The sequence below is a fragment of the Microbispora sp. NPDC046973 genome (assembly GCF_040644495.1).
In the GTDB taxonomy this organism is placed as follows: domain Bacteria; phylum Actinomycetota; class Actinomycetes; order Streptosporangiales; family Streptosporangiaceae; genus Microbispora.
Map to the genome: position 1 here is coordinate 1 of NZ_JBEYWQ010000044.1, position 49,302 is coordinate 49,302.

Consider the following 49,302-nt stretch of genomic DNA (forward strand, 5'->3'; position numbering starts at 1 on the left):
GGCTGTGCCTCGACGCCACCGGAGCCGGCACCGCCAACGGCACCAAGATCCAGCTCTACAGCTGCCACGGCGGCACCAACCAGAAGTGGACCTGGGCCGGCTAGCCCGTGCCTCGAAGCCTCCGGTGCGGCGCACCCCGCCGCGCCGGAGGCCTGCGCCCCGGCGGCGGGCGCGGGTTCAGCCCTTCAGGCCGGAGCGGGAGATGCCCTCGATGATCCAGCGCTGGGCGACCAGGTAGAGCAGCAGCACCGGGACGCTGGCGATCATGGCTCCCGCCATGAGCAGGTCGTATCGGATGTTGTTGGCGCCCTGGAAGTTGCCGAGCCCGGCGGGCAGCGTCAGCGACTCGGGGCTGAGCAGCACGAACAGCGGCCAGAGGAAGTCGTTCCAGTTGCTGAGGAACGACAGCACGAACAGCGTCACCAGCGCGGGCTTGGCGAGGGGGAGTACGACCCGGGTGAAGGTCTGCCAGCGGTTGCAGCCGTCGAGCTCGGCCGCCTCCTCCAGCTCGCCGGGCAGCGTGGCGAAGAACTGCCGCAGGAAGAAGACGCCGAACGCGCCGGCCGCCGCGGGCACGATGACCGCAGGCAGGCTGTCGACCCACGCCAGCTCGTTGACGATGAGGAAGTTCGGCACGAGCAGCACGACCGGGGGCACGAACAGCGTCGCGACGATCACGGTGAACACCGCGCTCCGCCCGCGGAAGTCCAGCCGGGCCAGCGCGTACGCCGCGGGGGCCGCGGTGACGAGGACGAGCACGGCGTGCCCGGTCGCGGCGGCCAGGCTGTTGAGGAACCAGGTGACGGCCGGGAAGTCCGTGCTGCCGAGGATCTCCCGGTACGCGCCGACCGTGACGGGGTGGGGGATCCACTGCGGGGTGGTCGACCCGGAGGCTTCCCGTGTCTTGACCGACGTGACCGCCATGTAGATCAGCGGGCTGACGTAGAGCGCGGCGATCACCGCGAGGACGAGGTGGAGCAGCGACCGCCGCAGCCCGCGAAGTTCCGTTCTCATCGTGCCCGCCTGTTCCTGAACGCGCCGAAGACGAGGCCGCTCGCCATCATGAGGAAGGCGGCGAGCACGAAGCTCATGGCCGAGGCGGTGCCCATGTCGAACTGCCGCAGGCCGGTCTCGGCGATGAGGTAGATCGCGGTCTTGGTCTGGTCGGCCGGAGCGCCCACGGTGATCAGGTACGACTGGCCGAACATGTTGGCCGAGGCGAGGATCGTCGCGTTGACCACGAAGAGCGTGACCGGGCGCAGGCCGGGCAGCGTGATCGACCGGAAACGATGCCAGGCCGCGGCGCCGTCGACCATCGCCGCCTCGTACAGCTCCCTCGGGATGTCCTGAAGCCCGGCGAGGAAGATCACCGAGTTGAGCCCGAGCGTCCACCAGACGGTCACGCCGACCAGCGCGACCCACGCCCAGGGCAGGTCCGTCGTCCACTGCACGTCGAGGCCGAGGTAGTGGTCGACCAGGCCGATGTTGCCGTCGAGCAGGAAGCGCCACAGCAGGCCGACCACCACCACGCCCAGGACGTACGGCGCGAAGTAGACGGCCCGGTAGAGGTTGCGGCCGCGGAACCGGCCGTTCATGAGCAGCGCGACGAGCAGCGGCAGCACGATGAGCAGGGGCACCGAGAACACCGTGAAGATCCCGGTGGCCTTCATCGCGGTCCAGAAGCGTGAGCCGTCCACGCTGGACGGGTCGAACAGGTCGGCGTAGTTGGACAGGCCCACGAACGGCTTGGCGGGCACGTTGATGTCCCACTCGTGCAGGCTCGTCCAGAATCCGAACCCGATCGGCAGGGCCATGAAGACCGCGAACAGCAGCAGGTAGGGCGTGAGGAAGGCCCACGGCGTCCAGGGGCGCATCCGGCGCACGCGCGAGGTGCCCGTGGCGGCGCCCGCCGTCCCCGGGCCGCGCACGACCGCCGGGCTTCCGGGATCGCGCGCGGCCGTGCCGGCACCGGCTGGCAGGCTCACTTCGCGTACTTCCTCTTGTTGTCCGCGAGCAGCTTGTCGGCCGTGGTCACGCCCTCCTTCAGCGCGTCGGCGGGGGAGGCCTGCTTGAGCACCGCCTTGGCCACGGCGAGTTCCAGCGCCTTGGTCTGCACGTCGCCGACGCCCGGCAGCGGCGGGATGAAGTGGAAGACGTCGAGGTTCTCCGCCAGGGCGATCTGCGGCAGCGCGGCCACCTGCGGGTCCTGGCGGACGGAGTTGCGGGCCGGGATCATGCCGGCCTTCGCCCACTCGGTCGACTGCTTGGACATGTAGTCGACGAAGAACTTGGCCGCCTGCATCTTGTTCGCGTCCCGGCCCGCCTGGGCGGTCAGCACGAAGTTGTGCGAGGCGCTCCACACGGCAGGGGTGCCGCCGATGTTCGGCACGGGGGACAGCTCCCACTTCAGGTTCGGCGCGTTGGTCCTGAGGTCGTTGATCTGCCAGATGCCGTCCCAGGTGAGGCTGACCTGGCTGTTCTTGAACGCGGCGTACTGGCTGTCGATCGCGACCTTGTCCGGGCTGAAGCCCTTGTCGATCTGTTCGACCATCCAGGCGAGGGCGTGCTCGCCGGCGTCGGAGCCCCACAGGGCCCGCAGGCCGTCCTCGCTGTACAGTTGCCCGCCGAACTGCCAGACCAGGCTCATGAACATCAGGTGGGCCGGCCACTTGTTCGGCATCCAGAAGGGGTGCTCGACGCCGGCGTCCTTGAGGCCCTTGAGCGCCTCACCGTACGACGCCTTGTCGGCCGGGGCCTCCTTGAGGCCGATCTTGCCGAGATGGTCGGTGTTCCAGTAGTCGCCGAGGCAGTGGACGTCGAGCGGCACGCTGTACCGCTTGCCGTCGTAGACACCGGCCTTCCACACGGCAGGGATGAAGTCGGACTCGGTGAGCCCGAGCGCGCCGACCACGTCGTCGAGCGGGATCAGCACCTGCCGCGCGGCGAACGTGCTGATCCAGTCGTTGTGGATGACGGCGACGTCGGGGCCCTTGCCGGCGGCGATCGCGGTCGGGACGGCCGGGTAGAGGTCGGCCCACTGCCGGGTGACGTTGCGCACCTCGATCCGGCCGCTGTAGGCCTTGTTGAACGCGTCGAGCATGGCGCGCATGTGCGGGCCGTCGCCCCCGGTGAAGCCGTTCCAGAAGTCGAGCGTCACCTTGGGCCCGGTGTACTCCCCGCCGGAGAACGTCGCCGCGGGCGACTGCGCGGCCTCGCCCGCGCCGAGCTTGGTGCCGCCGCCGCAGGCGGACACCGCGGCGGCCAGACCGGTGGCACCGGCGAGGCCGAGGAACGAGCGGCGAGACAGGGAATGTGTCATGGTGCTACTCCTGGGGGAATTCAGGGGCAAAGCGGACAATAGTCCACGAGGCGGGGGGAAGTGTGAGCTCCGCGCACCGGCCGTTCATCCGCAGATCGGTGCCGGACCGCGGGGTCACACGGTCGGGGGCGTCGGCCGTGTTGGCGGCGGACGGATCGTCGTCCGAGATCTCCAGGTGCTCGACCGGCCGAACGGGCGCGCGCAGCTCCACCTCCAGCCGGCAGGGGCCGTGGCGGTCCCGGTTCACCACGAACAGCGCGATCTCCCCGGTGGCGTCGTCGTGCGTCGCGGTCGCCCAGATCGCGGGAACCTCGCCGTACCGGGCGGTGGAGATCACCGGCCCCTCGGGCTCGACCCGCAGCACCTCGCCGCGGGCGTGCCGGGCCGTCAGCGCGAACGGATGGAAGATCGTCTGCCGCCACGCCGGTCCGCCGGGCTCGGTGCGGATCGGCGCGATCACGTTGGCCAGTTGCGCCTGGCAGGCGATCTTCACCCGGTCGGCGTTGCGCAGCAGGGCGATCAGGAGGCTGCCGACCACGACGGCGTCGGTCACGTCGTAGGTGTCCTCGATCAGCCGCGGCGCCTCGGCCCAGTCCAGCGACGACTCGCCCTTGAACCGGCTCTGGTACCAGACGTTCCACTCGTCGAAGGACAGGCCGATCTTCTTGCTGCTGCGCAGCTTCGCGCCGACGTGGTCCGCGGTGGCCGCGATCGAACGGATCATGTGGTCCATGTCCGAGGCGCTGGCCAGGAACGAGTCGACGTCGCCGTCGGAGGGGTCGTAGTAGGCGTGCAGCGACACGTGGTCGACCAGGTCGTAGGCCGCCTCCAGCACCTCCGCCTCCCACGCGGCGAAGGTCGGCATCCCGCTGTTGGAGCTGCCGCAGGCGACCAGTGACAGGCCCGGGTCGAACCGCTTGAGCGCGCGGGCCGTCTCCGCCGCGAGCCGGCCGTACTCGGCGGCCGTCTTGTGCCCGAGCTGCCACGGCCCGTCCAGCTCGTTGCCCAGGCACCACAACCGGATGTCGTACGGCTTGTCCGCGCCGTGCGCCCGGCGCAGCTCCGACATCCGGGTGCCGCCGGGGTAGTTGGCGTACTCGACGAGCCGGAGGGCCTCGGTGACGCCGCGGGTGCCGAGGTTCAGCGCCATCATCGGCTCGACGCCGGCCTTGCCGGCCCACGCCATGAACTCGCCCAGCCCGAACCGGTTGGTCTCCACGCTCCGCCAGGCGAGATCGAGCCGCGACGGCCGGTCCTCGACCGGGCCCACGCCGTCCTCCCAGTGGTAGTTGGAGACGAAGTTGCCGCCGGGGTAGCGGACGAGCGTGACGCCGAGCTCGCGGGTCAGTGCCAGCACGTCCGTGCGGAAGCCGTCGGCGTCGGCGGCCGGATGACCGGGCTCGAAGAGGCCGGTGTACACGCACCGCCCCATGTGCTCGACGAACGAGCCGAACAGGCGGGGTTCGACCGGGGCGATCCGGAAGGCGGGGTCAAGGGTCAGACGAGCCGGCGACGCCAAGGCACGACCTCTCTGTTAACGCGACATTTCGTGGTACGAGGGTTTGTACAACGTTGTTCCAACGTTGTAAACCGTCCTCATGAGACTCGATACCAGGGCGTTACGATCGGATGCGGCTGGGCCGGGCCCTGCCGTGCGACCGGGAGAGGCGGCGTGAAGTGAGCGTGAAGTGGGAGTGAGCCTGCGGGACGTGGCCCTGCTGGCGGGGGTGTCGGTGAAGACGGTCTCCAACGTCGTCAACGGCTACGCCCACGTGTCCCCGGCCACCCGCGCCAAGGTCGAACGGGCCCTGTCCCAGCTCGATTACCGGCCCAATCTGTCGGCCCGCAACCTCCGGCTCGGCCGCACCGGGGTGATCGCGCTCGCGCTGCCCGAACTCGACGCGCCGTACTTCGCGGAGCTGTCCCGGTTCGTGATCGACGCGGCGGCCGAGCAGAGGTGGCTCGTGGTGATCGAGCAGACCGACGGCAGCCTGGAGCGGGAGCGCCAGGTGCTCGACGGGGTGCGCGACCACCGGGTGGACGGGGTCATCCTCAGCCCGGTCTCGATCGGCGCCGAGGAACTCGCGGCCCGCACCGACGACGCGGCGCTGGTCCTGCTCGGCGAGCGCATCTATGACGGGCCGGCCGACCACGTGGCGATCGACAACGTGCGGGCCGCCCGTGACGTCACCGAGCACCTGATCGGGCTGGGGCGCCGGAGGATCGCCGCGCTCGGCGCGCAGGACAACTCGATCAGCGGCACCGCGCCGCTGCGCCTGGCCGGGTACGCCGAGGCGATGGCGGCGCGCGGGCTGCCCCAGACGATCGCCGAGGTGGACAGTTACCGGCGGGCCGAGGGCGCGGCCGCCATGGCCCGGCTGCTGGCCGCGCCCGAGACGCCGGACGCGGTCTTCTGCTTCAACGACCTGCTGGCGCTGGGAGCGATGCGCACGATCCTCGCCGCCGGGCTCCGGGTGCCCGAGGACATCGCACTCGCGGGCCTCGACGACATCGAGGACGGCCGCTACAGCACGCCGACCCTGACCACGGTGGCGCCGGACAAGGCGCAACTCGCCCGCATCGCGGTCGACCTGCTGCGCGCTCGCCTGGACGGCCGGACCGCCGGCCCGCCGCGCGAGGTGCGGGCCGACTACCGCCTCGTCGTGCGGGAGAGCACCGCCGGTCGCGTGCCTACGCGCTGAGCTTCTCGTGGGCCGTGCCGTGCCACTCGACGAGCAGCACGCTGGCGTCGTCGTGCAGCCGGTTGTCGTGATATTCCATCACGGTCCGGATCAGGCGGCGCAGCGTCTCGGGCACCGGCAGCCCGGCGGCGTTCTGCCGGATCATGAACTCGACGAACCGGCCCAGCCCGAACTCGCCGCTGTCGGGGCTGCGCATCTCGGTGATGCCGTCGGTGTAGAGCAGGATCCGGTCGCCGGGCTCCAGTTGCTCCCGGCACAGCGTGACGGGCAGACCGAGGTCGAGTCCCATCGGATGGGCGGGCGGGCACTTCAGGGTGGAGGTCCAGCGGCCGCTGCGGATCAGCACCGGAGCGTGGTGGCCGCGGTTGACCCAGGTGAACAGGCCGGTGCGGAGGTCGAGGTCGCCGATGATCGCCGTGACGAAGCGGTCGCCCCGGCCGAACTCGTCGATCAGGACCCGCTCGATCGCCTCGCTGTTGCGCGCCAGGTCCATGCCCTGCCGCCGGTGGTTGCGGCAGGCGGCGATCGCGAGGTTCGCGGTCAGCCCGGCCGCCACGTCGTGGCCCATCGCGTCGAAGATCCCCACGTGCGCGTGGGCGCCCGAGGTGGAATAGTCGAAGGCGTCGCCGCCGATCTCGTACGCCGGCTCCAGCACGGCGCCGATGGTCACCGCGGGCGTGGCGAAGGTCAGCGGCGGCATCAGGTTCCACTGCATCTCGGCCGCCACGTTCATCGGACGGCTCCGCACGAGGCGTGCGTGCCAGTCGCTGAACGAGCGTTTGCTCACAACGATGAGCGCGACGAGGGACGCGACGTGCCGCATGCGCTCCTCGACGTCGTCGCCCTCCGACTCGGCAGTCATGTGAAGCACGCCGAGGCGCTCGGTGCCGTCCAGCAGGGGCACCCACCACTGGCCCGGGGCGTCGCCCTCCGAGCCGCCCCGCAGCACGCGCACCTCCTGCAGGGCGCGCCCGGCGAGCGTGGTGTCGATCTTCAGCTCCTCCGGCTGGGCGTCATCCGCGCCGGGGCCGCACAAGCGGCGCAACACGCTCTGCTGCAGGTCGGCCAGGTAGATGCCGATCTCCTCGAAGCCCGCCGCGGCTTTGTGGCGGTCGACCAGCGACGGGATGTCCTCGAACGCCACCAGGTGGCTGCCTTCCAGGATGCCCGTCAGCGTGCGCAACAGGTCACGATCATGAGAAGGGGGGATGCCCTGCTCCATCTGTCCACCCCCGTGGTCCTCCGTCACCTACCCACGATGCGCCACCAGCTGTGATGCGAGCCGCAAGACCATGACTTTTTTGGCAACGAATTACCTCAATCGCGGGCGAACTCGGCGACCCAGCGGCGGACCGGTGGGGTCTCGTCGTCGTACACGTCCCGCACGCGCACCGGGCGCAGCCCGCCGGTCGCGAACGCGTCGATCTCGGACCGGGTCAGCGGCCGGGCGATCCGGCCCAGCGGGTCGCCGTCCTCCCGCGCGCGGGCGACCACCAGCAGCGTGCCGCCGGGGGCGACCAGCGTGCCGGCCGCGCGGATGGCCCGCTCGCGCAGGTCGCCGCGCAACACCTGCACGGTGTAGATCTCCACCACCAGGTCGAACGCCTGCCGCCACTCCTGCGGGGGCGCGAGCAGGTCGGCGGCGGCGTACCGGACGGGGGAGCCGGGGAAACGGCGCCGGGCGGCCTCCACAGCGGTAGGCGACACGTCGAAGGCGGTCACCGCCCATCCCAGGCCGGCCAGGTGCTCCGCGTCGTCGCCCATGCCGCAGCCCACGACCAGCGCGCGGCGCCCCCCGCCGGGGCGGAAGCCCGCCCACTCGACCAGGTAGGGGTTGGCCACGAGGTGGGCCCAGGGAACGACCGCCTCACCGCGCTCGGCCGCCGAGTACAGCGGCTCGAACCAGCCGAGCGGGTCGCCGCTCTCCATGTGCTCGGCGGCCAGCCGCTGGGCGTACTCGCGGCGCTCTTCCTCCGTCGTGCCCGTCATCGCTCTCCCTGCCCTTGTCGGTTCCAGCGGCAGCCTCTCACGAACCCGGCGGCCCGCTCAGTCGAAGAAACGGGCCAGCCGCCGCTCACAGGCGGGCTCCCGGCCGGCCTTCGCCGGCACCAGGTCGGCGAAGACCGTGGACTCGTCGCGCGTGACCAGCAGCGGATACCAGCACCGGCCCGCGTCGTCGGGGCGGCACAGGTGCTTGAAGGTCTGCACGTCGATCAGCCGGACGTGTGTGGGGTCGGCCACCGCGTTGACGTGCCGCCACCAGGGCGCGAGGACGTGCAGCACGCCGCCCGGCCGCAGCACACGGTGGCACTCGCGCAGCAGGGGCAGGTAGTCGGCCAGGTGCTCCAGCACGTGCACCACGAAGATCTGGTCCACCGACTCGTCCGCCAGCGGCACCCCGTACGCCAGGTCGGCCAGCAGGTCGACCACCGGACCGGGGCGCAGGTCGATCCCGATGTTGTCGTGGTGCTGCTTGGTGCCGCCGCAGCCGAGGTCGACGACGCGGGGCGGGGCGCCGGCCACCCGCACCCGGTCCCACACCGCCAGCACCCCGGCCAGGCGGCCGAGGCGCTCGCGCAGCGCGGCGAGGTCGGCGGCGGCCGGCACGTCGCCGTCGACGTGCGCCACCCCGCCGTCGAAGCGGACCCGCACGTCCAGGCCGCGCAGCCGGGGATCGTGCGCCAGGAGGTCGGCCGCGGCCTCCTCGAGGTCCCGGTCGACCAGGTCACGCCGACGCCTGTCCATCCCGTCCACTCCTCGCTCCGATCACCTGTCGTCTACCCCCGGGAGGCCGGGGCGTACGCCTGACGGGTCTTTGCGAGGATGAATGAAGGCCGTACGACGGGGGCAGGTGAGCGGTCATGCGTGATCCGCGGGCCGGGGGGACCGGCGGACAGCGGCGAGGACACGTGGGAGGAGACGCGGACGTGGTGGCGGACAGATCCGGAGCGCGGGATGCGAGGGGCGCCTCGCCCGAGCCGCTGACGCCGGAACCGGACGACGGGGGCCTGGAGGAGATGATCGGCGACGTGTCCGACATCGAGACACCGGCCGCGGAGACGCCGCCGCCGACCGGCTCCGAGTCGGCGATGCCCGAACCCGAGCCCGACGTCGGCCCGACCTCCTGAGCAGGCTCGGTACCGCGCGAATGAGGGTCGCCCAGGTGCGCATCCGTGCGGGTTGGGGTGCGGCGCGGGCTGTGATGCGGGCGTGAGAAGCGGTCGGCCACGCCCGCCGCCTCGCCCTGCCGTCACGCGCCGAGCAGTTCCACCGTGCCGTTCGCGCCGTCCACTCTGATCCTGTCGCCGTCGTGTACCCGCATGGTGGCGTTGCCGGTGCCCACCACGGCGGGGATGCCCAGCTCGCGGGCCACGATCGCGGCGTGCGACAGCGGCGCCCCGACGTCGGTGACCACGGCCGCCGCGCGCGGGAACAGCGGCGTCCAGCCCACGTTGGTGAGCGTCGTGACCAGGATCTCGCCGGGCCGGAGCCGGTCGCCGTCCTCGGGCCGGGCGATCACCCGGGCGACCCCCTCGACGACGCCGGGCGCGCCGGGGAAGCCGGTCACGGCGTCCACCGCCGGGGGGACGGCGCCGCGGGCGTCGTAGATATCGGCGCGCCTGCCGGGGTCGGCCGCCCAGCGGACCGGATCGAACCGGCCCACGATGAGCGTCGGGTATGGCGGGAGCGCCGCGTACATCTCGTACGTCGCCCGCCGGACGGACACCCGCTCCAAGGGGGCGGCGTCGCCGCGGAGCACGGCGAGCAGTTCGTCCAGGTAGAGGTGGAACAGGTCGTCGCCGTGGCCGGTCAGCTCGCCGGCCCGCAGGACGAAGGCCCGCAGCACCCAGAACGCGCGGACGACCTCCGACCGGGTGGCCTCGCGGTCGCGCACCACCCCGGCCCAGCGCTCGGCCCTGGCCCACATCCCGGCCTCCTTGCGGGGGTGGCGCCGGGCGAACCGCGCCCACGCCTCCTGCCTGGCCTCGCGCTGCCGGGCCAGCAGCTCGTCCGCGCCGTCCCGGATGTCGCGCAGCGCCGCGAGCTGGGCGTCGATCCAGGCGGGGTCCTCACCGGGACGCGGGACCGACACCTCGAACTCGTGCGGGCCCCGGTGGCCGTAGAGCCGGGCGAAGGTCTCCCTGGTGATCTCGCCCGCGGCCAGCCGTCCCAGCCCCGTGATCAGCCCCAGGCTGGCCAGCTCGCCCCCGCCGCCCGCGCCGGTCAGGATGGCCTCGGCGTCGGTCTCGCCCGCCAGCGTGCGCAGCTTGTCGCGGGTGAGGACGAGCGTGCTGCCGCCCTGCCGGCCCGCGGCCTCGAGCATGCGGCAGGCCGTGACGAAGTGCGGCTCGACGGCCCGCGACCACAGATCGGCCAGTTCCGGGGCCGACGAGGTGGAGCGGATGGCGGCGCGCAGCTCCTCGCACCGCTCCAGTGAGGTGGCCAGGAAGGCCCGCATGCCTTTGAGGTTGGCCCTGACCTTGCGCCGGATGTGGACGGCCATGGGCAGCACCGCCCTGATGATCTGCCACCGGGACATCTCCAGCACCGGCACGTCCAGGCCCGCCGGCAGCCTGCCGAAGACCTGCTCGATCGCGCCGAGCCTGCTGCGCATGCCGAACGCCCGGGCGACGGAGACGGCGACGCTCAGGTTCATGTAGAAACGCCCGCCGATGTTGCCGACGATGTCGAGGCCGGGCAGGGCGGCGGCCGACATGGCCTCCTCGATGAACAGGCGGACGAACGACCAGGTGACGGGTGTCATGACGTCCGGGATGGCCTCACCGAGGTTGCCGGAGGTCCACAGGTAGTCGCCCTTGAGACTGTCGTTCCACTCCTCGACCCGTGGCGCGGAGCCGGTGATCGGGCGGGCCTGGACGACGGCGAACGCGCCGGCGCGCCTGGTCCACTCCACGTCCATCGGCGTGCCGTACAGCGCCTGGATCCGCGCGCCCAGCCCGGCGAGCGACAGGGCCTGCGTCCCGGTGAGGACGGGGACCCGGCGCAGGTCCTCGGGGACCGGCTCCTCGCGGATGCCGCCGGGGACGCGGACGGTCATGACCGTCTTGTCGCCGGTCCGCTCCTCCACGACCGCGCCGCCGGAGACGACGACCGTGTCGGGGGTGACCTGGCCGCCGACGACGGCCTCGCCCAGGCCCCACGACGCGTTGACCACCGTCCTGTCGCGGGCGCCGGTGACGGGGTCGGCGGTGAACATGACGCCCGCCGCGTCGGCGTCCACCAGTTCCTGGACCACGACGGCCAGGGCGACGTCGTCGTGCGGCACGCCGTTCCGCTCGCGGTAGGCGATGGCGCGGGCGTTCCAGAGGGAGGCCCAGCAGCGCTTCACCGCGTCCAGCAGCCCGTCGGCCGTGACGTTGAGGAAGGTGTCCTGCTGCCCGGCGAACGACATGCCGGGTAGGTCCTCCGCGGTGGCGGACGACCGCACGGCCACCGGGACGTCGCCCAGCGCGGCGTGGGCGGCGCGGATCTCGGCGGCGATGGGACCGGGGACCTCGCGCCCGGCGAACAGGGCCGCGATCCGCCCGGCGTCGCCCGCGGCGGCGGCGGCCAGCGTCTCCTCGCGGACGTCCGCCACGAAGGCCCGGTAGGCATCGGTCGTGATGTGGAAGCCGCCGGGGACGGGCAGGCCCGCCCTGGCGAGCGCGGCCAGGGAGGCGCCCTTCCCGCCCACGGTGGCGAGATCGGCTCCGGCATCGTCCAGAGGGATGACAGCCCTCATGTCACACGCTCCTCGAAGAGCCCAGTGAGTCCGCCAGCTTCCGCTGCGCGGCGTCCGCGATGGTGTCGAGATAGTCGAGGGTGGCCCGTTCCACGGCCCGTACGGCGTCCTCGGGCAGCGCACGTCCGGTGCCGACGGCGCGCTCGATCGTGTCGGCGAGCAGCGCGGCGAGCCGCTCCTCGGGCGGGGGCCCGCCGGGGAGCAGCCACGGCACGGTGAGGAACCCGTACATGATCGAGCCGATCACCAGGACGTGGTCGCCCGACAGGTCCCTGGCCGCGCCGGACGCGGTCAGCGCGGCGTAGTACGCGTCGAACGCCTCGCCCAGGTTCATCGCGCCGGGGCCGTGCCGCTTCTGCCGGACGAGCTTGCCGAGCACCTCCGAGTCGCCGACCAGCGCCGCCTTGAGCAGCGGCCGGCGCAGCAGGCCCGCGACGATCCCGGCGAACAGTTCGCGCGGGGTGGCGGGACCGCTTCGCCGCACCTCCTCGAGCATCCGCACCCGCTCCCGGCGCAGCAACGCGGCGAAGAGCGCGTCGCGCGTCTTCCAATGCAGGTAGATCGTGCCCTTCGCGACACCGGCCTGCCTGGCGACGTCGTCGATCGTCGTCTTGTCGTAGCCCCAGCGGCCGATCAGCTCGGCGGCGGCGTCGAGGATGCGGTGTGCCCGCTCCACCTGGCGCGCCGGATCCTGCGGGGGTCGTCCCACCCTGGTCATGTCCCGTCCTCGTTGTTTGACCGGATGACATTATCTGGTCATAAAACTGAGCGCAATGGTGGCGGGGGCAGGACTTCGTAGCGGCCGACGTGATGGGCGCGAAGGCGGCGGCATCGGGATCCGGCCGGCCCGGGAGTTCGTCCCCGACGGCCGGCTCCGCCGTTCGACCGGCCCGCGAGCCGGCCTCGTCTCAGCCGGCGGTGGGTTTGATCCAGTCGAGGGCGCGTTCGACCGCCCTCTGCCAGTTGTCGTACTCGTCCTCGCGTCGTTTCGGGTCCATCGCCGGCGTCCACTGGGCGGCGCGGTGCCAGTTGCGCCGCAGGCCCTCCAGGTCGGGCCAGTAGCCGACGGCGAGCCCGGCGGCGTACGCGGCGCCGAGAGAGACGGTCTCCGCGACCATGGGCCGGACCACGGGCACGTCCAGCACGTCGGCGATGAACTGCATGAGCAGGTTGTCGGACGTCATGCCGCCGTCGACCTTGAGGGTGGTGAGCGCGATGCCCGCGTCGGCGTTCATGGCGTCGACCACCTCGCGGGTCTGCCAGCCGGTGGCCTCCAGCACGGCGCGGGCGAGGTGGCCCTTGGTGATGTAGGAGGTGAGCCCGACGATGACGCCGCGGGCCTCGCTGCGCCAGTGGGGCGCGAACAGCCCGGAGAAGGCCGGGACGATGTAGCAGCCGCCGTTGTCGTCGACCGTGCGGGCCAGGGTCTCGATCTCCGGGGCGGTGCTGATGATCCCGAGCCGGTCCCTGAACCACTGCACGAGCGCGCCGGTGATCGCGATGGAGCCCTCCAGGGCGTACACCGCGGGCTGGTCGCCGATCTGGTAGCCGACCGTGGTGAGCAGGCCGTGGGTGGAGGCGACCGGCTCGGTGCCGGTGTTGAGCAGCAGGAAGGCGCCGGTGCCGTAGGTGCACTTGGCCTCGCCGCGGTGGAAGCAGGTCTGCCCGAACAGGGCGGCCTGCTGGTCGCCGAGCGCCGCGGAGATCCGCACGCCGGGCAGCACCCGCCGGGCCACGCCGTACGTCTCGCTGGACGGGCGGATCTCCGGCAGCATCGCGCGGGGGATGCCGAAGAAGCCGAGCAGCACCGGGTCCCAGTCGAGGTCGCGCAGGTTCATCAGCAGCGTGCGGCTGGCGTTGGTCACGTCGGTGACGTGGACGCCGCCGTCCGGACCTCCGGTGAGGTTCCAGATGAGCCAGCTCTCCATCGTGCCGAACAGGACCTCGCCGCGCTCGGCGCGCTCGCGCAGCCCGTCGGTGTCGTCCAGCAGCCAGCGGACGGTGGGGGCGGAGAAGTAGGTGGCCAGGGGCAGGCCGCAGCGCTCGCGCACCACATGGGCGTCGGGACGGCGGGACAGCTCGTCGACCAGCGTGTCGGTCCGGGTGTCCTGCCAGACGACGGCGGGGGTGACCGGGACGCCGGTGCGCCGGTCCCACAGCACCGTCGTCTCCCGCTGGTTGGCGATGCCGACGGCGGCGACCTCGGCTGGCCCGATGCCCGCCTGGGCGAGCGCCTCCGGGCCGATCCGCTCCAGGTTGCGCCAGATCTCGACGGCGTCGTGCTCCACCCAGCCGGGACGGGGGAAGTGCTGCTTGTGCTCCCGCTGGGTCACCGAGACCAGCCGGCCGCGCTGGTCGAACAGGATGCACCGGGTCGAGGTGGTGCCTTGGTCGATGGACATCACATAACGCTGGGTCACGGCGTGCCTACCTTCGGGCGGCGGAAGCGGTGTGGGGGGTGGGGAGGGTCACCAGCGGGAGGCGCCGAGGTCGCGGGAGACGGCCCGCGCCGCGTCGCGCACATAGCCCACCAGCTCGGGGCGGGGACGCCCGCCGGAGTCGCAGATCCGCTCGGTGGCGCCGGAGATGCCCATCGCGCCCACCACGAGCCCCCCGTACCCCCGGATCGGGGCGGCCACCCCCGCCTCGCCCATGCCGGCCTCGTCGACGTCCGACGCCCAGCCGTGCTCGCGCACGGTCGCGAGCATGCGCGACATCTCCTTGTGCGTCCGCACGGTGCGGCGGGTGAACTGCTCCAGCTCCCCGTCCTGTACGGCGTCCTGCAGCGCGGCGGCCGCGTTGGCGTCGTAGGCGAGCAGCACCTTGCCGATCGCCGTGGCGTGCATGGGCAGGAGCATGCCGACGTCGAGCGTCTGCAGGCTGTCGTCGGGGCGGAAGACGTGGTGGACGACCAGGACCTTGCCCTGGAGGTGGGTGCCGATCCGCACCGCCTCGCCGCTGCGCGCGGCCAGGGCGTCGGCCCAGTTGATCGCCCGGGAGCGGAGCTCGTTCACGTCGAGGTAGCTGGTGCCCAGGTGCAGCAGCGCCGCGCCGAGCTGGTACTTGCCCGTCGCCTCGTCCTGCTCGACGAAGCCGACGAGCTGGAGGGTCCGCAGGATGCCGTGCGCCGTGCCGCGGGCCAGCCCGAGGGAGTTCGCGATCTCGGTGAGGCCGAGCCGCCCCGATCCCTGGGCGAGCAGCCGCAGGATCGCGGCGGCGCGCTCGATGGACTGGACCGGACCTGGCACGCCCCGGATCCTAGCGATGCCGGATGGTGTTCGACAATGCCGACACTTGGCCGGGACGAGTGCGTTGAACTGGTGAAAGATCTTTGGTCATCGGACAGGTCTGCGCGAAATGTGATTGTTCGCGTCATACCCGGGGAGCGTAGTACGAGGTTCGCAGTGTGACCAGTGTTCGACAATGCCGACGATCATTCGTTGACGCTCCCTTGGGCGCCGTTTAACGTCCGGACAACCGGCAGCGCTCACAACGAGCACTTCGGGGACGTGACGGGCGTGGTCAAGGAGGAGACAGATGGCGGAAGGGCGAAGCGGCCGGCGGCCGCTCAATCCACTCGCGGGCGAGCTCGCGGCCGAGTTCGCGGGCACGGCGATCCTCATCCTGTTCGGCGTCGGCGTCGTGGCGCAGGTCGTGGCCGGCGGCATCGGCGACCACGACAGCATCGCGTGGGCGTGGGGTCTGGGGGTGACCCTCGGCGTCTACACGGCCGCCCGCATCAGCGGCGCCCACCTCAACCCGGCCGTCACGGTCGCCCTCGCCGTCTTCAAGGGCTTCTCCTGGCGGAAGGTCCTGCCGTACGCGCTGGCGCAGACCGCGGGCGCCTTCGTGGCGGCGCTGCTCGTCCGGTGGAACTACGCCGAGGTCCTGGCCAAGGTGGACCCCGGGCACACGATCAAGACGCAGGGGGTCTTCTCCACCCTCCCCGGCAACGGCACGCTGCCGGTCACCCAGTGGGGGGCGCTGCGCGACCAGATCATCGGCACGGCCATCCTGCTGTTCCTGATCCTCGCGATCTCCGACGAGCGCAACTCGGCGCCGCTCGCCAACCTCGCGCCGGTCATCGTCGGCCTGCTCGTGGTCGCGATCGGCATGGCGTGGGGGACCGACGCCGGCTACGCCATCAACCCCGCCCGCGACTTCGGCCCGCGCCTCGCCTCGTTCTTCACGGGGTACGGCTCGGCGTTCCGCGACCAGTACGGTGGGCTCTACTTCTGGGTGCCGATCATCGGCCCGCTGGTCGGCGGCGTCATCGGCGCCGGGCTCTACCAGCTCCTGGTCGCCCGCTTCCTGCCGCGTACGGACGCGCCCGAGCCCGGCCGCACGCCGGAGCCCGCCGCGCAGGCCGGCTGATCATCGAAGTCCCGGCTCACCCGAGCTCACACGAGCTCACACGAACGAGAGGCGCAACGAGAATGGCAGACTACGTCGGCGCGGTCGACCAGGGGACGACCAGCACCCGCTTCATGATCTTCGATCACGGGGGCAACGAGGTCGCCCGCCACCAGCTGGAGCACCAGCAGATCCTGCCGCAGGCGGGCTGGGTCGAGCACAATCCGACCGAGATCTGGGAGCGCACCCGCGCGGTCGTCGAGACCGCGATGCGGACCGCGGGCCTGCAGGCCTCCGACCTCGCGGCGCTCGGCATCACCAACCAGCGCGAGACCGCCGTCGTCTGGGACCGGCGCACCGGCAGGCCGTACTACAACGCCATCGTCTGGCAGGACACCCGCACCGACCGCATCGCCTCCGCCCTGGAGCGGGAGGGCAAGGGCGAGGTGATCCGCCGCAAGGCCGGCCTGCCGCCCGCCACCTACTTCTCCGGCGGCAAGATCCAGTGGATCCTGGAGAACGTCCCCGGCGTTCGTGAGGCCGCCGAGCGCGGCGACGCGATCTTCGGCAACACCGACACCTGGCTGCTGTGGAACCTGACGGGCGGCGTCGACGGCGGCGTCCACGTCACCGACCCCACCAACGCCAGCCGCACGATGCTGATGAACCTGGAGACGCTCGACTGGGACGACGAGCTGCTGTCGTTCTTCGGCGTCCCCCGCCAGATGCTCCCCGAGATCCGGCCCTCCTCCAACCCCGACCTCTACGGCGTGACCCGCGCCGGCGGCCCGCTCGGCGGCGAGGTCCCCCTCGCGGGCGACCTCGGCGACCAGCAGGCCGCGACCGTCGGCCAGGTCTGCTTCGAGCCCGGCGCGGCCAAGAACACCTACGGCACCGGCAACTTCCTGCTGCTCAACACCGGCACCGAGCTCGTGCGCTCCCGCAACGGCCTGCTGACCACGGTCTGCTACCAGTTCGGCTCCGCCAAGCCCGTGTACGCCCTGGAGGGATCGATCGCGGTCACCGGCTCGGCCGTGCAGTGGCTGCGCGACCAGCTCGGCATCATCTCGGGGGCGTCCCAGAGCGAGGCGCTGGCCCGGCAGGTCGAGGACAACGGCGGCGTCTACTTCGTGCCCGCGTTCTCCGGCCTGTTCGCGCCCTACTGGCGGTCCGACGCCCGCGGCGCCATCGTCGGCCTGTCTCGCTACAACACCAACGCCCATCTGGCCCGCGCCACGCTCGAGTCGATCTGCTACCAGACCAAGGACGTGGTCGGCGCGATGGAGCAGGACTCCGGCGTCGTCCTCGATGTGCTTCGGGTGGACGGCGGCGTGACGGCCAACGAGCTGTGCATGCAGCTCCAGGCCGACATCCTCGGCGTCCCGGTGTCGCGTCCGGTGGTCGCCGAGACCACCGCGCTCGGCGCCGCGTACGCCGCCGGGCTCGCCGTCGGCTTCTGGAAGTCCACCGACGACCTCAAGCGGAACTGGCACGAGGACCGCCGCTGGGAGCCCACCTGGAGCGACGAGCAGCGCGAGCGCGGCTACGCCGGATGGCGCAAGGCCGTTCAGCGGACGCTCGACTGGGTCGACGTCGACTGAGCCGGCTGACGACGATACGAGGGAGTCAACACCGATATGTCTGTACCCATGGGTCCCCGCGCTCGGGAGGCGGCGCTGCGGAGGCTGGCCGAGGACGAGTTCGACGTCCTGGTCGTCGGGGGCGGGGTGGTCGGCGCCGGGGTCGCGCTCGACGCGGTCTCGCGCGGCCTGTCCGTCGCGCTGGTGGAGGCCCGTGACCTCGCGGCCGGCACCTCGAGCCGGTCGAGCAAGCTGATCCACGGCGGGCTGCGCTATCTGGAGCAGCTCGACTTCCGGCTGGTGCGGGAGGCGCTCAGGGAGCGGGGCCTGCTGGTGACCCGGCTGGCCCCGCATCTGGTCCGTCCGGTGCCGTTCCTGTTCCCGCTGCGTCATCGGGTGTGGGAGCGCGGCTACATCGGCGCGGGCGTGCTGCTCTACGACACGCTCGGCGGCGCCCGCGCGCTGCCGCGGCACCGCCAGCTCAGTCACAGCCGGGCCCTGCGCGAGGCTCCCGGCCTGCGCAGCGACGCGCTCGTCGGGGCGATCCAGTACTACGACGCCCAGGTCGACGACGCCCGGTTCACGATGACGGTGGCCCGCACGGCCATGCAGTACGGCGCGTGCGTCACCACCCGGACCAAGGTCACCGGATTCCTCCGGGACGAGCTCCCGGACGGAGGAGGCCGGGTCACCGGCGCGGTGGTGCGCGACCTGGAAAGCGGCGCCGAGCTGCGCGTCAGGGCCCACCAGGTGATCAACGCCACCGGCGTGTGGACCGACGAGATCCAGCGGCTCGCGGGGGCGTCGCCGGGCTCACGGGGGTCGGTGACCGTCCAGGCGTCCAAGGGCGTGCACCTCGTCGTGCCGAGGGAGCGGATCCGCCTCGACACCGGGCTGATCCTGCGCACCGAGAAGAGCGTGCTGTTCGTCATCCCCTGGGGCCCGCACTGGATCGTCGGCACCACCGACACCCCCTGGGACCTGGACAAGGTCGAGCCGGCCCCCACCCGGGCCGACATCGACTACATCCTGGAGCACGTCAACGCCGTGCTGCGGACGCCGCTCACCCACGACGACATCGAGGGCGTCTACGCGGGACTGCGCCCGCTGCTGGGCGGGTCGGCAGCGGGGTCGGAGACCGTCAAGCTGTCCAGGGAGCACGCGGTCATCCGGCCCGAGCCCGGCCTGGTCATCGTCGCGGGCGGCAAGTACACCACCTACCGCGTGATGGCCAAGGACGCCGTCGACGTCGCGGTGGCCGACCTCGGCCAGAAGGTGCCCACGTCGGTCACCGACCGCGTCCCCGTCCTCGGGGCCGCCGGATTCGAGGCGCTGCGCAACAACCGGCGCCGCCTCGCCGGGCGCGCGGCGCTGCCCGTCGCGCGCGTCGAGCACCTGCTCGGCCGGTACGGCTCCTGCGTCGAGGAGGTGCTCGCGCTGATCGAGGCCGACCCCGGCCTGGGCGAGCCGATCCCCGGCGCGGAGGGCTACCTCAAGGCCGAGGCCGTGTACGCGGTCACGCACGAGGGAGCGCTGCACCTGGAGGACGTCCTGGTCCGGCGCACCCGGGTCTTCATCGAGGAGCGCGACCACGGTCTCACGGCGGCCCCCGAGGTCGCCGCGCTGGTCGCGCCCGTCCTCGGCTGGGACGACGACCGGGTGCGCGCGGAGATCGAGGCCTACCGGTCCGGCGTGGAGGCCGACCTCGCGGCGCAGCGGGAGATCGACGACGCCGCGGCCAACGCCGTACGCCTCGCCGCGGCCACCCCGGCGCGGCACGTCGCCTAGAGGATCGCAACAGCGGCCACGGCCTGGGTCGTCCAGGCCGAGGCCGCCGTGCCGGTCATTCCTGCGGCGCCTCTTCGACCGTCAGATTGAAAGTGGCCGTCGTCGGCAGGCTCGCCCGGTCGCCGTCCCACTCAACGCGATACGAATACTCGCCCGCCTCGGCAGGTGTATCCATGAAGCGGAATCGTCCGTCTGGGGTGATCCTGGACACGGACGGCAGCGCGGTGACCACAGTGCCCTTGCTGTTGGTGACCTCGCGCAGGATCCGCAACGGGGTGGTGGAACCCAGGGGTTGACCACCCTGGGAAAGCACACCGCTGAACGTGAGTTGTGTGCCGGCGACGCCCGTCGCCGGTCCGGACAGGGTGATCGACGATTCCGCCTTGACCAAGGTGACGGTCGCCGAGGCGGCGCTCCAGTGCGCGGTCGGACTCCCGTTCCAGACCACGTCATATCTGATCACCCCCGCGCGTCTCGGCCTGTCCTTGAAGGTGAACGTGCCGTCCTCCGCGGTCGTCACTCCCAAGGTGGTGCCGGCGCTGTCGTCCACGTGGCGGGTCACAGAAAGCGGCTGCTCACCCGGAGCCGACCCGTCGGGCAGCGTGAGCCGGCCGGTCAGGGTGAGTATGTCGGCCCCCGTCCCGGTGGACGGAGCCGTCAGGGTCAGCGTGGATTCCGGGAGCGTGCCGGTTTCCAGCCGCCACAGGTGCAGCTGGTCGCTGTCCACGTCTCGCCACACGGCGAACAGGTCGTCACCCGAGAACGTGAGACTCCGCAGGTCCATCAGACCGCCATGATCCGTGAGAGTGCCGGTGTGGACCGGGGCCGCCGTCGCGCTCTCGTACAGGGTCACGCCTAGTCCGGACCTGGTCCCACGTCCGCCCGCGACGTGAGTTCCGTCCGGGCTGACCGCGACGACCGGCAGGTAGTAGCCGGAGGCCGGACCCGGGCCGTAGGCGCGGACCTTCTGGAGGCTGGTCGTGTCCCAGGCGAAGTATTCGTCCGAATCGGGGAATGCCGCGATGATCGTCGAGCCGTCCGGTGTGATGGCGAGGTCTCCCAGGAAGCCCGTGTCGTAGTCGTGGCCGTCGATGATGCCGCGCAGGGTGGCCGGGGTCGTGCTCACGTCATACACCCTCAGGCTGGCCGGGCTGAGCCCCGAGTCGCCGACAACCAGAGTATTTCCGGCGGCGGCGAGCTTGGGGCTGGCATAGGTCGCTGCCACCTGGGTCGGTCGTGGCGTCTGTTCCAATAGGTCGAGGCGGACGACACCGCCATCCCATTGGTCGCACCCGTATCCGACCCAGAGCCATCTGCCCGACAACGCCACGTTGGTCGGGCATGGGTATTCGGCCAGGCTGATCAGGCGTGTGGTGTCGAGAGTGGCGGTATCGAGCTCCATAACCTCGTTCTGATCGCGTAGCGCCGTATACAGCCGTGTGCCGTCCGGTGTGATGGCAAGGCTCAGCGCACCCAACAGGCCGGTGATGGCGGCGTTGCGCGTGCCGTTGGCGTTGACGACGAGGATTCGGTCGTCCCCGGCGATGTATGCCTTGCCTCCTCCCGCTACCACGTCACCGCCGCTCGTGATGCCCAGGTCGGTCGTGATGTCGGCGGCCGAGGCAGCCGGTGCTGGCAGGGCCACGAGGCCGGCTGTTATCGCCAAAGCGGTCGCGAGGCCGGCCAGCCGCCGAGTCAGCCAGGCGACTGATACGTGGAATGAGCCGCGTTTCCCGCGGAGCGAGGAGGGCGCGTATCCTCTTGATTCGAATACGTGGGAATGATGGGGATGTTCCGATAGGAAGGCATTTATCACGACAGTGATGTAGCCATATCCATCCCGATCAAGTCAAGACGATATCGAACTCGTATACCGGCCCAGGCGGTGCAGGTTTCGACCCCTCTGCGTACAGAGGCATGCTCCCCGAGGTTCAAGGGTTTTCGGTCCGGTGAGTTTCGTCTAACCTGGTTTCAGGTGCCTCGCCATATCTCAACGCTCATCCCCGCGCCGCTCCGCTGGCCGAGATTGGGTCGCTCGCGTGCTCGGTTGCCGTGTTAATCCTGCGTGATCGATAGCATCTGTGCGTTTTCATCCAATAGTTGACGAAAGACGCTTGTGTTGTGGCCCTGTGGGTGGGTGCGCTCGGTGGGCTTGCGTTTCTCGTAGGAGGTGCCGGAGATAGGCGCCCTGCGGCCTGCTCCCGTCCCGTGTCTCGCTTGACGGCAAGCCGGTCGAGTCCGGACCGTCCGGCTCCGTCTCGCCGAACCGCCTCTACTTCCTCTGCGGAGCGATCCCCTTGTCCACGCGAGCGGCGATGATCTGCGCGCACCTCAGGGACTCGGTGTGCGTGGTGTCCACTTCCAGGTCGTAGACCACGCCTTCGTGGACCACCGCCGCCTGCGACACGGCCATGCCCGGGATCCGGTCTCCCCGGGCCCTCTCGCGCTCGGCGGCGACCGCGCTGTCGCACCTGACGCCGACCCACAGGACGTCCAGCCCGCGGAGAACCCCCCGCCACCGCTGCTGGGTCGCCCCGCCACCGAGGAAGACGTCGTCGATGATCACCGGGGCCCCGGCGCGGGCCATCGCCGCGATCCCTTCCATCCACGCCGACTGCAGCGCCATGAACTCCGGCCCGACGTCCACGGCGCCGTCGGGGGCGAACTCGATTCCCGTGTCCGTGCCCTGCATGGACCGGGGCATCGCCTCGATGAGCGAGTCGACCCCGAAGGCGAGCCACGGCTGCGGCAGGACCGCCTGCAGGTGCCGGACGATCTCGGACTTGCCGGCGCTCGATCCGCCGTTGAGCACGATCACCTGAGTCGTCACGGCGTACACGGTAGAGGTTCGGCCTTCGGGCCTGAAACCATTTTCCGCCGACGCCGCCCTGCGGCTACGGCGGTCAGCCTGCCGGAGGGGCGCCCGCCGTGCATGACAGCACCTCGAGGAGGCGTTCGGGCGTGTCCACCACGGCGAGCAGGCCGGGATCGGCGAATTCGGCCGTCTCGCCGAACCCCCACGTCACGGCGATGCTCCGCACACCGCAGGCGGCCGCGCCGGCGACGTCCTCCCTGCGGTCGCCGATCATGACAGCCGCCTCGGGCGGGGCGCCGAGGACGTCGAGCGCGTGCCGGACCACGTCCGCCTTGTGCCGCCGTGACCCGTCGAGCGTCGCCCCGGCCACGTACGCGAAGAAGCCGTCGAGCCCGAAGTGCACCAGGATCTTCTCCGCGAAGACGGCCGGCTTCGACGTCGCCACCGCGAGGGTCCAGCCGCCGGCGACGAGAGCCTCCAGCACGGCGGGGATTCCCGCGATGACCTCGTTCTCGTACATCCCGCCGCCGGTGTAGCGCTCCCGGTAGGCGTGCACCGCGTCGTCAAGACGCTCCGGCGGCACGCCGAGGAGGAGGAAGGCGTCCTGAAGGGGAGGGCCGATCAGCGCGCGGAGCCGCTCGTGCTCCACCTCCGCGATCCCGACCGCGGAAAGGGCGTGCCGCAGCGAGGCGACGATGCCGGTCTCGGGGTCGGTCAGCGTGCCGTCGAGGTCGAAGAGGCAGTATCGGGTCACGTACGGCTGTCCATTCGGGGTCGGTGTTCAGGCGAGCACGGCGTCCAGCAGCAGGGATCCGGCGCCGAGCAGGGCGGCGTCGGGCCCCGACCGGGTGGTGGAGATCTCCAGGTCGCGGGTGGCCAGCGGCAGGCACCGCTCGTACACCGCCGCGCGGATCGACGCGATCAGCGGCTCGGCCGGCGACAGGCTGCCTCCGACCACGATCGCGTCGGGATTGATGAAGTTGACCAGCACGGTCAGCACCTCGCCGATGAGCCGGCCGGCGTTGCGGACGAGGGCGGTGGCCTCGGGCACCCCGTCCTCGACCAGCGCGACGACGTCGGCCGGCCGTCGCACCTCGAAACCCTGCTCGTTGAGCACGCTCATCAGGGCCGCGCCGCTGGCGTAGGCCTCCAGGCAGTCGTCGTGCCCGCAGGAGCAGGTGACCGACGAGTCGCTCCTGACCCGCACGTGGCTGATGTCCCCGGCCGCGCCCCGCCCCCGGTGGAGCGCGCCGTTCACGATCACGCCGCAGCCGATGCCGCTGCCGGTCTTGAGCACCATCAGCGTCTCGCACTTCGGCCACGCCCTGGCCTCCCCGGCCGCCATGAGGTTGGCGTCGTTCTCCACGAGCACCGGCAGGTCGAAGTGCGCGCCGAGGCGCTCCGCGACGGGGAAGTTGTTCCAGCCGGGCATGCGCGAGGGCGCGACGACCCGGCCGGTCGCCGGGTCCACAGGGCCGGGGATGCCCGTGCCGACCCCGCGCAGCGGGACCCCGGGCGGGCCGTGCGCCGCCAGCAGGTCCTCGAACGCCGCGGCCATCCAGTCGATGGTCGCCTCGGGGCCGTCCGCGATCTCACAGGGGCGCTCCTCGACCACCAGCGGGGTGCCGCTGAGGTCGAGGAGCCCGAGGCGCGCGTGGTGGGCGCCCAGGTCGGCGACCGCGAGCAGTCCCGCGCTGGGACTGAGCCGCAGCCGGCGGGGTCGCCGGCCGCCGCGGGAGGTGCCCGCGCCCTCCTCCACCAGCAGCCCGCTGCCGATCAGCTCTTCGACGCGCAGCGAGACGCTGGAGGCCGCCAGGCCGGACAGGCGGGCGAGTTCCGCCCGCGACTCGGCGTGGCCGGCGGCGACGAGGCGCAGGAGGTCGCCCTGCGCCCCCCGCACCGGCAACCTCTCTTTGCCTGGCATGGAGGAAGGAATACCACGACTTGACTTTGTGCGCCAGCGCGTTGACTTCGCCCAGAATCATCCATTACGGTCCGCCTTATCTTCGATTTCGAAGGAAGATGGCGATGATTCGGGTACGAGGCCTCAACAAGTGGTTCGGTGACCACCACGTGCTGCACGACGTCGACCTCGACGTGGCGCGCGGCGAGGTCGTGGTGGTGATCGGCCCCTCCGGGTCCGGCAAGTCGACGCTGTGCCGGTGCCTCAACCGGCTGGAGGCGGCGGACTCGGGCGAGATCCTCGTCGACGGGGTGCCCGTGCCCGCGGAGGGCCGCGCGCTGGCCCGGCTGCGGGCCGACGTGGGGATGGTCTTCCAGAACTTCAACCTCTTCCAGCACAAGACCGTGCTGGAGAACGTGATGCTCGCGCCGATGAAGGTGCGCGGCGTGAGCCGCGCCGAGGCCGAGCGGACCGCCCACGAACTGCTGGCCCGGGTCGGCATCGCCGAGCAGGCCGCCAAGCAGCCCGCGCGGCTGTCCGGCGGCCAGCAGCAGCGCGCCGCCATCGCCCGCGCGCTCGCCATGCGGCCCAAGGTCATGCTCTTCGACGAGCCCACCTCGGCGCTCGACCCGGAGATGGTCGGCGAGGTCCTCGACGTGATGACGGGCCTGGCCGCCGACGGCATGACCATGGTCGTCGTCACCCACGAGATGGGGTTCGCGCGCCGCGCGGCCGACCGCGTGGTGTTCATGGACGGCGGCCGGATCGTCGAGACGGGGGAGCCGAACGCCTTCTTCGACTCCCCCCGGACCGATCGGGCCAGGGACTTCCTGGCCAAGGTACTCACGCACTGATCGCAAAGGATGGTGGACCCCGATGGTGTCCATTAAGCGGGTGGCCGCTGTCGCCGCCGTGGCGATGGCCGGCCTGACGGCCTGTGCCGGGACGGACTCGGCCGGCTCGGCCGTGCCGGGCGCGGGCGCTGGGGCGAGCGAGGGCGGCGGCGGTGGCGTGCTCGCCAAGGCGCCGGTGGCCGCCGCCGCGGACATCCTGCCCGGCTCGACGATGGAGAAGATCAAGCAGCGCGGCGAGCTGATCGTCGGCGGCTCGCTCGACGCGCCGCTGCTGTCCCAGCAGAACCCCGCCACCGGCGAGGTGGAGGGCTTCGACGCCGACCTCGGCAAGGCGCTGGCCAAGTACATCATCGGCCAGCCGAAGGTGAAGATCGTCAACTCGGCGTCCGAGACCCGCGAGGCGCTGCTCGCCAACGGGACCGTGGACGTGGTCTTCCAGACCTACACGATCACCCCGGAGCGGGCCGAACAGGTCTCCTTCGCCGGGCCCTACTACTCCTCGGGCCTGTCCATCGCGGTGAAGAAGGGCACGACGGGGATCTCCTCGCCCCAGGACCTGAACGGCAAGACCGTCATCGCCGGGGCCAACACCCCCGCCATTCCCGCGATCAAGAAGCTCGCGCCGCAGGCGAAGATCATCACCTTCGGCGGCGACCCCGAGTGCGTCCAGGCGCTCAAGCAGGACCGCGGCGTCGCCTACGTGCAGGACGAGACGCTGCTCGTCGCCGACGCCAAGAAGGACCCCGAACTGCAGGTCGTGACCAAGCCGTTCACCCAGGACCCGTACGGCATCGGCCTCAAGCACGGCGACGACCGGTTCAAGTCGTTCGTCAACGACTGGCTGAAGAAGATCCAGGCGAACGGCGTCTGGCAGGACATCTGGAAGAACTCCCTCGGCACGGTCGTGCAGGGCGAGGCCCCCACGCCGCCCGAGATCGGGTCGGTGCCGGGTTCCTGATGTCGGCGCTGCTTGATCACCTGCCCGAGTTCTGGCAGGGGCTGGTCGTGACCCTCCAGATGACCGCGGCGTCGTTCGTCGGCGCCGCGGCCGTGGGGCTCGTGATCGTGGCGATGCGGGTCGGGCCGGTCCCGGTCCTGCGCACGGTCGCGACCGTCTACGTCGAGACCCTGCAGAACCTCCCGCTGCTCGTGCTGCTCGTGCTCGCGGTCTTCGGCCTGCCCGAGATCGGGCTCAAGGCCGGCCTGACCACCACGGCCATCGTGGTGATCGCGCTGTACGAGGGCGCCTACATCGCCGAGGCCCTCCGCTCGGGCGTCAACGCGATCTCCGCCGGTCAGGGCGAGGCGGCCCGCGCCCTGGGGCTGACGTTCGGCCAGTCGCTGCGCCACGTCGTGCTGCCCCAGGCGCTGCGGACCGTCGTGCAGCCGATCGGCAACATCTTCATCGCGCTCACGATGAACACCTCGCTCGCGGCGGCCGTCGGCGTGGTCGAGCTGACCGCCGCCGCCAACCGGGTGAACCTGCTGGAGGCGCAGCCCATCCCGATCTTCGTGGGGGCGGGCCTGGCGTACGCGGCGATCGCCGCCTGCGCCGGGTTCGTGACCGGGCGGCTCGAGCGGCGGCTGGCGGTGGCGCGGTGAGCAACCTGCTGTTCGACGAGCCGGGCCCGCGCGCCCGGCGGCGCATCCGCCTGGCCACCGCCGCGGGCGTGCTGGTGCTGCTCGCCCTGCTGGCCCTGGCCGTGCGCCAGTTCGCCGCCAACGGGCAGCTCGCCGCCGAGCGCTGGCAGCCGTACGCGACCTGGCCGATGTGGCGCTACCTGCTCGGCGGGCTGTGGTCCACGGCGCTGGCCGCCGTCGTGTCCGCCGCGCTCGCGATGGCGGCCGGGATCGCCCTCGCGCTCGGACGGCTGTCGCGGCGCCGGGCGGTCCGCCTGCCGTCCGCCGCGTACGTCGAGGCCGTGCGGACGATCCCGGCGCTGCTGCTGGTCTACCTCGTGCTGTTCGCGCTGCCGAGGTACGGCCTTGACCTGCCGCTGTTCTGGAAGCTCGTGGTGCCGCTGGCCGTGTCCAACGCGGCGGCGTTCGCCGAGATCTTCCGGGCCGGGATCATGTCCGTGGAGCGGGGGCAGGGGGAGGCCGCCCTGGCCCTCGGGCTCACCCACGGGCAGTCGATGCGGCTGGTCGTGCTGCCGCAGGCGGCCCGCCGGGTGCTGCCCTCGATCGTCAGCCAGTCGGTCGGCCTGCTGAAGGACACCTCGCTCGGCTTCGTCGTGAGCTACGCCGAGCTGCTCTACAGCGGCAAGGTGCTGGCCAACTACAACGGCCTGCTCATCCAGACGTACATCGTCGTCGCGCTGGTCTACCTCGTGGTCAACGCGTCGCTGTCCGCGCTCGCCCGTTCCCTCGACCGCTCCGTGGCGGGCAGGGGCGGCCCGCGCAGAAGGATCACCCGTGGCAGGAGAATCATCCGTGTCCCTCGCTGAATACGCCCCGCTCGCGGAGGTCGTGCGGTCCGGCTTCGTGGAGAGCGTCCACTTCGGCGGCGCGGTCGCGCTGTCGGCGGGCGGCGAGGTCGCCGTCGCGCGCGGCCCGGTGGACGAGCCGGTGCTGCCGCGCTCGTCGGCCAAGCCGTTCCAGGCCCTCGCCTGCCTGCTCGCCGGGGCCCACCTGCAGGGCCCCGCGCTCGCGATCGCCGCGGGCAGCCACACGGGGGAGGACTTCCACGTGCGGCTCGTGGCCGAGATGCTCGGCGAGGCCGGACTCGGCTTCGGCGACCTGCGCTGCCCGCCCGACTGGCCGGAGGACGAGGCCGCCCGGCAGGCTCTGGTGCGGGCCGGCCTCGGGCCGTCGCGGGAGCGGATGAACTGCTCGGGCAAGCACGCGGCGATGCTCGCCGCCGCCGTGGCCGCCGGAGCGCCCACCGCCTCCTATCTCGACCCCGGCCACTTCGTGCAGGAGCGGGTCAGGTCGGTGGTGGAGGAGCTGTCGGGGGAGAAGGCCGCCCACGTCGCCGTCGACGGCTGCGGGGCCCCGCTGTTCGGGATCTCGCTGACGGGCCTGGCCCGAGCCGTTCGCGCCATGGTCGTGTCCGCGCCGGGGACGCCGCCGCGCGCGGTCGCCGACGCCATGCGGGCGCACCCGGAGTACGTCGGCGGGACCGGCCACGTGAACACCCGCCTGATGCGGGCGCTGCCCGGCGCCCTGGTGAAGGGCGGCGCCGAGGGAGTGCTGGTCGTGGCGCTCGCCTCCGGGCACGCGGCGGCCGTCAAGGCGATCGACGGCGGCCCCCGGGCGACGACCGCCGTCGCGCTCGCCGCGCTGCGGGCCGCGGGCGCCGACGTCTCGGCGGCGGCCGAGTTCACGACCGTCCCGGTGCTGGGCGGGGGCGTCCCGGTCGGCGAGATCCATGCGGCTTTCTAACGGCCGTTTTCCAGTGGGGGAGAGCATGAGCCTGACGTACGAGATCTGCATCGACAGCACGGCCGGGGCGCTGGCCGCCGAGCGGGCGGGCGCGCACCGTGTCGAGCTGTGCGCCGCGCTGTTCGAGGGCGGCCTGACGCCCACCCTGGGCACGGTCGAGGCCACGCTGGCGGCGGTCTCCTCGATCCGGGTCCACGTGATCATCCGGCCGCGCGGCGGCGACTTCGTCTACGACGAGCACGAGGTCGCGGCGATGGTCCGCGACGTGGCGGCCGTACGCGGCGCCGGGGCGCAGGGCGTCGTGATCGGCGCGCTCACCCCGGCCGGGGAGGTGGACACCGAGGTGTCCAAACGGCTGATCGACGCGGCCGGGGAGCTCTCGGTCACCTTTCACCGGGCCTTCGACATGACGGCCGACCCGTTCGCCGCGCTGGAGACGCTGGCCGGCCTGGGGGTCGACCGGGTGCTCACCTCCGGCCAGGACAGCTCGGCCCTGGAAGGCGCACCGCTGATCGCCGAACTGGTGCGGCGGGCCGGCGACCGGCTGGTCGTCATGCCCGGGGGCGGCATCACGCCGCGCAACGTCAGCCGGGTGGTCGAGACGACCGGGGCCAGGGAGATCCACTTCGCCGCCCTGGTGGACGAGCCCAGCCCGGCCGTCCACCGCAACCCGTACCCCTTCATGGGCGGTGAGCTGCGCCAGCCCGAGTACGTCCGCCGGGTCACCTCGCCCGCCCTGGTCGCGGAGGTGATCACCGCCACCCGGGCGTGAGGCGAAGGCGCCGGGCGGGGCGCGCCGCCGGGTGCTGGGAGACGACCACGCCGACACACCGACCACCCGGGTAGCGCCCTCCGAAGTCCCCGCTGACGACCGGTGCGGCACTGCCTCACCGGTCGTCAGCCCGGTCAGGTCGATCGCCTGGCCGTTGTGATCAGGCCATTCAGCGGATATGCGGCGATAGCTGAGGTGCCTCTCATCCCGCGACTGGTGTCATGCGTGTTCGCGAGGCAGGGCGGCAAGATGGTCGTGCAGGTCAGCGTGACGGAACTGATAGATGGGGCCGACCGTGCGCAGCAGACCCAAGCGGTGGGCGTCGTCGAGGAATGCCATCAGCGTGCGGGGGACGTGTCCCGCCCGGGCGAGACGTCGGATGGTGATTTCGCCGCCCAACCACGCATGATGTTTTCCGCCCACGAGCCCCAACGTGAGCGCGCTCCCGAGCCCGGCCATGAGCCCGTACAAGGGCCCGAGCAGCATCCCGCCCACGAGCCAGAGCGCCGGTGTTCGTAAAAGGGTGAGAGTTCTGTCGGCGTTCCATGTCGACTGGGGCGTGATCGCGATGGTCGTGGACGCGGGTTGTTCCGCCCACTCGAGGAGCCCGAACACGAGCCCGAACACGAGCCCGAAGACGAGCCAGCCCACGAGCCCGAACACGAGCCAGCCCACGAGCCCGAGCACGAGCCCGCCAGGGAGGTTTCTTGCGATGCGTTTGATGAGGCTGGTCGTTCTTCCATGGAGTCGCAGATCGGCATAGCCAGGTGTCTCGTTGACCCATTGCTGGGCGACATGCTCGAACACGAGCCCGGACATGAACCCGCCCACGAGCCCGGTCACGAGCCCCCCCACGAGCCCGGTCCTGAGCCCGAGCAAGGCCCCGATCAACAGCCCGCCCACGAGCCCGCCCACGAGCCCGCCCACGAGCCCGAACCCGCGGGCGATCCGTCGTTGCTGGGCGGGGGTGGTGGTGAGGTTGGCCAGGTTCCACCAGGCGAGGTCGCGGGTGTCGTGTGCGGTCAGTTGGCGGGCGAGGTAGGCCAGGTAGTGGCGGGCCTGGTCGGGGTCCCAGGCGTGGCGGGGGCGGAAGTGCTCAGCGGGGTTGCGGGTGGGGGGCCGGGCGTGGATGGTGGCGGGGATCAGGTGGTCGAGCAGGTGGGCGCGCAGCCTGCCGGGGTCGTCGGCGAAGGGGCCGGTCAGCGGGGCGGGGTCGGTGACGGAGGTGATGTAGACGGTGCGGATGAGCCACAGCCCGAGCGCACTGGAGGCCACCTCGGCCAGGCCCGGCGGGTCGGCGCGCTCCAACGCCTCCAGGATGGGGGTCCAGTCGTGGCGGGGGCGCGGCGGCAGGCAGGTACGCACGTAGGTGGCGGCGGCCTGCGGGGTGAGGGGGCGGGGAGCGATGACCGCGGCGGCGGTCAGCACGTCCCCGGCCTGGTCCAGGGCGGCGGCCAGTTCGCCGGTCCGGCTGGTGAGGATGAACTGGTCGCGGTCGGCGAGGGAGCCGTTGAGTGCGGCGATCACCCCGGCGCGGGCGTCGTCGGGTAGTTCATCCAGCCCGTCCAGGATGGGCAGGATGTGGCCGCGGTCGACCAGCGTCTTGGCCGCGCCGGGCCCGTAGGCGGGGTGGGTCAGGGCCGGGTAGTCCTGGGCCAGCCGGGTGGCCAGCCAGTCGTGCAGCCGCGGGTGGACGGTGGTGTCCCAGCCGGCGATGGCGAACAGTACCGGGACCGGCTCCTCGGGGCGGCGATCGTCGGCCAGGTGCAGCAGCAGCTGCACCGCCAGTGTGGTCTTGCCGCTGCCCGGGCCGCCGGTGATGACCAGCCGGCGGCGGCGCAACGCCCGGAAGTTCTCGGCGAGCTGCGGGATCCGGTCGCTGGTGGCGATGAAGGTCAGCGGCTGGTCGCCGATCAGGCGGGGGTGATCCATCAGGCCCGGGTTGTCGGTCAGTTGCCAGGAGACGGGGATCGGTTCGGGGTCGCCCAGCGATCGGATCGTCGCCTCGGTGCGCCACTGCTCGGCGACCTGGTCGGTCAAAGCCGTCTTCGCAAGGATAATGATCTCCCCGGCTGCGGGCGGCGTACGAGCGGCCTTGCCTCTGGCCCACACGACCACCGGCGCCGCGAGTGCCAGCGCAGCCAGGACGAGGGACACAAGATCGGCACGGTTGACCTTGTCGTCGGGGTCGAGGACATGTGCCACCATGCCCACCGCGACGGCCAGTGCGGCAACTACTGCTCCAGCAACCAGGATCGGCCACCACGATCTACGCCCGTTCACCGACGCATCGTCTCTCGCCAGCGCCGCTCCGCGCGTGAATGGGCACAAATGGTGATTGGAAGGATGCGCGAGGCGTGGACATCGGCCGTCGCAGGCCGGGCAACAGAAGGGGACTGCTTCAGTGCGGGCGGTTTAGACATGCGCCCAGGCATGGTCGTTCGCGGCCACCGACGCCGCGGATGCCCTTGACATTGGCGGCCGGCCCGCCCGCGTCGTGCGCCACCATGCGGTCGACCATGCTCGCCCCCACCATGACCAGGCGGCCCATCAGCGTGTTCGCCGAGCGGCGCGACACCTCGAAGACCGACCATGACCGAGACGACGGTCAAGGCACACGTCAGCCGCGCCGCCGCGGCCGCCGCCCGCTCCGCCCGGCCCGGGAACGTCGCCGACGGCTACCACCCGCCAGGCATGGCGGATGACCGGGCGCGCGTGAGGCAGGAATCGCCGGGCTGTGACCCCTCCCTGCCCGCACCGGGACGAGAGTGGGCAGAGGAGGGAGGATCGGCATGACCGAGCGGCACGAGAACGAGCGGCTGGAAGTGGCGGCGGCCGAGCATGTCGCCCATATGTCCGGGGAGACGGCGGGGCCGAGCCGCCCACGAAGCGGCGGGGGAGGCGGAGGACGGCAGCGCCGGTGAGGCCATGCGGGACGAGGTGACCGGCGGTCAGGAGGGGTAGACCTTGGGCGGGGGGTGAGGCCGATGGCCACTCCGGAGCGCAGCCGGCCCCATCCGGAGCCTGAGGAGGGTGTGCGACACGGCCGGCTGTCCGCCCGTCCCGTCGCGGTGCCGCCTCAGCACGCCGCGCCTCTCGTGCCGGGACTGCATCGCCTGGGCGGACGTGCCCTGTTCTACGTGCCGCCCGCCCCGGGACCCGGCCCGTCCCCGCTCGCCGTCGTGCTGCACGGCGCGGGCGGCGCGGCGGAGCAGGCGCTTGAGTGGCTGCGGCCCCAGGCCGAGGAGCTCGGCGTGCTGCTGCTCGCGCCGCAGGCCGTGTCCGCCACCTGGGACGTGATCGTCGGCGGATACGGGGCGGACGTGTCACGGGTCGACGCCGCGCTGGAGGAGGTGTTCTCCCGCGCGGCCGTCGATCTCGGCGGCGTGGCCGTGGCGGGTTTCTCCGACGGCGCCTCCTACGCCCTGTCGCTGGGCCTGGCCAACGGCGACCTGTTCCACGCCGTGCTGGCGTTCTCCCCGGGGTTCATGGCACCGATGATCCGGCACGGCCGTCCCCGGATCTTCGTCTCGCACGGTGTCTCCGACCGGGTGCTGCCGATCGACCGGTGCAGCAGGCGGCTCGTTCCCGAGCTGCGGGAGAGCGGTTACGAGGTGACGTACGAGGAGTTCCGCGGCGGGCACCAGGCGCCGTCGCAGACGGCCGCCGCCGCGGTCCGCTGGTGGCTGGCGCCCGAGTGAGCGCACGCGGGCGCTCCGGGGCCGGGTGACCCGGCCCCGGCGAACAGGTCCCGGAGAGAGCAGGCCCTACGTGGAGATCACCCAGGCGTCGTCGCTGCTGTCGGCCCCGAGCACGGCGAGGAAGAACTGGTCCATGGTGAGGTTGCCCTCGTGGCCCGAACCCGGGTCCCAGACCTTGAAGTTGTCCGGCACCCAGGGCCAGAAGCCCGGCTCGGACCACTGGTGCCCGCCGAACCCGTGGATGACGATGTAGTGCCGGTAGTACGCCGAACTGCCGGGGGACCAGGGGAGCTGCCCCGGCTTGACCAGCACCGCGACGGGCCGCCCCCGCGAGAGCGACTTCACGACGACCTCGAGGCCCCGGATGCGGGCGAGCCCGGTGCTGGGCACGCGGTAGTCGCCGTAGGGGAAGTCCTGGGAAACGTACCCGTTGAGACCGAGCTTCATCATCCAGGGCATCGTGCCCAGGGCCGTGGTCTCCATGAGGTTCGCCAGGGTGGACTGGGGCGGAGCGGATAGGCCCATCGTGGCGATGATGGTCTGCACGGCGCCGGGTCCGCACCAGTTGGAGTTCTCCTGCTCCTTAGGGGACAGCCGCATGTCGAGCGCGCGCAGGGGCGTCATCCACGTGCCCGCGATGCCCACGTTCGCGTCGACCACCGCGTACGGCCGCCGCAGATCGGTGAACGCGGTGTAGCAGGCGCGCGGGGAGTTCCCGGTCATCGTCGGGCACGAGTCGGAGATGACGGGACCGCCGCCGCCGAACGAGAGCGTGAGGTTGGCCTGGAAGTTGGTGTACGCGCCCGGCTTGACGAAGACGATGGCGCGCACTTGCGTGCGGGCGTCGTTGAACTCCAGGCACGTCTGGTAGCTGGTCCCGTTGTAGACCGCGGTGGCGCTGCAGGTCCTGTTGGCCGCCACCGGATATTCGTGCCAAATTCCGGCCTGGGCCGGAAACGGGAGAGTGATGACCCCCAAGACCGTTCCCGCCAGTAGCGTGAGTAACACAGAGAGCACTTTCCGCACAGTGCCGGGTCCCTTTCGCTAGTCGGTAGCTCGAGCCGCGCCGGCCGGTCCGCGCGCCGAGACCGCCGTCCCGACTCCGCGCGCCCCTCCCTGGCCCGCGCAGCGTGAGGAGGGTGAGCAAACGCCTCCACCGGAGACGTCATGCGGCGCCCTCGCCCCGGCCCCGCCGGTGGCGTCGCCGTCACGACGGGAGCGCGCGGGCCGGGCACGGTGACGGCAGGACCGGCGGGCCCGAGACCACGCGCCCCGTTCTTGATCTTCAGTTTCGGTCCCGACCGTAACCTGCCGGATGAGCCTCCGTCAAGCTCCTTCGGACTATGGGCGACGGTGGTTCGTTCCACACCGTGCTCGCGTTCTCGCCGGGGTTCGCGGCGCCGATTCTCGGCGGGATCCGCAGCGCCGGTGATCCGGGCCCGGCCGTCCTCGCATCTTCGTCTCGCACGGCCTCTCCGCCCGGGTGCCGCCGATCGACCGGTGTGGCAGGCGGCTCGTCTCCCACCCGCTGGAGAGCGGCGACGAGGTGACGCGTGAGGAGTTCGCGGCGGCCGTCCGCCGATGGGCCGCGAAATAACAGCCCCAATTCTATGTAGGTAATGTGGGTTTTAGGCTATGATGCGGCCATGGGAGCATTGCTCGATCTCGTGCAACTGCGAACTTTCGTGGCCATCGCCGAGTGCGGCGGCTTCGGACGGGCCGCGTCCGCACTGCGAACCAGCCAGCCGACGGTGAGCCAGCACGTCCGATCGCTGGAACGCGTCATCGGGCAGCCGCTGGTCGAGCGGACCGGCCGGTCGACCCGTTTCACGGTCGCGGGCGAGGCGCTGCTGGTGGAGGCGCGGCGGCTGCTCGCCGTGCACGACGAGGCCATGGGCCGCCTCGGTGCGGAGCGTCCCGCCACCCTGACCGTGGGCGCGGTCGAGCACGCGGGATACGGGGCGCTGCCCGACCTCCTCGGCGCCCTGATGTCGGCGCTGCCCGCCCAGGATGTCGTGTTCCGGCTGGACCGCAGCACGACGCTGGCCGAGGCGACCCTGCGCGGCACGCTCGACATGGCGCTGATCCTCGGCGTGGTGCCCAACGTCGGGGGCAGGCAGGTCGCCACACTGCCACTGCGCTGGCTCGGGGCCCCGGGCTTGTTCCTCCCGCTTCCGGACCGGCCGGTGCCGCTGGTCGCCTTCCAGGAGCCGTGCGCCCTGCGAGGGCAGGCCGTACGCGTGCTGGAACGCCTCGGCTGGTCGGTTCGCATCACGACGGAGGCCAGCAACCTCGAAGGCGTGCTGGCGGCGGCCCGCGCGCGCCTCGGTCTCGCCCTGCTGCCCATCGCGTACGGCGTCCCGGACGGCCTGGAGGAGATCGCGCCGCTTCCCCCGCAGGAGGCCGTCGGGCTGCGCCTGGTGAGCCGGCAGGGTCTCGACCCGGCCATCGAGGCACGGGCGGGAGAGGCCCTCAACGCCTTCTTCTCGTCTGTCGCGCATTTCCCCGGATCGCGTTCCGGTCAGATTCCCATCGGGAATTCGAATTGATGTCGATCGGCGAATCCGATCGGCTGCGACAATAGAAGTCTTATATTGACCGCACCGCTGGAATATGGTGTGATCTAGCCGCCGGATCGGAAATAAGAATATCCGCCGAACGGTATTTCCCGGGGCATTCGCAGGGTTGGGCTCCGCCCGTGTGACGAGCCGGTGTGACGGGCCGATGCGGCGGACCCGTGCGGCGGGCCCGTGCGGGATGGTGCGGTCCCGCCGCATGGGCCTGACCCGGGTGCCTGCGCACGCCTGTTTCCTCCGCGACTCCCTGTGCCCCCACGTGCGACAGAGAAGGTTCCACCGATGTCACTGAGCGACGACACCGCCATCCGCGTCGACGACGGACCGGTCAGGAGGAGGCGCAGCCTGCGCTCCAGACGCCCGGCCGTCCTGGGGGCCGTGCTGACCGTGATCGCCGTCGCCGCCGTCGTAGTGGCCGTCTCGGCCGGCGGCGGGGAGGAGCGGCCGGCGGGCCGGGCGGCGGGCGGAGGCCCGGTGACCGGCGGCACCCTCACCTACGCCCTGGCCGGCACGCAGGTGTCGCTCGACCCGGCCGTCGCGGCCACCGCGGTGACCGGCCTGATCGACCGCAACATCTTCGACTCCCTGGTCGTGCAGATCGGCCCGGACACCTTCGGGCCCTGGCTCGCGACGAAGTGGACCGTGTCCGCCGACGGGAAGACCTACACGTTCACCCTCAGGGAGGGCGTCGCCTTCCACGACGGCACACCGTTCACGGCCGAGGCCGTCAAGGCGAGCCTCGACCACGTGGTGGACCCGGCCACCAAGTCCGCCTACGCCGCCTCGCTGATCGCGCCGTACGAGAAGTCGCGTGTGGTGAGCGACCACGTCGTCGAGGTGACGCTGAAGCGGCCCTTCACCCCGTTCCTGCAGGCGCTGTCGGTGCCCTACCTGGGCATCCAGAGCCCGGCGGCGCTCACGAAGCCGGTCGCGGACTACCGGCCGGTCGGCACCGGCCCCTTCTCCTACGCATCCTGGGAGAAGGACAAGCGCGTCACGCTGCGCAGGAACGCCGGATACGCCTCGCCTCCCGCCGGCGCGTCCCACCAGGGGGCGGCCTACCTCGACACCCTGGTGTTCGAGTTCGTCCCGGAGGACGCCACCCGGTGGGGCGCCCTCACCAGCGGGCAGGTGCAGGCGATCGCCGGCGTACCCCCGGTGAACGCGGGAAAGCTCCGTTCCCTCGCCGGTTTCACCCTGAATTCCCAGGAGACTCCAGGCCTGAATTACAACCTCTATCTGAACCAGACCCGCGGGCCGCTGCGGGACGTGCGCGTGCGGCGCGCACTGTCGGCCGCGGTGAACGTCGAAGAACTCGTGCGCAACATCTATTTCGGTCATTTCCCGGTCGCGCGCAATCCGCTCAGCCGCACCACGGCGGCCTACGACCCGACGGCCGAGAGCGAACTGGCGTCGTACGACCCGGCCGAGGCGAAGCGGCTGCTCGATGAGGCGGGCTGGACGAAGACGGACGCCGACGGCTACCGCGCCAAGGACGGCAAGACCCTCACCCTCACCTGGCCCTACTGGGCGGAAGGCAACAAGGAGCAGCGCGACGTGCTCGCCGAGGGCATCCAGGCCCAGGCCAAGCTCGTCGGCATCAGGATCGAACGACCGCCCGTGGACACCGGGGCGTTCGTCGGCAAGTACCTCATCGGGGGCGCCTACGACCTGGTGGATGTGAGCTTCGCCCGGCCCACACCCGACGTGCTGCGCTTCGCGTTCGCCTCGGGCAACACCTATGCCAAGGCCGGCGGCAACGTCGCGCTGGTGGACTCGCCGCAGATCGACACATGGGTGGAGGAGGCGGCGGAGACCTCCGACCCGGCCACGGCGGACAAGGATTACGCCGCTGTGCAGCACGAGGTGCTCCGGCAGGCGTACGTGCTGCCGCTCTACACTCCCGTGCAGCTCACCGCCTTCTCGGCGAAGGTGCGCGGCGTCGCCTTCGACGCCCAGACCTACCCGGTCTTCCACGGCGCCTGGCTGGGGGCCTGATTTCGATGGCTCCGCTGGCTCGCCGGCTGACCCGCAGGCTGGTGCTGACCCTCTTCGTGCTGTGGGGCGCCGCGACGCTGGCCTTCGCCGGCATGCGGCTGGTGCCCGGAGACCCCGCCCGGATCATCGCGGGCGGGGTCCAGGCCAACGCCACCCCCGAGGTGCTCGACGCGATCCGCGACCAGTACGGCCTGCGCGAGCCGGTCGCCGTGCAGTACGCCCTGTTCCTCGGGCGGCTTCTGCGTGCCGACCTCGGCGGCTCCTACCAGCTCGGCAGGCCGGTGAGCCGCGTGATCGGCGAGCAGATCGGCCCTACCCTGTCCCTCGCGGCGGGGGCGGCCCTCCTCGGCTTCTGCCTGGCGGTCGCGCTGGCCCTGATGACGGCGGGCAGGCCGCGCGTGCGGGCGATCTCCCGCACCCTGGAGTTCTGCTCGATCTCGACGCCGAACTTCTGGATCGGCATCCTGCTGCTGGCCGGGTTCTCCTTCCACCTGCGCTGGTTCCCGGTGCTCGGCGACGCAGGGGCGGCCGCGCTGGTGCTGCCGTGCGCCGCGCTCGCGCTGCCCATCGCCGGTGTGCTGGCCCAGGTCACCAGGGAGGGTCTCGAACGCGCCCTCGACCAGCCGTTCGCGCTGACCGCCAGGTCGAGGGGCGCCACCGAGCACCGCATCCGGGTGCGCCACGCGCTGCGGCACGCCGCGCTGCCGGTGCTCACGCTCTCCGGCTGGGTGCTCGGGGAGCTTCTCGCCGGGACGGTCGTCGTGGAGACCGTCTTCGCCCGCCAGGGCCTCGGCCACGTCGTGGTGGCGGCGGTGCGCGGGCGGGACTTCCCGGTGGTGACGGGCGTGGTCGTGCTCTCCGCGCTCACGTTCTCGCTGATCAACACCGGACTCGACCTGCTCTACGGGCTCGTCGATCCCCGCATCCGGGAGGCCGTCGCGTGATCGCCCCGGGCTCGTACGGCGTACCGCTCCCACGCGTGCGGGTGGAGGCCGCGCAGGTGGGCCTGGCACTGGCCGTCGCGTTCTTCGCGATCGTCTGCCTCGCCGCCCTCGCCCCCGGCCTGCTCGCCCACGGACCGGACCAGGTGAACCCCGCCCTCGCGCTGCGCGGTCCGATGGCGGGCCACCCGCTCGGCACCGACCAGCTCGGCCGTGACGTGTTCGCCCGGCTGGTCTTCGGCGCCCGGCCGTCGCTGCTGGTCGGCGTCGGCTCCACCCTGCTGGCCGGGCTCGCGGGCTCCGCCTGGGGCCTGCTGGCGGTGCTCGGCGGCCGCCTCGCCGGCGAGGCGGCCATGCGGCTGGCCGACGTGCTGCTGTCGTTCCCGGCGATCCTGATGGCCCTGCTCGTCGTGGCCGTCCTCGGGCCGGGCACGCGCAACGCCGTCCTGGCCATCACTGTGGCGCTCGCACCGGGCTTCGCCCGCGTCGTGCGGGCGCAGGCGCTGGTGGTCCGCGGCTCGGCGTACGTGCGGGCGGCGGTCAACCTGGGGCTGACGCCTGCCAGGATCCTGCTGCGGCACATCGCGCCCAACGTCGTCGCGCCGCTGCTGATCCTGGCCACGATCAACGTGGGCACCGCGCTCATCGCCGGGGCCTCGCTGAGCTTCCTCGGGCTCGGCCCGCAGCCGCCCGCCCCCGAATGGGGGGCGATGCTCGCACAGGCGCGCGACTACCTCGACGTGAGCTGGACCCTGGCCCTGTTCCCCGGGGCGGCCATCACGCTGACCGTCATGTCCGCCACCGTCGTGGGGCGGGCCCTGCAGGCCCGCTACGAAGGGCGGGAGGCCGGATGACCGAGGCGCCGCTGCTGGAGGTGGCCGGGCTGTCGGTCGACTTCGCCACCCGGCGCGGCGTCGTGCGGGCCGTGCGCGACGTCGACCTGTCCCTGCGCGCGGGGGAGTGCCTCGCGGTCGTGGGCGAGTCGGGCTCGGGCAAGAGCGTCACCGCACGGACGCTGCTCGGCCTCGCCGGTCCGGGCGCGCGGGTGCGGGCGCGGACGCTGTCCTTCGAGGGGCGCGACCTGCGCCGGCTGAGCGGCCGAGAGTGGCGGCGGCTGCGCGGGCGTCGCATCGGCTATGTGCTGCAGGACGCGCTGACCTCGCTCGACCCGCTCCGCCGGGTCGGGCACGAGGTGGCGGAGGCACTGGAGGTGCACGGCCTGGCGGGCCGCGACGACCTCGACGACCAGGTGATCGGACTGCTCGCCGAGGCGGGTGTGCCGGACCCCGGCGTGCGGTTCCTGCAGTATCCGCACGAGCTGTCCGGCGGGCTGCGGCAGCGCGCCCTGATCGCCTCCGCGATCGCCGCCCGCCCGTCGCTGCTGGTCGCGGACGAGCCCACCACGGCCCTCGACGTCACCGTGCAGGCGCAGGTGCTCGACCTGCTCGGGGAGCGCGCGCGGGCGGGCACCGCGGTGCTGCTCATCAGTCACGACCTGGCGGTGGTGGCCCGGCTCGCCGATCATGTCGCCGTCCTCTACGCGGGACTCGTCGTGGAGCGGGGACCGGCGGACGCGCTGCTGCGGGCCCCCGCCCACCCCTACACCGCCGATCTGCTGGCCGCCGTGCCCGCCGTGGACGGCCCGGCGCTGAAGCTGCCCCTCGTCCGCACCGGCCCTCCGGCCGCCGAGGGCTGCCCCTACGCGCCGCGATGCGCGCTGGCCGACGACCGCTGCCGCACCGAGCCGCCGCCGCTCGTGCCGTACGGGCCGGGACGGGAGGTCCGCTGCTTCCACGCCGGGCGGGACCGGCCCGCCCCGCCCGCCTCCGGCGAACCGGCGCCGCCGCCCCGGGTGAGGGAGCATGCGGTCGTCTCGGCGCGGGGGGTCACCAAGCGCTACCGCTCCCCGGACGGCTCGTGGCGCACGGCCGTGGACGACGTGTCGTTCGACCTGCGCGCGGGCGAGGCGCTGGGCCTGGTCGGCGAGTCGGGGTCGGGCAAGAGCACCACCGCCAGGATCGTGCTGGCCGAGATCGCTCCCGACGCCGGGACCGTGCTGCTCGGCGGCGAGGCGTGGAGCGGGGCACGGGAGCGCGCCCGCCGCGCCCGCCGCTCCCGCATCCAGCTCGTCGACCAGGACCCGCTCAGCTCGTTCGACCCGCGGTTCACTGTCGAGCACGTTGTCGGGGAGGCGGTGCCGGGACGGATTCCGCGGCGCCTGCGGCGCGACCGGGTCGCCGGGCTGCTCGCCGAGGTCGGGCTGGACGACACCCTGCTGGACCGGCGCCCTGCCCAGTTGAGCGGCGGCCAGCGTCAGCGGGTGGCGATCGCCCGGGCGCTCGCCCCGGGGCCCGAGGTGATCGTCTGCGACGAACCGGTCTCCGCGCTCGACGTCACCGTCCAGGCGCAGATCCTGGCCCTGCTCGCCCGGCTGCGGCGCGAGGCCGGGGTGGCGCTGCTGTTCATCTCGCACGACCTGGGCGTCGTCCGCCAGGTCTGCGACCGGGTGGCGGTGATGAAGGACGGGGCCCTGGTCGAGACCGGCGACGTCGCGGACGTCTTCCACGCCCCGCGTGCCGCCTACACCGCCGAACTGCTCGCCGCCGTCCCGAGGATCGACGCGGGGCGGGCGGCGGGACGAGCCGCACCCGCAATGAATCTGGAGGGCCTGCCATGACCTCATCCACCCCCGGCCCGCACGCCGTCCTCGTGACGGGCGCGGCCTCGGGCATCGGCCGGGCGACCGCCGAGTTGTACGCCGAGCGCGGCGTCGCCGTCCTCGCCGTGGATCACGACGAGCGCGCGCTCAAGGAACTCGCGAGGCTCGACCGAGTGGTGACGCTGGCCGGCGACGTGTCCCTGGAGGAGACCAACGTGGCCGCGGTCGCGCTGGCGGAGCGGGAGTTCGGCCGGCTCGACGCGGTCGTGCTCAATGCCGGCATCGGCGGCACCCGGCCGTGGGAGTCGCCCGGCGCGGTGGAGGCCGCCGACCGCATCCTCGCCGTCAACCTCCGCGGGCCGATCCTGGGCATCTGGGCCGCCGCGCCCGCGCTTCGGGCGGCGGGAGGCGGTGCGATCGTCGTCACCGCCTCCGTCGCCGGTCTGCGCGCCGACCCCGGCAACTGGGCCTACAACGCCTCGAAGGGCGCGGTGATCAATCTCGTCCGCGCCGCGGCCATCGACCACGCGCCCGACGGCATTCGGGTCAACGCCCTCGCCCCCGGGCTCACCTGGACGCGCATCAACGCGGGCGTCCGCCAGGACCCGGTGCTCACCGCCGAGATCGAGCGCCGCGTGCCGCTCCAGCGGTTCGCCGAGCCCCGCGAGCAGGCCGAGGCCGTCTGGTTCCTCACCTCGCCCGCCGCCTCGTACGTCACAGGAACCACGCTGGTCGTCGACGGCGGCCTCGACGCGAGCCTCGGAATCCTCCCGCTGCCGGCCGTACGCCGGTGACCCTCGTACCGACCAGAAAAGGAGATCGCCCGTGAGCACCACGGAGACGAGCACCACGGAGACGAGCACCACGGAGACGAGCACCACGGAGATCAACCGCGCGGTGGCCAGACGCTTCTATGAGGAGGTCGTCTCGCAGGGCCGGCTCGACGTCCTCGGCGAAATCATCGCCGAGGACGCGACGGACGCCGCCGGGCCGGCCGGGGGCAACCTGGGGCGGGACGGGTTCGTCCGGCACATCACCTGGCTGCGTTCGGCGGTCGAGGGCGTGACCGCGACCGTGACGGACACCCTCGCCGAGGGCGACCGGGTCGTCGTCTACTGGACCATCGAGGGGATCCAGCGCGGCGAGGTGTTCGGCGCCCCGCCGAGCGGCCGCCGCTTCACCGGCCAGAGCATCAGCACGATCCGGTTCCGCGACGGCCGGATCGTCGAGTACGAGGTCCTCCCCGACCGTCTGGGCATCGTGCAGCAGCTCACGGCCTGAGCCGGAAGGGGGCGCGGCGGCCGAGCCTCAGGTGCGGGTCCACCTCTGGTTCGCGCCGCCGTTGCAGGTCCAGGTCTGCACCTTGGTGCCGTTGGCCGTCTGGTTGCCGTTCACGTCCAGGCACAGGCCCGACTGGACGCCGACGACGGCGCCGGTGGAGCTGTTGAGCGTCCACTTCTGGTTGGCGCCGCCGTTGCAGTCCCAGACGCCTACCGTGGCGCCCGCCGTGGTCCTCTGGTCGAACACGTCGAGGCACTTGGTCCCGCCGAACGTGCGCAGTTCGCCGGAGGAGGTGAGGGACCACTTCTGGCCCGCGCCGCCGTTGCAGTCGTAGATCTGCACGAGCGAGCCGTTGACCGCGGCGCCGCCGGCGACGTCGAGGCAGCGGCCCGACTGGCCGCCGACGAGCGCGAAGCTCTGCGGGGCCGGTGCGGCCGCCCAGGTGCCGGTCGCCGTGTCGATGGTCCAGGAGTCGTAGAACGCGCTCATCGAGGCGGTGGAGCCGCTGATCGTGAGCGGCAGCCAGACAGGAGTGGAGCTGTTGAGGTCGGTGGGGTTCCACCGGTCGCCGATGTAGACGTACGTGGTGCCCGACGAACCCGAGACGGGCACGACGGAGGAGGTCTGGGAGTCGAACGTGCGGCTGCCGGCGGGGGCGAAGGTGGTGAATCCGCTCCACGGCCCGGATAGCGAGCCGGCGGTGGCGTAGACGTTGTCGTTGGTGGACCAGCCCGTCAGGTGCGAGGCGAACAGGAAGTAGCGTCCGTTCACCTTGACCATCGCCGGGGACTCCAGGTCGGCGAGCACCGCCGTCGTGCTCACCGCCTGTGTGTAGTCGGTGGAGAGCCGGTCGATGCGCAGGCCGTGGCTGCGGTCCTCGGTCAGCAGGTAGGCCGTGCCGTCGTCGTCCTTGAACAGGCCCAGATCCCGGCTCTCGTACCCGAGCGGGCGGGAGGAGCCGCGGTAGGTGTACGGCCCGCAGGGCGTCGAGCTGGTGGCCACCCCGGCACGCGCGTCGCTGTAGGAGGTGTTGTCGATGTGCACCCACATCACGTACTGGCCGGTCGCGGAGTTGTAGATCACCTTCGGCCGCTCCACGATGCGCCCGGCGGCGAGATCGCCGCTGCTCTGCCGGCTCAGCGCGTTGCCCACCCGGGTCCACGTGGCCAGGTCGGTGGAGGAGTAGCAGGCGACCGCGGTGAACGTGGCCCCGGCGGTCTTGTCCTCCCCGACCATGTAGTACGTCGAACCGACCTTGAACACGCCGGCGCCGTGCGCCTGCAGCCGGTTGCCCGCCGTGTCGTACCACAGGACGCCGGGGCGAAGCGTCGCGGCGGCGGCGAACCCGGGGGCGGGCGTGAACAGCCCGGCCATCGTCAGGACGGCCGTGCCGAGCGCCGTGAACCACGCGAGTATTCGTCTCATGGTCGCCTTGTCTGGTGGAAGGGGCGGCCGGGGTCACGGTCGGCGCAGCCGGACCGCCCGGGCCCGGGATGCCGCATCGGGGTGTTGCGGCATCACCCGGCCCGCGGGGGACCGAACGCCGGCTTCCGGCTTCGGGCGTCCCCGGACCATAGCCACGGTCCGGGGACGGGGCAATGCCCGGCTCACCCTCCTGCCGGTCCGCCCGCGCTGACCTCGGCCCTGGTCGTCCGCCGCCGCCGGACGACTCGAAACTTTCACGAGGCGGCGACGCAGGTGCCGTCACGCGGGGGTCCTGCCCGATCCCGACCACGATCGGGCCGTCTTCTCGCCGCAGGTGAACCGGGACACGCGTACGCGAGCGTGGCGGACCGCCGGTTTCGGCCTGCCGCCGCGCTCGCGATCACCGCCGGGGCGGCGGCAGCAGACCGGTGCTCGCGGTCAGCCCGCCGTCCACCGGCAGGGTCACCCCCGTGATGTAGGACGCGGCCGGCGAAGCGAGGAACCAGATGGCCTCCGCCTGCTCGCGGGGCCGTGCCCAGCGGCCCATGGGGATGCGCTTCGTCAGCTCCGCCACCAGGCCCGGGTCGTCGTGGTGCACCGCCGTACGCGGGGTGTCGGTGAGCCCGGGCGCGACGGCGTTGATCCGGACGCCGTCGGCCGCGTAGTCGATGGAGGTGCCCCGCACGAGGTTGACCAGCGCGGCCTTGGTCGCGTTGTAGGCCCAGACGCCCGGGTCGCCGCCCAGCCCCGACACCGACGCGGTCAGCACGATCGCGCCACCTCCCCGGGAGCGCAGCACCGGCGCGGCGGCACGGATGCCGAGCACCGGGCCGCGCAGGTTGACCGCGACCATGCGGTCGAACCGCTCCATCGCGCCGGGGGACTCCAGGGGAGGCGTGCCGCCGACGCCCGCGTTGAGCACCACTGCGTCGAGGCCCCCGAAGCGGTCGAGCGCGAGGCGGACCGCCGCCTCGTTGACGGCCTCCTCCGCCACGTCCCCGGCCAGCGGCACGATCCCGGGGTCTCGCGCGAGCTCGGCGAGTGGCGGCTCGGCGAGGTCGACCGCGACCACGCCGTGGCCGCGCTCGGCGAACAGCTCCGCGACCGCCCGCCCGATGCCCGCCGCCGCGCCGGTGACGACGGCCGCGGATCCTGTCACGCGGCGGGCTCCTCGCGCTCCTCGGTCTCCTCGGGTCCCTCGATCCGGAGCGTGCCGATCCAGGCGCGGATCGCCTCGGCGGTCGTGCCCGCGTGCTCCTCCAGCGTGGTGAAGTGGTCGCCGGGGATGTCCACGGCATCGTGCGCCACTGGCCAGTACGCCTGCCAGCGGGTCGGGTCGTCCGCCTCGACCGTGGTGCCGCGCAGCGGCTCGACGGCACGCAGCAGCAGGATCGGGGTGTCCACCGGCTTCGGCTGCCAGCCGATGAACAGCCGGTTGTAGACGCCCATCGTCGTCAGCCGTGCGTCGTGGAGGGTCATGTCGAACCGGTCGATGCGTTCGAGCATGCCGCCGATCATCGCGCCCTGCCACCAGTCCATGCCGTCCTGCGCGGAGGCGTCGATCGGGTAGCTGTCGATCAGTGCCAGCCCGGCCGGCCGCAGGCCCTGCTCCTCCAGGGCCACCGTGACGGCGTGCGCCACGCAGCCGCCCATGGATCGGCCCACGACGACGAACGGCTCGTCGCCCACGCACTCGCGCAGGCCCTCGACGTTCATCTGGACCAGCGTCTCCAGCGAGTCGGGCAGCGCGTCGTCATCCCCGTCGGTGAAGCCCGGTGACGGCACCACGTACACGTTCCGGTCGTCGCGGAACGCCTGACCGAACCGGGAGTACTCGTGCGGCCCGGAGATCGCGCTGAGCGCGGGGAAGCAGACCACGCAGACCCTGCCAGGTCCCGTGGCCAGCCTGACCGGCGGCAGTGCGTAGCGGTCCCGGTCCGGTGCGCCGAAATGGCTTCGCGCGTGCGACGCCGCCACGAGCAGCTGTGCCGCCTCGTCGTGCTTGCCCGTCACGTGCATCCGCCGGTGCAGGGCGGCCAGGCCTCCGCCGGACCCCGCGCCCGTACGGCGGGCCGGTCCGGCCGGGCCGCTCGCCGAGCCGGGCAGCTCCCGGTCCAGGTAGGCCGCGATGGCGTGGGGGGTGGGGTGGTCGAAGGTGAGGGTGGCGGGGAGGCGGAGGGTGGTTTGGGTGGTGAGTCGGTTGCGGAGTTCGACGGCGGTGAGGGAGTCGAGGCCGAGTTCGATGAGGGGGCGGTCGGCGGGGATGGCGGTGGGGTTGGGGTGGGTGAGGACGGTGGCGGCTTCGGTACGGACCAGGTCGAGCAGGGCGTGGGTCCGCTGGTCCGGCGCGAGCCCGGCGAGCCGGGCGGCGAGGGCTGGTCCCCCGGCCGCCGCGTCGCGTACGGCGGGGCGGGCCTGCCGTACGAGCCCGCGCAGCAACGGCGGCGGGGTCTCGGCCGTGGCCGTCAGGGCGGTCGGGACGACCAGGGGCAGGCCCTGGTCGCGGAAAGCGACGGCGTCGAACAGGGCGAGAGCGTGCGCGACGCTGAGCGGGCTGAGCCCGGTCCGCTTGATCCGCGCGTGGTCTACCGAGGTCAGGTTGGTGGTGAGGGTGCTGGTGTGGGCCCATAGTCCCCAGGCGAGGCTGGTGGCGGGCAGGCCGGTGGTGTGGCGGTGGTGGGCGAGGGCGTCGTGGAAGGTGTTGGCGGCGGCGTAGTTGGCTTGGGCGGCGCCGCCGAGTTGGCCGCTGATGGAGGACAACAGGATGAAGGCGGCGAGGTTGTGGTGGGTGGTGTGGTGGTGGAGGTGGTGGGCGCCGTCGATTTTGGGGGCGAGGACGGGGTGGAGGTGGTCGGGGGTGAGGGTTTGCAGGGGGGTGTCGTGGGTGATGCCGGCGGCGTGGATGACGGCGGTGAGCGGGTGGTCGTTGGGGATGGAGGTGATGAGGTCGGCGACGGCGTTGGGGTCGGTGATGTCGGTGGCGGTGACGGTGACGTGGGCTCCGGCGGTGGTGAGTTGGTGGATGAGGGTGTCGGCGCCGGGGGTGTGGTGGCCGCGTCGTCCGAGGAGGTGGAGGTGGCGGATGCCGTGTCGGGTGGTGAGGTGGTGGGCGAGGAGGGCGCCGATGCCGGTTAGGCCGCCGGTGATCAGGACGGTGCCGTCGGGGTTCCATGCGCGGGGGTGAGCGGTGTCGGCGTTGTGGGTGGGGTGGGTGGTGAGGCGGGGGGTGAGCAGGGTGGCGGTGCGGATGGCGGTGTGGGGTTCGTCGTGGTGGTGGGCGGTGGTGGTGGCTTGGGGCAGGGTGGTGAGGGAGTCGGGGTGGTTGTCGTGGTCGATGAGGTGGATGCGGCCGGGGTGTTCGGTCTGGGCGGAGCGGACCAGGCCCCAGACGGGTGCGGTGGCCAGGTCGATGGGGTCGTCGTCGCGGGCGGCGACGGCGTGGTGGGTGAGGACCAGCAGGCGAGAGCCGGCGAGGCGGTCGTCGGCCAGATAGGTCTGCAGGGTCTGCAGCGTGTCTTCGACCACCACGTGCGCGGCGCCCACTGGGCTGTCGTGGTCGGGTCTGTGGCCGAGATGGGCGTGGATCGGCAGGACGATCAGGTCGGGCACAGGATCGGTGGCGCTGTCGGCGGCGCCGATCGCGTCGGTCAGGGCGGTCAGGTCGTCGTAGTACGCCGCGGTGGTGGTCTGGCGTAGTTCGTCGTAGAGCGTGCGGTCGCCGAGCACCGCCCATGTTTCGCGCGCCGCCGGCACGAGATCAAGCGGTGACCACTCCACGCGGTAGAGCCCGTCGTGTTTCGTCGCTCCGACGTCCAGCTGGTCGGCCGCCACAGGACGGACCTGCAACCGGTCGATCGAGACGACCGGCGCACCGGTGGGGTCGGCGGCCTGGAGCGACAGCGATCCGGCGTCGCCCAGCCGGACGCGCACCCGAAGATCGGTGGCGGCGACAGCGTGCAGGCGGACCCCGCTCCAGGCGAACGGCAGGTTGCTGTGCCCGCTCGGCGTGCCGTCCAGCCAGCGCAGGGCGGCCCCGTGCAGTGCCGCGTCGAGCAGCGCGGGGTGCACGCCGTAGTCCGTCACGTCGCCGCGTTCCTCCTGGGGGAGGCAGACCTCGGCGAACAGTTCGTCGCCGCGCCGCCAGGCGGCGCGCAGCCCCCGGAACGCCGGGCCATACCGCAGCCCCGCCTCGTGCAGGCGGTCGTACGCGGTGCCGAGTTCGATCCGCTCTGCACCCGCCGGAGGCCAGGTCGTGAGGTCGAAGCCGGGCTCGATGTCGTCCTTGACCAGTACGGCGGTGGCGTGGCGGGTCCAGTCTCCGGTGTCGCCGTCCGGTCGGGAGTAGATCTCCACGGTGGGCCGGTCGGAGCCGGCGACGATGATCTGCACCTGCACGCCGCCGTTCTCCGGCAGGGCCAGTGGGGTGTGGAGGACGAGTTCGTCGATGGCGGTGTGGCCGGTGTGGTCGGCGGCGTGGAGGGCGAGGTCGAGGTAGGCGGTGCCGGGGAGGACGGGGGTGTCGAAGACGGTGTGGTCGGCGAGCCAGGGGTGGGTGGTGAGGGAGAGCGTGCCGGTGTAGACGGTGGTGTGGTCGTGGGCGAGGGTGAGGGCGGCGCCGAGCAGGGGGTGGGCGGTGGTGGTCAGGCCCAGGTGTGTGGGGTCGGTGTGGGTGGCCGGTGGGGTGAGCCAGAGGTGTTCGTGCTGGAAGGCGTAGGTGGGTAGGTCGACGGTGGTGGCTTGGCCGTGGAGGGTGGTCCAGTCGGTGGGGGTGCCGTGGGTGTGGGCGTGGGCGGCGGCGGTGACGACGGTGTGGGGTTCGGGGCGGTCGCGGCGGAGCACGGGGACGGCGACGATGTCCTGCTCACCGTCCAGGGTCTCCCGGATCAGACCGCTGAGGACACTGTCGGGCCCGATCTCCAGGAACGTCCGCACTTCCTCGCCCGGCTCCCGGCCCTCGTGCAGTCGCCGTACGACGTCGGCGAAGCGGACGGGGTTGCGCAGGTGGCGGGCCCAGTAGGAGGGGTCGGTGAGGTCGGCGGGGGTGGCGGCCTGGCCGGTGAGGTCCGAGACGAAGGGGATGACCGGCCCGGTGGGCGGGGTGAGGGACAGCCCGGCGACGGCGTGTTGGAACTCCTCGAGGATGGGGTCCATGTGGGGGGAGTGGAAGGCGTGGCTGACGGTCAGGGGCCGGACGTTGTGCCCATGGTGGCGGAAGTGTTGGGTGAGTTGGGTGACCGCCTCGGTGTCGCCGGAGATGACGGTGGAGGTGGGGGTGTTGAGGGCGGCGATGGTGACCCGGCCTTGGTAGCGGGCCAGTTCGGGCGTGATGTCCGCCTCTCCTGTGTTGATGGCGGTCATGGCGCCGCCTGGGGGGAGGGTGTGCATGAGGCGGGCGCGGGTGGCGACGAGGGCGGCGGCGTGGGGGAGGGTGAGGATGCCGGCGGTGTGGGCGGCGGCGATGGCGCCGATGGAGTGTCCGGCGACGGCGGTGGGGGTGATGCCCCAGGT

Annotated in this window: 42 protein-coding genes; 21 read left to right on the plus strand and 21 right to left on the minus strand. The window is 72.1% G+C overall.

Going from position 1 to position 49,302, the window contains the following annotated elements; genetic code table 11:
- Window positions 1–2 precede the first annotated feature (2 nt).
- A complete protein-coding gene (locus ABZ860_RS39500) occupies window positions 3–104 on the plus strand; it encodes an RICIN domain-containing protein (RefSeq protein WP_357230868.1) in 102 nt (33 codons plus the stop codon).
- A 73-nt stretch (window positions 105–177) separates the two neighbouring features.
- Here the strand turns inward: ABZ860_RS39500 and ABZ860_RS39505 are convergent, their stop codons facing one another.
- From ABZ860_RS39505 to ABZ860_RS39520, 4 genes are read right to left on the minus strand one after another with little or no spacing between them, the layout of a single operon-like run.
- Entirely contained in the window at window positions 178–1,014 is an 837-nt protein-coding gene (locus ABZ860_RS39505) for a carbohydrate ABC transporter permease (RefSeq protein WP_357230753.1), read from the minus strand.
- The gene (locus tag ABZ860_RS39510) at window positions 1,011–1,985 is read right to left on the minus strand and encodes a sugar ABC transporter permease (RefSeq protein ID WP_357230756.1); all 975 of its coding nucleotides are present in this window, start codon (window positions 1,983–1,985) and stop codon (window positions 1,011–1,013) included. Before ABZ860_RS39510 ends, ABZ860_RS39505 begins: the two co-directional genes overlap by 4 nt.
- Window positions 1,982–3,319, minus strand: a complete 1,338-nt coding sequence (locus ABZ860_RS39515; RefSeq protein ID WP_357230759.1) for an ABC transporter substrate-binding protein — start codon at window positions 3,317–3,319, stop codon at window positions 1,982–1,984. Before ABZ860_RS39515 ends, ABZ860_RS39510 begins: the two co-directional genes overlap by 4 nt.
- Window positions 3,320–3,323: 4 nt before the next feature.
- Window positions 3,324–4,838 carry an alpha-N-arabinofuranosidase gene (locus ABZ860_RS39520; protein ID WP_357230762.1) on the minus strand — a complete coding sequence of 505 codons (1,515 nt, stop codon included), beginning with the start codon at window positions 4,836–4,838 and terminating at the stop codon, window positions 3,324–3,326.
- Between the two features lie 169 nt (window positions 4,839–5,007).
- Here ABZ860_RS39520 and ABZ860_RS39525 point away from each other — a divergent pair, with 169 nt between their 5' ends.
- Window positions 5,008–6,021: a LacI family DNA-binding transcriptional regulator gene (locus tag ABZ860_RS39525; RefSeq protein ID WP_357230765.1), complete on the plus strand. Its 1,014-nt coding sequence runs from the start codon at window positions 5,008–5,010 to the stop codon at window positions 6,019–6,021.
- On the opposite strand, the gene ABZ860_RS39530 is transcribed toward ABZ860_RS39525, so the two are convergent.
- From ABZ860_RS39530 to ABZ860_RS39540, 3 genes are all read right to left on the minus strand, one after another.
- Window positions 6,011–7,270: a PP2C family protein-serine/threonine phosphatase gene (locus tag ABZ860_RS39530; protein ID WP_357230768.1), complete on the minus strand. Its 1,260-nt coding sequence runs from the start codon at window positions 7,268–7,270 to the stop codon at window positions 6,011–6,013. The genes ABZ860_RS39525 and ABZ860_RS39530 overlap by 11 nt on opposite strands.
- A gap of 68 nt (window positions 7,271–7,338) precedes the next feature.
- Window positions 7,339–8,010, minus strand: coding sequence for a class I SAM-dependent methyltransferase (locus ABZ860_RS39535; protein ID WP_357230771.1), 672 nt, complete (start codon window positions 8,008–8,010; stop codon window positions 7,339–7,341).
- 57 nt (window positions 8,011–8,067) lie between these two features.
- A complete protein-coding gene (locus tag ABZ860_RS39540) occupies window positions 8,068–8,766 on the minus strand; it encodes a methyltransferase domain-containing protein (RefSeq protein ID WP_357230773.1) in 699 nt (232 codons plus the stop codon).
- A gap of 182 nt (window positions 8,767–8,948) precedes the next feature.
- Between ABZ860_RS39540 and ABZ860_RS39545 the strand changes: the two genes are divergently transcribed.
- Window positions 8,949–9,149, plus strand: a complete 201-nt coding sequence (locus tag ABZ860_RS39545) for a hypothetical protein (RefSeq protein WP_357230776.1) — start codon at window positions 8,949–8,951, stop codon at window positions 9,147–9,149.
- 122 nt (window positions 9,150–9,271) lie between these two features.
- Here the strand turns inward: ABZ860_RS39545 and ABZ860_RS39550 are convergent, their stop codons facing one another.
- The 4 genes from ABZ860_RS39550 to ABZ860_RS39565 all read right to left on the minus strand — a co-directional run bounded on the left by ABZ860_RS39550 (window position 9,272) and on the right by ABZ860_RS39565 (window position 15,012).
- Entirely contained in the window at window positions 9,272–11,764 is a 2,493-nt protein-coding gene (locus ABZ860_RS39550; protein ID WP_357230779.1) for a PEP/pyruvate-binding domain-containing protein, read from the minus strand.
- A 1-nt stretch (window position 11,765) separates the two neighbouring features.
- On the minus strand, window positions 11,766–12,482 hold the full coding sequence (locus ABZ860_RS39555; RefSeq protein WP_357230782.1) for a helix-turn-helix domain-containing protein: 717 nt from the start codon (window positions 12,480–12,482) through the stop codon (window positions 11,766–11,768).
- A gap of 190 nt (window positions 12,483–12,672) precedes the next feature.
- The gene (gene glpK / locus ABZ860_RS39560) at window positions 12,673–14,184 is read right to left on the minus strand and encodes a glycerol kinase GlpK (protein ID WP_357230785.1); all 1,512 of its coding nucleotides are present in this window, start codon (window positions 14,182–14,184) and stop codon (window positions 12,673–12,675) included.
- 48 nt (window positions 14,185–14,232) lie between these two features.
- Window positions 14,233–15,012 carry an IclR family transcriptional regulator gene (locus ABZ860_RS39565; protein WP_357230788.1) on the minus strand — a complete coding sequence of 260 codons (780 nt, stop codon included), beginning with the start codon at window positions 15,010–15,012 and terminating at the stop codon, window positions 14,233–14,235.
- Window positions 15,013–15,301: 289 nt separating this feature from the next.
- Here ABZ860_RS39565 and ABZ860_RS39570 point away from each other — a divergent pair, with 289 nt between their 5' ends.
- The 3 genes from ABZ860_RS39570 to ABZ860_RS39580 all read left to right on the plus strand — a co-directional run bounded on the left by ABZ860_RS39570 (window position 15,302) and on the right by ABZ860_RS39580 (window position 19,485).
- A complete protein-coding gene (locus ABZ860_RS39570; RefSeq protein WP_357230791.1) occupies window positions 15,302–16,138 on the plus strand; it encodes an MIP/aquaporin family protein in 837 nt (278 codons plus the stop codon).
- A 62-nt stretch (window positions 16,139–16,200) separates the two neighbouring features.
- On the plus strand, window positions 16,201–17,718 hold the full coding sequence (glpK, locus tag ABZ860_RS39575) for a glycerol kinase GlpK (protein WP_357230794.1): 1,518 nt from the start codon (window positions 16,201–16,203) through the stop codon (window positions 17,716–17,718).
- Window positions 17,719–17,766: 48 nt separating this feature from the next.
- Window positions 17,767–19,485, plus strand: a complete 1,719-nt coding sequence (locus ABZ860_RS39580) for a glycerol-3-phosphate dehydrogenase/oxidase (RefSeq protein ID WP_357230797.1) — start codon at window positions 17,767–17,769, stop codon at window positions 19,483–19,485.
- 55 nt (window positions 19,486–19,540) lie between these two features.
- On the opposite strand, the gene ABZ860_RS39585 is transcribed toward ABZ860_RS39580, so the two are convergent.
- The 4 genes from ABZ860_RS39585 to ABZ860_RS39600 form a co-directional block, all read right to left on the minus strand.
- Complete coding sequence (locus ABZ860_RS39585) at window positions 19,541–21,130, minus strand: hypothetical protein (protein WP_357230800.1); 1,590 nt, start codon at window positions 21,128–21,130, stop codon at window positions 19,541–19,543.
- A gap of 627 nt (window positions 21,131–21,757) precedes the next feature.
- On the minus strand, window positions 21,758–22,315 hold the full coding sequence (gene cpt / locus ABZ860_RS39590; protein WP_357230802.1) for a chloramphenicol phosphotransferase CPT: 558 nt from the start codon (window positions 22,313–22,315) through the stop codon (window positions 21,758–21,760).
- Between the two features lie 73 nt (window positions 22,316–22,388).
- Window positions 22,389–23,054 (minus strand): HAD hydrolase-like protein, encoded by a 666-nt coding sequence (locus tag ABZ860_RS39595; RefSeq protein ID WP_357230805.1) that lies wholly within the window; start codon window positions 23,052–23,054, stop codon window positions 22,389–22,391.
- Between the two features lie 27 nt (window positions 23,055–23,081).
- Window positions 23,082–24,224 (minus strand): ROK family protein, encoded by a 1,143-nt coding sequence (locus tag ABZ860_RS39600; protein WP_357230808.1) that lies wholly within the window; start codon window positions 24,222–24,224, stop codon window positions 23,082–23,084.
- A gap of 104 nt (window positions 24,225–24,328) precedes the next feature.
- Here ABZ860_RS39600 and ABZ860_RS39605 point away from each other — a divergent pair, with 104 nt between their 5' ends.
- The 6 genes from ABZ860_RS39605 to ABZ860_RS39630 are packed head-to-tail and all read left to right on the plus strand — an operon-like array spanning window position 24,329 to window position 29,213.
- Entirely contained in the window at window positions 24,329–25,057 is a 729-nt protein-coding gene (locus ABZ860_RS39605) for an amino acid ABC transporter ATP-binding protein (RefSeq protein WP_357230811.1), read from the plus strand.
- Window positions 25,058–25,079: 22 nt separating this feature from the next.
- Complete coding sequence (locus tag ABZ860_RS39610) at window positions 25,080–26,015, plus strand: glutamate ABC transporter substrate-binding protein (protein WP_357230814.1); 936 nt, start codon at window positions 25,080–25,082, stop codon at window positions 26,013–26,015.
- Window positions 26,015–26,659, plus strand: coding sequence for an amino acid ABC transporter permease (locus tag ABZ860_RS39615; RefSeq protein ID WP_193209183.1), 645 nt, complete (start codon window positions 26,015–26,017; stop codon window positions 26,657–26,659). Before ABZ860_RS39610 ends, ABZ860_RS39615 begins: the two co-directional genes overlap by 1 nt.
- Window positions 26,656–27,504, plus strand: coding sequence for an amino acid ABC transporter permease (locus ABZ860_RS39620; RefSeq protein WP_357230818.1), 849 nt, complete (start codon window positions 26,656–26,658; stop codon window positions 27,502–27,504). Before ABZ860_RS39615 ends, ABZ860_RS39620 begins: the two co-directional genes overlap by 4 nt.
- The gene (locus ABZ860_RS39625; RefSeq protein WP_357230821.1) at window positions 27,491–28,441 is read left to right on the plus strand and encodes an asparaginase; all 951 of its coding nucleotides are present in this window, start codon (window positions 27,491–27,493) and stop codon (window positions 28,439–28,441) included. Before ABZ860_RS39620 ends, ABZ860_RS39625 begins: the two co-directional genes overlap by 14 nt.
- 25 nt (window positions 28,442–28,466) lie before the next feature.
- Window positions 28,467–29,213, plus strand: a complete 747-nt coding sequence (locus tag ABZ860_RS39630) for a copper homeostasis protein CutC (RefSeq protein ID WP_357230825.1) — start codon at window positions 28,467–28,469, stop codon at window positions 29,211–29,213.
- Between the two features lie 219 nt (window positions 29,214–29,432).
- Here ABZ860_RS39630 and ABZ860_RS39635 read toward each other — a convergent pair whose 3' ends face one another.
- Complete coding sequence (locus ABZ860_RS39635; protein WP_357230828.1) at window positions 29,433–31,496, minus strand: NACHT domain-containing protein; 2,064 nt, start codon at window positions 31,494–31,496, stop codon at window positions 29,433–29,435.
- 509 nt (window positions 31,497–32,005) lie between these two features.
- On the opposite strand from ABZ860_RS39635, the gene ABZ860_RS39640 reads away from it, so the two are divergent.
- Together ABZ860_RS39640 and ABZ860_RS39645 are read left to right on the plus strand one after the other, a co-directional pair.
- On the plus strand, window positions 32,006–32,137 hold the full coding sequence (locus ABZ860_RS39640; RefSeq protein ID WP_357230831.1) for a hypothetical protein: 132 nt from the start codon (window positions 32,006–32,008) through the stop codon (window positions 32,135–32,137).
- A 111-nt stretch (window positions 32,138–32,248) separates the two neighbouring features.
- Window positions 32,249–32,914 carry a hypothetical protein gene (locus ABZ860_RS39645; protein WP_357230834.1) on the plus strand — a complete coding sequence of 222 codons (666 nt, stop codon included), beginning with the start codon at window positions 32,249–32,251 and terminating at the stop codon, window positions 32,912–32,914.
- 66 nt (window positions 32,915–32,980) lie between these two features.
- On the opposite strand, the gene ABZ860_RS39650 is transcribed toward ABZ860_RS39645, so the two are convergent.
- Window positions 32,981–33,835 (minus strand): C39 family peptidase, encoded by an 855-nt coding sequence (locus ABZ860_RS39650; RefSeq protein WP_357230837.1) that lies wholly within the window; start codon window positions 33,833–33,835, stop codon window positions 32,981–32,983.
- Window positions 33,836–34,560: 725 nt separating this feature from the next.
- On the opposite strand from ABZ860_RS39650, the gene ABZ860_RS39655 reads away from it, so the two are divergent.
- The 6 genes from ABZ860_RS39655 (at window position 34,561) to ABZ860_RS39680 (ending at window position 41,882) form a co-directional block, all read left to right on the plus strand.
- Entirely contained in the window at window positions 34,561–35,463 is a 903-nt protein-coding gene (locus ABZ860_RS39655) for a LysR family transcriptional regulator (RefSeq protein WP_357230840.1), read from the plus strand.
- Between the two features lie 309 nt (window positions 35,464–35,772).
- Window positions 35,773–37,488, plus strand: coding sequence for an ABC transporter substrate-binding protein (locus ABZ860_RS39660; RefSeq protein ID WP_357230843.1), 1,716 nt, complete (start codon window positions 35,773–35,775; stop codon window positions 37,486–37,488).
- 5 nt (window positions 37,489–37,493) lie between these two features.
- Window positions 37,494–38,432, plus strand: coding sequence for an ABC transporter permease (locus ABZ860_RS39665; RefSeq protein WP_357230846.1), 939 nt, complete (start codon window positions 37,494–37,496; stop codon window positions 38,430–38,432).
- Window positions 38,429–39,283 carry an ABC transporter permease gene (locus tag ABZ860_RS39670; RefSeq protein ID WP_357230849.1) on the plus strand — a complete coding sequence of 285 codons (855 nt, stop codon included), beginning with the start codon at window positions 38,429–38,431 and terminating at the stop codon, window positions 39,281–39,283. The genes ABZ860_RS39665 and ABZ860_RS39670 overlap by 4 nt, the downstream gene beginning before the upstream one ends.
- Complete coding sequence (locus ABZ860_RS39675; protein WP_357230852.1) at window positions 39,280–41,106, plus strand: ABC transporter ATP-binding protein; 1,827 nt, start codon at window positions 39,280–39,282, stop codon at window positions 41,104–41,106. Before ABZ860_RS39670 ends, ABZ860_RS39675 begins: the two co-directional genes overlap by 4 nt.
- Window positions 41,103–41,882: an SDR family oxidoreductase gene (locus ABZ860_RS39680; RefSeq protein WP_357230854.1), complete on the plus strand. Its 780-nt coding sequence runs from the start codon at window positions 41,103–41,105 to the stop codon at window positions 41,880–41,882. The genes ABZ860_RS39675 and ABZ860_RS39680 overlap by 4 nt, the downstream gene beginning before the upstream one ends.
- Here ABZ860_RS39680 and ABZ860_RS39685 read toward each other — a convergent pair.
- On the minus strand, window positions 41,803–42,003 hold the full coding sequence (locus ABZ860_RS39685) for a pentapeptide repeat-containing protein (protein WP_357230871.1): 201 nt from the start codon (window positions 42,001–42,003) through the stop codon (window positions 41,803–41,805). The two genes, ABZ860_RS39680 and ABZ860_RS39685, sit on opposite strands and share 80 nt — an antisense overlap.
- Here ABZ860_RS39685 and ABZ860_RS39690 point away from each other — a divergent pair.
- Complete coding sequence (locus tag ABZ860_RS39690; protein ID WP_357230857.1) at window positions 41,914–42,369, plus strand: ester cyclase; 456 nt, start codon at window positions 41,914–41,916, stop codon at window positions 42,367–42,369. The genes ABZ860_RS39685 and ABZ860_RS39690 overlap by 90 nt on opposite strands.
- 27 nt (window positions 42,370–42,396) lie before the next feature.
- Here the strand turns inward: ABZ860_RS39690 and ABZ860_RS39695 are convergent, their stop codons facing one another.
- The 3 genes from ABZ860_RS39695 to ABZ860_RS39705 form a co-directional block, all read right to left on the minus strand.
- Window positions 42,397–43,794, minus strand: a complete 1,398-nt coding sequence (locus ABZ860_RS39695) for a lectin (protein ID WP_357230860.1) — start codon at window positions 43,792–43,794, stop codon at window positions 42,397–42,399.
- A 400-nt stretch (window positions 43,795–44,194) separates the two neighbouring features.
- A complete protein-coding gene (locus tag ABZ860_RS39700) occupies window positions 44,195–44,953 on the minus strand; it encodes an SDR family oxidoreductase (protein WP_357230863.1) in 759 nt (252 codons plus the stop codon).
- Window positions 44,950–49,302, minus strand: a 4,353-nt coding sequence (locus ABZ860_RS39705) for an SDR family NAD(P)-dependent oxidoreductase (protein WP_357230866.1), incomplete at its 5' end; no start/stop codon positions are given. The genes ABZ860_RS39705 and ABZ860_RS39700, both read right to left, overlap by 4 nt.

Bases quoted from the DNA above. Each gene is read 5' to 3' on its own strand.
- ABZ860_RS39665 (WP_357230846.1), top strand. From the start codon at position 37,494: ATGGCTCCGCTGGCTCGCCGGCTGACCCGCAGGCTGGTGCTGACCCTC.
- ABZ860_RS39615 (WP_193209183.1), top strand. From the start codon at position 26,015: ATGTCGGCGCTGCTTGATCACCTGCCCGAGTTCTGGCAGGGGCTGGTC.
- ABZ860_RS39675 (WP_357230852.1), top strand. From the start codon at position 39,280: ATGACCGAGGCGCCGCTGCTGGAGGTGGCCGGGCTGTCGGTCGACTTC.
- ABZ860_RS39600 (WP_357230808.1), bottom strand. From the start codon at position 24,224: ATGCCAGGCAAAGAGAGGTTGCCGGTGCGGGGGGCGCAGGGCGACCTC.
- ABZ860_RS39505 (WP_357230753.1), bottom strand. From the start codon at position 1,014: ATGAGAACGGAACTTCGCGGGCTGCGGCGGTCGCTGCTCCACCTCGTC.
- glpK (WP_357230794.1), top strand. From the start codon at position 16,201: ATGGCAGACTACGTCGGCGCGGTCGACCAGGGGACGACCAGCACCCGC.
- ABZ860_RS39550 (WP_357230779.1), bottom strand. From the start codon at position 11,764: ATGAGGGCTGTCATCCCTCTGGACGATGCCGGAGCCGATCTCGCCACC.
- ABZ860_RS39580 (WP_357230797.1), top strand. From the start codon at position 17,767: ATGGGTCCCCGCGCTCGGGAGGCGGCGCTGCGGAGGCTGGCCGAGGAC.
- ABZ860_RS39630 (WP_357230825.1), top strand. From the start codon at position 28,467: ATGAGCCTGACGTACGAGATCTGCATCGACAGCACGGCCGGGGCGCTG.
- ABZ860_RS39655 (WP_357230840.1), top strand. From the start codon at position 34,561: ATGGGAGCATTGCTCGATCTCGTGCAACTGCGAACTTTCGTGGCCATC.
- ABZ860_RS39535 (WP_357230771.1), bottom strand. From the start codon at position 8,010: ATGACGGGCACGACGGAGGAAGAGCGCCGCGAGTACGCCCAGCGGCTG.
- ABZ860_RS39540 (WP_357230773.1), bottom strand. From the start codon at position 8,766: ATGGACAGGCGTCGGCGTGACCTGGTCGACCGGGACCTCGAGGAGGCC.
- ABZ860_RS39610 (WP_357230814.1), top strand. From the start codon at position 25,080: ATGGTGTCCATTAAGCGGGTGGCCGCTGTCGCCGCCGTGGCGATGGCC.
- ABZ860_RS39695 (WP_357230860.1), bottom strand. From the start codon at position 43,794: ATGAGACGAATACTCGCGTGGTTCACGGCGCTCGGCACGGCCGTCCTG.
- ABZ860_RS39570 (WP_357230791.1), top strand. From the start codon at position 15,302: ATGGCGGAAGGGCGAAGCGGCCGGCGGCCGCTCAATCCACTCGCGGGC.
- ABZ860_RS39660 (WP_357230843.1), top strand. From the start codon at position 35,773: ATGTCACTGAGCGACGACACCGCCATCCGCGTCGACGACGGACCGGTC.
- ABZ860_RS39680 (WP_357230854.1), top strand. From the start codon at position 41,103: ATGACCTCATCCACCCCCGGCCCGCACGCCGTCCTCGTGACGGGCGCG.
- ABZ860_RS39555 (WP_357230782.1), bottom strand. From the start codon at position 12,482: ATGACCAGGGTGGGACGACCCCCGCAGGATCCGGCGCGCCAGGTGGAG.
- ABZ860_RS39605 (WP_357230811.1), top strand. From the start codon at position 24,329: ATGATTCGGGTACGAGGCCTCAACAAGTGGTTCGGTGACCACCACGTG.
- ABZ860_RS39515 (WP_357230759.1), bottom strand. From the start codon at position 3,319: ATGACACATTCCCTGTCTCGCCGCTCGTTCCTCGGCCTCGCCGGTGCC.
- ABZ860_RS39640 (WP_357230831.1), top strand. From the start codon at position 32,006: ATGACCGAGCGGCACGAGAACGAGCGGCTGGAAGTGGCGGCGGCCGAG.